The 57,671-nt window shown below is 34.5% G+C and carries 32 protein-coding genes (1 of these 32 cut by a window edge); 9 read left to right on the top strand and 23 right to left on the bottom strand.

Features of this window, described 5'->3' with window-relative positions:
* Together RT99_RS21810 and RT99_RS21805 are read right to left on the bottom strand one after the other, a co-directional pair.
* Positions 1-3,714, bottom strand: the beginning of a protein-coding gene (locus RT99_RS21810; RefSeq protein ID WP_242607242.1) for a LamG-like jellyroll fold domain-containing protein. 4,851 nt of this gene lie to the left of the window's left edge; the window shows 3,714 of its 8,565 coding nt (coding positions 1-3,714); its start codon is at positions 3,712-3,714; the stop codon falls past the left edge of the window.
* 7 nt (positions 3,715-3,721) lie between these two features.
* Entirely contained in the window at positions 3,722-4,576 is an 855-nt protein-coding gene (locus RT99_RS21805; protein ID WP_165587221.1) for a tail fiber protein, read from the bottom strand.
* A gap of 492 nt (positions 4,577-5,068) precedes the next feature.
* On the opposite strand from RT99_RS21805, the gene RT99_RS21800 reads away from it, so the two are divergent.
* Positions 5,069-6,781: a lipopolysaccharide assembly protein LapB gene (locus RT99_RS21800; RefSeq protein WP_042566853.1), complete on the top strand. Its 1,713-nt coding sequence runs from the start codon at positions 5,069-5,071 to the stop codon at positions 6,779-6,781.
* A 729-nt stretch (positions 6,782-7,510) separates the two neighbouring features.
* Here RT99_RS21800 and RT99_RS21795 read toward each other — a convergent pair.
* The 5 genes from RT99_RS21795 to RT99_RS25950 form a co-directional block, all read right to left on the bottom strand.
* Entirely contained in the window at positions 7,511-12,076 is a 4,566-nt protein-coding gene (locus RT99_RS21795) for an Ig-like domain-containing protein (RefSeq protein WP_042566852.1), read from the bottom strand.
* 462 nt (positions 12,077-12,538) lie between these two features.
* The gene (locus RT99_RS21790; protein ID WP_042566851.1) at positions 12,539-14,563 is read right to left on the bottom strand and encodes a heavy metal translocating P-type ATPase; all 2,025 of its coding nucleotides are present in this window, start codon (positions 14,561-14,563) and stop codon (positions 12,539-12,541) included.
* A gap of 52 nt (positions 14,564-14,615) precedes the next feature.
* A complete protein-coding gene (locus RT99_RS21785; protein WP_042566850.1) occupies positions 14,616-15,821 on the bottom strand; it encodes an efflux RND transporter periplasmic adaptor subunit in 1,206 nt (401 codons plus the stop codon).
* Positions 15,822-15,831: 10 nt separating this feature from the next.
* Positions 15,832-20,151, bottom strand: a complete 4,320-nt coding sequence (locus RT99_RS21780) for a CusA/CzcA family heavy metal efflux RND transporter (RefSeq protein ID WP_042566849.1) — start codon at positions 20,149-20,151, stop codon at positions 15,832-15,834.
* 105 nt (positions 20,152-20,256) lie between these two features.
* Positions 20,257-20,583, bottom strand: a complete 327-nt coding sequence (locus tag RT99_RS25950) for a DUF6660 family protein (RefSeq protein ID WP_371198233.1) — start codon at positions 20,581-20,583, stop codon at positions 20,257-20,259.
* A gap of 63 nt (positions 20,584-20,646) precedes the next feature.
* Between RT99_RS25950 and RT99_RS21770 the strand changes: the two genes are divergently transcribed.
* A complete protein-coding gene (locus tag RT99_RS21770) occupies positions 20,647-20,877 on the top strand; it encodes a hypothetical protein (RefSeq protein ID WP_042566847.1) in 231 nt (76 codons plus the stop codon).
* 149 nt (positions 20,878-21,026) lie between these two features.
* On the opposite strand, the gene RT99_RS21765 is transcribed toward RT99_RS21770, so the two are convergent.
* The 3 genes from RT99_RS21765 to RT99_RS21755 form a co-directional block, all read right to left on the bottom strand.
* Complete coding sequence (locus RT99_RS21765) at positions 21,027-22,073, bottom strand: alpha/beta hydrolase (RefSeq protein WP_042566846.1); 1,047 nt, start codon at positions 22,071-22,073, stop codon at positions 21,027-21,029.
* A 9-nt stretch (positions 22,074-22,082) separates the two neighbouring features.
* On the bottom strand, positions 22,083-22,649 hold the full coding sequence (locus RT99_RS21760; protein ID WP_371198334.1) for a sugar O-acetyltransferase: 567 nt from the start codon (positions 22,647-22,649) through the stop codon (positions 22,083-22,085).
* 83 nt (positions 22,650-22,732) lie between these two features.
* A complete protein-coding gene (locus tag RT99_RS21755) occupies positions 22,733-23,170 on the bottom strand; it encodes a nuclear transport factor 2 family protein (protein ID WP_042566844.1) in 438 nt (145 codons plus the stop codon).
* A gap of 126 nt (positions 23,171-23,296) precedes the next feature.
* Here RT99_RS21755 and RT99_RS21750 point away from each other — a divergent pair, with 126 nt between their 5' ends.
* The gene (locus RT99_RS21750; RefSeq protein WP_042566843.1) at positions 23,297-23,704 is read left to right on the top strand and encodes a helix-turn-helix domain-containing protein; all 408 of its coding nucleotides are present in this window, start codon (positions 23,297-23,299) and stop codon (positions 23,702-23,704) included.
* Here the strand turns inward: RT99_RS21750 and RT99_RS21745 are convergent.
* The 8 genes from RT99_RS21745 to RT99_RS21710 form a co-directional block, all read right to left on the bottom strand.
* Complete coding sequence (locus tag RT99_RS21745; protein WP_042566842.1) at positions 23,701-24,528, bottom strand: AraC family transcriptional regulator; 828 nt, start codon at positions 24,526-24,528, stop codon at positions 23,701-23,703. The two genes, RT99_RS21750 and RT99_RS21745, sit on opposite strands and share 4 nt — an antisense overlap.
* A 249-nt stretch (positions 24,529-24,777) precedes the next feature.
* Positions 24,778-26,811 carry a thioredoxin family protein gene (locus RT99_RS21740; RefSeq protein ID WP_042567203.1) on the bottom strand — a complete coding sequence of 678 codons (2,034 nt, stop codon included), beginning with the start codon at positions 26,809-26,811 and terminating at the stop codon, positions 24,778-24,780.
* A 156-nt stretch (positions 26,812-26,967) separates the two neighbouring features.
* A complete protein-coding gene (locus RT99_RS21735) occupies positions 26,968-28,356 on the bottom strand; it encodes a S9 family peptidase (protein WP_052483759.1) in 1,389 nt (462 codons plus the stop codon).
* 21 nt (positions 28,357-28,377) lie between these two features.
* The gene (locus tag RT99_RS21730; protein WP_042566841.1) at positions 28,378-30,375 is read right to left on the bottom strand and encodes a TlpA disulfide reductase family protein; all 1,998 of its coding nucleotides are present in this window, start codon (positions 30,373-30,375) and stop codon (positions 28,378-28,380) included.
* A 63-nt stretch (positions 30,376-30,438) separates the two neighbouring features.
* Positions 30,439-31,842, bottom strand: a complete 1,404-nt coding sequence (locus RT99_RS21725; protein WP_042566840.1) for a RagB/SusD family nutrient uptake outer membrane protein — start codon at positions 31,840-31,842, stop codon at positions 30,439-30,441.
* Positions 31,843-31,853: 11 nt separating this feature from the next.
* Positions 31,854-35,384, bottom strand: coding sequence for a SusC/RagA family TonB-linked outer membrane protein (locus RT99_RS21720; RefSeq protein WP_242607241.1), 3,531 nt, complete (start codon positions 35,382-35,384; stop codon positions 31,854-31,856).
* A 191-nt stretch (positions 35,385-35,575) separates the two neighbouring features.
* Entirely contained in the window at positions 35,576-36,712 is a 1,137-nt protein-coding gene (locus RT99_RS21715) for a FecR family protein (protein WP_052483758.1), read from the bottom strand.
* Between the two features lie 133 nt (positions 36,713-36,845).
* Positions 36,846-37,409 carry an RNA polymerase sigma factor gene (locus RT99_RS21710; RefSeq protein WP_042566837.1) on the bottom strand — a complete coding sequence of 188 codons (564 nt, stop codon included), beginning with the start codon at positions 37,407-37,409 and terminating at the stop codon, positions 36,846-36,848.
* Positions 37,410-37,781: 372 nt separating this feature from the next.
* Between RT99_RS21710 and RT99_RS21705 the strand changes: the two genes are divergently transcribed.
* From RT99_RS21705 to RT99_RS21690, 4 genes are read left to right on the top strand one after another with little or no spacing between them, the layout of a single operon-like run.
* The gene (locus tag RT99_RS21705) at positions 37,782-38,399 is read left to right on the top strand and encodes a TetR/AcrR family transcriptional regulator (RefSeq protein WP_042566836.1); all 618 of its coding nucleotides are present in this window, start codon (positions 37,782-37,784) and stop codon (positions 38,397-38,399) included.
* A 57-nt stretch (positions 38,400-38,456) separates the two neighbouring features.
* Positions 38,457-39,791 (top strand): TolC family protein, encoded by a 1,335-nt coding sequence (locus RT99_RS21700; protein WP_042567201.1) that lies wholly within the window; start codon positions 38,457-38,459, stop codon positions 39,789-39,791.
* Positions 39,792-39,808: 17 nt separating this feature from the next.
* Positions 39,809-40,894, top strand: a complete 1,086-nt coding sequence (locus tag RT99_RS21695) for an efflux RND transporter periplasmic adaptor subunit (protein ID WP_042566835.1) — start codon at positions 39,809-39,811, stop codon at positions 40,892-40,894.
* A 7-nt stretch (positions 40,895-40,901) separates the two neighbouring features.
* On the top strand, positions 40,902-43,952 hold the full coding sequence (locus tag RT99_RS21690) for an efflux RND transporter permease subunit (protein WP_042567200.1): 3,051 nt from the start codon (positions 40,902-40,904) through the stop codon (positions 43,950-43,952).
* A 219-nt stretch (positions 43,953-44,171) separates the two neighbouring features.
* Here the strand turns inward: RT99_RS21690 and RT99_RS21685 are convergent, their stop codons facing one another.
* The 5 genes from RT99_RS21685 to RT99_RS21665 all read right to left on the bottom strand — a co-directional run bounded on the left by RT99_RS21685 (position 44,172) and on the right by RT99_RS21665 (position 55,442).
* Positions 44,172-45,965 (bottom strand): alkaline phosphatase, encoded by a 1,794-nt coding sequence (locus RT99_RS21685; RefSeq protein WP_082036999.1) that lies wholly within the window; start codon positions 45,963-45,965, stop codon positions 44,172-44,174.
* Positions 45,966-46,211: 246 nt separating this feature from the next.
* A complete protein-coding gene (locus RT99_RS21680; RefSeq protein ID WP_042566834.1) occupies positions 46,212-47,954 on the bottom strand; it encodes a RagB/SusD family nutrient uptake outer membrane protein in 1,743 nt (580 codons plus the stop codon).
* Positions 47,955-47,970: 16 nt separating this feature from the next.
* The gene (locus RT99_RS21675; RefSeq protein ID WP_042566833.1) at positions 47,971-50,940 is read right to left on the bottom strand and encodes a TonB-dependent receptor; all 2,970 of its coding nucleotides are present in this window, start codon (positions 50,938-50,940) and stop codon (positions 47,971-47,973) included.
* Positions 50,941-51,115: 175 nt separating this feature from the next.
* On the bottom strand, positions 51,116-54,814 hold the full coding sequence (locus RT99_RS21670; protein WP_042566832.1) for a two-component regulator propeller domain-containing protein: 3,699 nt from the start codon (positions 54,812-54,814) through the stop codon (positions 51,116-51,118).
* A 190-nt stretch (positions 54,815-55,004) separates the two neighbouring features.
* A complete protein-coding gene (locus RT99_RS21665; protein ID WP_042566831.1) occupies positions 55,005-55,442 on the bottom strand; it encodes a hypothetical protein in 438 nt (145 codons plus the stop codon).
* Positions 55,443-55,892: 450 nt separating this feature from the next.
* On the opposite strand from RT99_RS21665, the gene RT99_RS21660 reads away from it, so the two are divergent.
* Together RT99_RS21660 and RT99_RS21655 are read left to right on the top strand one after the other, a co-directional pair.
* The gene (locus tag RT99_RS21660; protein ID WP_042566830.1) at positions 55,893-56,237 is read left to right on the top strand and encodes a hypothetical protein; all 345 of its coding nucleotides are present in this window, start codon (positions 55,893-55,895) and stop codon (positions 56,235-56,237) included.
* Between the two features lie 187 nt (positions 56,238-56,424).
* On the top strand, positions 56,425-57,645 hold the full coding sequence (locus tag RT99_RS21655; protein WP_042566829.1) for a DUF763 domain-containing protein: 1,221 nt from the start codon (positions 56,425-56,427) through the stop codon (positions 57,643-57,645).
* Positions 57,646-57,671 lie beyond the last annotated feature (26 nt).

Below are 57,671 nucleotides of genomic sequence, written 5' to 3'. Positions count from 1 at the left end.
GAGAATCACTTTTCGCCAAAGTCTTATCTTCTCTTCATATTCAGCTCTCTTCTGTACGTTTGCTGCAGAGTTCGGATCTGGTCCGTTTAAATTGTTTGTAATAAACAATTCATATTCCGGAATTAAAGAGGTTAAAATATGTTTTTGCGAATACATGAAAAATGTTTCGGTAGGCTTATCAACAAAACTAAGGGCTTTTTGTTTACTCACATATACCGGAGCGTTTGCAGTACCTAAGTTTACATATTCTGCAGGACTTAATGGCGTTGCAACACCATTTACATATTTATTAGGTATTGTATTGGATGTTTCGATGTTATCATACGAACCATAAAATATATTTTTTGAGTTTCCTATATATAAATCTCCATCTGAACCTACATAATCTGTGGCATCACTGGTTGAAATTGCTTTACTAAAAGTATAAGTGCTTGTTACACTTTTACCATCCTGAGAAGTTTTGGAAATACCTACACCTGTAACTGCTGAATTTTCCTGCTCTATTGATACTTTTGGTGTAGGAACTAAACCTCCCTGAAGCTCAAAGTACATTCCACCTGCAATAGTAAGCTCTTCCGATACTCCTTCCTGATGTGCAAAAGTGGCTTCGGATGTAAACGAAACACTTTCGCCTGCTTCAAGTGTGGCAAAACTATTCGAACCGGGCGGATCTCTTAAAATAATCGCAGGAATATCTGGTGCTGCGGTTACAAAAGTCTGGCTTCCGTCTGCTTTTCCTCCTAAAATAATTCCGGTATCTTTAAAGTTCTCAACCGGATAATCCACTTCGTTTAATCGATAATTCAAAGTGCTTTTGATCTCAAATGGCGGTGTAATTGATGGAATTCCTCCCTTAAATTCATAAGTTAAGGTACTTTCATTTGCCTTAATCGTTTCTGAACCCGACAAAGCCAGATTATTTGTTGTTACCAACTCACCATCTGTTACCGGCACTTTTACTTCTACAGCTGTTCCTGAATCTTTATTGGTATAACGTTCAAAACGATTCATCACAATTTTATACGGTATAAACTGCGTATAAACTGGTTTTGCAAAATTTACAGTTGATACTGATTGTCCTCGAACATTAATCGTCTTATCAGAAGTTTGTTCGATTACCTGTAATACCGGATTTGACCTGTAGGTGAAACTTTTCTCGTAATGATACGGTGTTCCTGTTAAGGTTTTATCTACGTTATTTTCTTTGTATTTATATTCCGGAGTTTTTACAACTGGAATCTCCGAAAAATCAAACGTTTCAGTAGTTCCGGCTTTTAATAACGAAATAGTTGGGTTGCTTTTGATGACCAAATCGTTGGCTTCCAAGCTATATTTTAACGGTATAACCGCAATTCGGTATTCTCCCGAAGCTGTATTGGTTGTATAATTAAACTTGGTATATTTGGTTACATTGGCTCCAAGTGGTGCATATCCTAATGAAAAATCGGCTTTACCAACATTATTTTTAGCACTTACTTCAAGATTTTTTGTAATTCCGGCATCAACAATAGTTTTTACTGCCAGACCTTCGGCTCCAAAACCAATACTTTTGGCCGCTTCTACAGATCCTCCCACTACTTTACCTACAACGGTAACTCTGGTATTGTCTACAAAATAAACAGGATCATTAGAGTCTTCAAAAAACTCTTTAAATTCACTTGTAGAAGCTGGAAAACGTCCGCTATAAGCAAATTCATGACCGTCTTTTTTTATCGTAATGTAATGTTTTCCAATAGGTACACTTACATCAAAATACCCTTTATCATCTGTAACCACCGGAATGTTATTGGCATCCAATACGATATTTCCGTCAATGTATACGTTCGCTCCTACTGTGTTTATTTCAGCATAACGATCTAAATAATCATCCGATTTATCTGTTGGAGTTCCTGCGTTATTTATCCAATATTTTCCTTTAGCATATTTTTCTCCATTAATTTCATAAGTATTATATGCCTCATCCAAAATATTAGCACCTCCGTCAATCCATGCATCATTTTTATTATCCGGTTTTTTAGTATCTACTGCCACGTAAGATGGAAAAACACCACGCGTATCAAATACTGCAATACCTTTAAAACTAAACGAAGACTGATCTACAAAATCAATTTTGTTTACTACTTCAGAACCTTGTCCTAAATAAACCAACTGTTGATTCGGTTCAAATTTATGCTGGCCGTACATTGGAGTAATGTTATAAGATTCTCCTGAACCAGAATACTGAATCGCGCTAATTTGGTAATTTCCTTTGCTGTCTGTTACCCCTAAAACACCCAATTGAGATGTTGTTGGATAATTATCTGCGTCTGCAGCCCATAACACTTTATTGGCTTCTACTGTATTGGCATCCCAAAGTTTACCATGATTTTCGTTATAAGTAAATCCGCTGCGAGACAAATCATAAGCATATCTTCCTGCTTTTTCATTGGCTCTCAAATACGTTACCATTCTTGAATCGTTTCCGCTTATAAATCTGGAATAATCAGTTCTTACTACAGCCGATTCTAATGCCGCTTTCCAAATTCTAATTTCATCAATATAACTTGCTCTTCCTCCTCCAACTTTAGCATTATCCCAGGTTACGCCAGAAAGTTTTATTGTTCCGGTAGGGATTGTTACATTAAAATATGGAGCAGTATAAGAGGCATCAACACCTTTTAATTTACTGTCTGCTTCTGTTTTGTAAGCTTGCGTAATCTGTCTTCCGTTCACATATAATAAAGGAGTCTGATTATCATTGATTACGACTGTAAAATGCACAAAAGATTTATTAAAATCTGAAACAGGCACCAGCAAATCATTTCCTCTTGAGTTTAAATTACCCGAAGGAAAATAATTCGTTAAAGTATATTTATTACTTCCAATGTTAACATCAATGGAGTTAGCAACCGAATTTAGTTTTACGGTTACATCAATATTATCTGCACTTTTAGAACTAGAGATATTAAACAATCGAATAGCAGCTTCTGAATCACTTGCATAAGCTCCTTTTGGTTTTACCCAAGCCTGAAAAGTTGCTGAATTCGAAATAGCTGTACTTAAACTCTGAATATCTATAAAACCCGTAGCCGGAATACTCAAAGCACTTCCTTTAGCAGTATCACTACCACTTGGAGTTGCTGTAACGACAACATCTTTAACAGGATTTCCGCCTTTATAACTAATATTTCCTGTTACAACAGCCGTAGGATTTCTGTATCCTATACCCGTAATGTAAGTACTATATAGTCCTGGCGTTGCACTAACACCCTGGGCTTCTACTTTATACTCGTACAAAACTCCTCCTTCTACATATTTATCTTCATAAGTAGTTTCTGTAGCAGAAAGACCTACGACTAAATTGTACGGAAGATTTCCTGCTTCTGTATAAATTCTTCTATATATCTTTATACTTTTTACCAGGTTCTCATTGGCTCTTAAGTCCCAGGTAATTAAAACTTTATCTCCATAAAAACCTTTTGAAACACCAAAAGATTCTTCTGCAAATGTGTTGTATAAATATAAGATATTCCATGGAAAACGAATATCAGCAGGATTTGTACGTCTTGGTCCTGTTTTATTTTGTCCTAAAAAAGGAAGACCTACCTGTATGCTAAATCCTTTGTTTTGAATAGCCTGTGACACGGGGACTATTTTTGCACCTTTGGTATTTTGGGCATAAAGTCCCGCTCCCAGAAAAAATATTCCGAGAAACGCAATTATTTTTTTCATCATTACAGCTTTACAATTTAATGATATAGTTTACACCGTAGTTAACAGGCCTTGTTTCTAAATCCCCAAAATCAGCCGTTGAGCCACTTATATTATGTGTATGGTTACCAGCATCTAGCACTGTTCCTGCAGAAGCGATATCAGGCTGACCAGCATTGTCATCTGTTTGAATAGCTGTAAACTTTCCGGTCATACTTAAAAGTTGATCATAATTTCCATTTTTATGGTTATGATTACCAGCAGTATCTGTAGTTAATGTACCTTTATTATGTGAGTGCTTTTCAAGACTATCATCTTGTGTTCCTTTTAAGGCTGGTCCAGGCTGATTATTTACAGGACTGGTTCCTGTACCTCTTAAAAACATACCTTGTAGGTTAGGTGCATTATTTCCTACCAAAGCAATTAAAGCCGTAGCTGTTGTAGGCAAAGCTTTACCATCGCAAAGTGCCCAGCCTTCTGGAGCAACTGTACCAATATAAGGCATAATTGATCCTACCGGAACACCATTATTAGCAGAAATAGCATAAGGTACATGTCGCAGTTTTTCATCAGAAATAATTTCTGCGCCTTTCTCTATTCTAAGATAAGCGATATTATTAGTAAATATACTGTTGTTAGCTGCTGTTGGATCAATTACATCAGAAAACACACCAAATGCGTCGGTGGTTAAATTTTTAGTGATTTTATAAATCGGCTGCTCAATACTTGACGCATTCAAATAATACAGAGTAAAAGTAAGATTGATAGTCTGATTTATCATTGCAGTGTTGTTAGCGTCTCTGGCAATACCCTGCACTGCAATTCCTGACTGAGTGATTGAACTTTGAGCGTAATTTGAGATTGTTGCACAAAAAAGACACAACATTAAAAGTAATTTTGATTTCATAGATATCATTTAAAAAATTAATAATTTCGAGGGGTTAAACATCCTTTTTGGATCTTATAATAATCGCCGAATATATTTTAAAATAATTACTTTATTAAATAATCAGGAGAGACAAAACGAGGACAAATTAGGATCTGCAAATTCACAAAAAACTAATTTACAAACACTTCGAGAAAGAGGTCTTACTTCATTCTTATAGAAACTGTTTTTAAGCGAAAATTCCCGCGTTACTGTTTGGATAATCCGCAGCAATTCATGATCATTGCAATATTTTCTCCAATTAAAGCTGCTTCTTCAAATCAGACTTAATTCATCGGAAATATCTGTATTAGCTAATAACAATTGTAGTAATAAAACGGCTTTTTCAAGAAACTTTCTCTTTTACTTTTCATTAAGATTTCTGCTATTTTTTTTTTAGTTAAACCATTTATTTTCATAGTTTTGTCACTCAAACAAGCCCCTTTTTCCAAAATGATTTCCTGTACAAAAAAAGCCACACTATTTTTTGTGTTATCCGCCTTTGTTTTTTTTACAAAATTAAACGCCCAAGAACTATATCCTCCTTCTACTGATTTAATTAAGAATATTGAATCTATAATTCTTAAAGAAAATAATACCAAAAAAGACACTATAGCACTAAAAAAATGCCTGTCTTATTTACATCAATCATCCAATAAAAAATCACATATTTTATATCATGCACTGCTGGCAAATGGTTTTTCTGTTTTCTTTGACAGAATCAATAACAGAAGTGAACATTATTTTTTAAAATCAATAGAAGAAGCCAAAAAGCTAAATGATCCCGCGCTCATCATTTGGACTCAACTGAATTATTCGCAATACTTGTATTATTATTGTCAGATTGATAAACTCATTCCAATTGTACTCAAAACAATGGAAGAAAGTAATCAGATTGATGCTTCAGAAATGATTTTACCCGAAGAAACTTTTAAATTCTTTGGCTGGATCATGTCTACTGTAGAAGATAATTCTGCAATTAGCTTTTATAAAAAATCAATGCAGTACATGGAGAAGTCTTCTTCAGAATCTGCCGGTATTTTAAATGCAATTGGCAACTGTTATCTTAGAAATAAAGATTTAGAAAATGCAATGCGGTATTTTAATCAATCTGAAACCGTCGCATTAAAAATAGGTGACAGTATCCGATATGCAAAAATTTTAGGGGATAAGGCACTCGTTTATGAAAAAAAAGGAAAACTAAAAGATGCTGTCGGCTTTTTAAAACAAGACATTTCTTATTCTCAAAAGTTTAAAATTGATAAGAATGAAATGTATGCTTCTATATTATTGGCCAGAATTCTTTTAAAACTGAAAGAAACCACTCAAGTCGAAAAAATTCTGGCAAGAGCCGGGAAAATTGCAAGTTCAAAATCGTATTACAGAAGTTCATTAAAAGAAGTAATTGAATTAAAACTTCTTGTTTTAAACGGCAAAGACCCTGAAAAAGAATTGTTATTAAGACGTCAGCTTAAAGTAATTGAGGAATATTTACTGAAGACAAACGGCAATACTGTACTGCAAAGATCGTATTGGCTTATTCAGAAAAAAAAATATGAAAATGATACTAAAAATATCCGATTACAATTAGTACAAGGAGAAAGAACGAAGAATCTCTATATTATCATTTTACTTTTAACTATTGTATTAAGTTTTATTACGTACAGTTCTTTAAACAAAAAATTAAAGACAAAAAGAATAAAACTTGAAAATGACCGATTACTTTTTGAAAAGATGCTTAAGGATGCTAATTCTGATATCCATACTTATGCGGAGTACCTTAAAAACAAAAACAAAAAGATATCTATTTTAGAAAATGAACTGGAAGAAATTAAAAACTCCAATTCGATACATCTGGAAGAAGAAAAAGGAAAACTTCAGGAAATATTGAGCTCTCATCTTATGACAGATGAAAATTGGGGTGCTTTTAAAAGAGAATTCATCAAACAGCATGGTGATTTTTACAATACTATAATTGATAATTTTCCGGAATTAAAAGAATCTAATCTGAAAATAATAATGCTCCAGAAATTAGATTTTAATAACTACGAAATGTCAAATTTATTGGGTGTAACAATTGATGCCATCAAAAAAAGCAAACAGCGATTGAAGAAAAAACTAGGCGATAAATATGATTTATTGTTTGAAATTATCGATTTGAAGTAACAGAAGAAGTATATCATTGAAATCTTTTGATAAACTCCATCATTTAGCCAATGGTTTGTATGTCTTCTTTATTGGTCCAGCCAAGGGGGTGAAGTGGATATTTTTCTGACACAATAAGGTTAAGGCAGTCGAGCTACTTATTTTCTCAATTGTCAACATTTTTAGTTTTGTGGCAGAATCGTGGCACAAGGCGTTTGGAGTGGATACCTTTTTTGCCACAAAAAATTAAGGCGTTTTTTAAAGATATTTCACCATTCTAAGTTTTGTGGCAAAATCATGGCGCAGTAGAATTTTAAAAATAAAAATACTGCATTAATGGGAGCTGTAAACTTAAGGTTCGAAACTGCAGCTCTCCGATGCATAACTAGTAAATCCAATATTAATTTCTGTAAATGAAAAAGCTGCAAAATGTCGATCCGACAAATGATATTTTTTTATAAATTTGCTTCAATCACTGGATTAATGTGTTCTTAAAAAAGATGTATTACAGTTTAACAACTTCATCTTCTAACTTGAAAATCAAGGTTTGTTTGTTCTTTATTTTGTGTGATTTTGTTCAAATTTTGTACCTCTTTTGTACCTCGATATCTGTCAACCTCAGCAAACACTGGACTGCTAATTTCTGCATCGGGAAATAGCAGAACAAAATAGCACAAAACAACTACAAGCAAACGAGTTAAAACATTGATAACCTATATTTTAATTCGTTTGTTATTTTCTTTTAGATAATTACCTATTCAGATATAAATATCCAGCCTTTTCATGTGTAGTAGATCGCTTGTCCTTATATCTTAATATATAATAATAGGTCCCTTCTTCTAATTCGTTTGAGTATTTACTAGAAAAAGCTCCTTCTGATATGCCCCTAAAAGCGATGTCGTTGTTATTATAATGATTTCTCTCGAATACCAAAATTCCCAGACGGTTGTAAATCTGCACTGTATTATCCGGATAACATTCTAAACCCTGAATATAGAATCTTGAGTTATTTTGATCTCCATTTGCAGAAACAGCGTTAAAGATTTTGATCAGACAATCACCAAATTCTAAAACAGTTGGTCTTTCACCATTAAAATCGCTAAAATCTGACTTGTCCGTAACAATTATTCTGCTTTTACTATTTCCAGATGCTATTGCCTGATTGCTTATAGTCCCGGCATTTAGATCTGCCTGAGTTAAAACATAGGTTCCTGTAATCGAAGAATTATCCATTTGCCCAATAGCTAAATCGATAGGGCCACCAAATATCGCAATTCCAGGTAAAGGATCAGTAACTGTTATGTTTTCAAGATCGGAGTTCCCTTTGTTTGCTATTTCGAAGCTATAAGTTAAAGTTTCACCCACTTCCGTATATCCATTTCCATTATCATCGTTAAAAACCACTTTCTTAACTATTGCAATAGCAGGAATTTCTACAAAAACACGCACTGTTGCTGTACTGCAATTAGATAAATTAGCCACTTCACAGATTTGATAGGTGAAGGTATGATTTCCTGCCTGTGTACCTGGCGCTACATCAATTGTACCATCAGCATTAATAGTAATTCCGGCAGGAAAATTTATAGCTTTTATTATCACTTGCGAAGCAGTAACAGGAATACTGTTTATCTTGTCATTGTCCAAAACATTACCTATTTCTAATGAACCATTAATACCGTCCGCATTCCATATAGGATCTCCTGCTGCCTCCAATAATGCTGCTGAAATTACTATAGTTATTGTTGCCGGACTGGCATCTACACCTACCTGGTTATCTCTTGCAGTGAATGTAAATGTATCATTACCAACAAATGTTCCACTAGGATCATAAGTGAGCATTGCTGCCTGCGCTGGTGTCAGTATCTGGTTTTTTGTTACCGGAACACCTGATAATGCCAAAATACCGTGAACTGGTAAACTTAAGATGGTATAACTAACGATGGTTCCATCAACATCTGTTGCCGTTAATTTATCGATAGGTGTTGCGCCGGATGTAGATAAGATTGCCGCATTTACATGATCAGCTGCAACCGGATTATCATTGACAGCCCTAACTCTAATGAGTTGGTTTGCTGTCGCGGTTCCGCCATTCCCATCGCTTATTATATAAGGAAAACTGATGGGTGTAGCCGAATTATAATTAGCATCCGGCGTAAAAGTAATCATACCCGCTGTTATGTTTACTTTGGCATTTGGTACAATTATCACTTGATCAAAACCTGTTAAACTTGTTCCATTAATTGAAGTAATAGTCAATGTATCACCATCAAGATCTGAATCAAGATTTAATGGGTTCAATGTTGCCGTTTCGTCTTCTGCAACTGTATAAATATCGTCTACTGCAACCGGATTATCATTGACAGCCGTAACCGTAATATGCTGGTTTGCTGTAGCAGTACCTCCATTCCCATCGCTTATTGCATAAGGAATGTTTATGGGGGTAGCCGAATTAAAGTTTTTATCTGGTGTAAAAGTTATCACGCCTGCAGCCGATATGTTTACAGTGCCGTTCGATACAACAATAACCTGTGCTGCACTTGTTAATATCGTTCCATTAATAGACGTTATACTCAACGTGTCGCCTTCAAGATCTGAATCAAGATTTAAGGGGGTTAATGTTACCGTTCCATCTTCAGTAATTGTATAAATATCGTCTACTGCAACGGGATTATCGTTGACAGCCGTAACGGTAATATACATGTTTGCTGTAGCGGTTCCTCCATTTCCATCGCTTATTGCATAAGGAATACTTATGGTTGTAGCGGAATTAAAGTTTTGATCTGGTGTGAAAGTAATCACACCTGAAGCGGATATATTTACTGTTCCATTTGCTACGGAAATTAACTGTGCCGTGCCGGTTAAAGTGGTTTCGTTGATGGACGTAACATTCAATGTGTTCCCATCAGGATCTGAATCAAGATTTAAGGGAGTTAATGTCAATATCACATCTTCCGCAACTGTGTAAATATCATCAACCGCAACTGGCACATGATTGATATTTGGATTGACAGAGCTCGAATTATCTCCAAGGATTGGATCATGCTCTGTTCCTGTTATACTAGCTGTATTGTTATAATTACCTGTAGCGTTTACTCTTGCAAGGATATCCAGCGTTGCAGTAGCTCCGTTAGCAAGACCACCAATATTCCAATTTGGTGATGACCAAGTTCCTGTTGACGCCGTTGCGCTGACAAAAGTGTAACCAGAAGGAAGAACATCTATTACCGAAACTCCCGTTGCAGCGCTTGGTCCGGCGTTGGTGGCAGTGATGGTAAATGTAATGTTATCTCCAATATTCACCGTGTTATTGCTAATGGTTTTAGATATCGAAAGATTGCTCTGAACTGCGGGTGTGACAGTTGATGTATTGTTTGCTGTATTGGTGTCCGGATTAGTCGCCGTAATGGTAGCTGTATTAGCGTATGTTCCTGAAGTTTTAACTGTTGCGACAATTGACATAGTTGCAGTAGCGCCGTTGGAAAGGTTGCCAATATTCCACTTTGGGGATGACCATGTTCCAACAGAAGGGGTTGCACTAATAAAGTCATAACCCGATGGAAGTACATCATTTACACTCACTCCAGTAGCTTTATAGGGTCCATTATTTTTTGCATTTATTGTAAAAATACTAGTACTTCCGATACTTGGATTAAGATTATCCACTGTTTTTGTAACCTCCAAATCCAACGGACAAATTGCAGTCTCAAAACTTTTTGTGACTAATGATTTACTTCCACAAGAAGTAGTTACTAAATATTGAACTACAACAGTACCTGATGCGGTAAAATTTAGCGTATTTCCGGTGAGGTTTCCAGGACCGCTACGAATACTTAATCTACCTCCTGCAGGAGTTGGATCTAATAAAACAGGATCATTAACGCAATATTTCATACCAGGCCCTCCTCCTGCGGTAACAGGCTGAATAATAGGAAGTGACTCTACACCACAAATTTGTACTGGAGCTGTAGCAAAAGTATAATTTAATTCATTTGTATCTATATCACTCCCATCGCCCATACTTCCATGGTATCTATGGCCGACGTATCCAAATTTAACTTCACAATCTTTAACAATCATTGAGGTGTGCCCCCCGGTTTCTACCGCCAGAATATGATCTTGTCCATTTAAACCATTAGGAATAACAGGGTTTGAAGTGGAACCTGTAGTTCCAAGTAACAAGCCATTATTACCAAATGCGTAAATACTTTTACTGTTGTTAATCACATTTATGGCGCCATATTGACCGTCATGTTCCTGCGGGCTAAACCATTTAATATCATTCATCACAGGACCTGTCGGAGAAGAATATCTGGGTTGTACCCACGATAATCTGTCAGTAACCGTCCAATCTCCCAGCTCCTTATTAGAATTTTCACCCATACTATATAAGTTACCGTTTGTTGCTAAAATATAGTACGATCTTGCTGTACCATTTCCTGTCGAACCAATCATTTTTGGAGTTGCATTCAAAGGTAGTGTCATTTGTACCGCCCTGGCTTGACTTGGAATAACAGGCGAGTTATTTCCCAATAATACATTATTACCCCATACATATACAGTACCGTCTGACTTCAATGCCATAAGTCCATCGTTATTTCCTCTACAGACAACGACGCCCGTCAAAAATGGATTTCCGGTATCCGAAGTTGTTACTTTGTACCACGTAACAGCATTTCCCCTTCCTCCATTACCTCTTACAGTTGATGTTTGTGAAAGTACCCACACATCTCCACTACAAGTTGTTATGGCCAATGTCTTGTATGTCGCAAACATCATTTTAACATCTTGGGGATTTACACCAGTAGGCAGACCATTTGAGTTGCCATTTATAGTGAGTTTTTGAAAAGCTGTGCTTGAGGTAATTGCAGCGCTAAGAACGATTCCTTCTTTTGACCATGCATACAATCCATCAGTTGCTAAAATAATAGCCTGAATATTACCCGTAGAATTACTTCCCAAAGCAGCCTTGAGAGGGATACCCGTTAATGCCGGAAAGTTTGATTTATTTATAGTTAGAGGGGCTAATATATCTGTAGTTCCATCATTTGCAATTTTTTCTCCCCAGATCTGGAAAGAACCATCAGAAGTTCTTACAACTGTGCTATGAAAACCCGAGACGAAATTATCATATTCTATTGTTGCAGCATCATTATTTGACTCACTTCCAAAATTGGATAAATTAGTGTTTGAACATCCTACAATTGGTGTAGCACATTGACTACTCGCAATTTGACTGAATATAAAAAAAACAAAAATGAAGCATATTATTTTTTTAAAGTTCGGGCTGTTATCTAAGGGAAAATATCGTATTGGCATAATTTTCGGATTATTTTTATCTGGGGAAATTAGATAATCGTTGGTTATTCAATTAATAAAACTCTTAACTTGATTTTCTTTACTTTTATTTTAATTGCAAGTACTTTTTTATTCAATTTGCGCTGCGGGGATGCTGTTCATGCAATAATTAAGTAGCAAAATTACGACACTTTACTGTTGATGTACTTACAATTAGCAATTATGTAATTACATAATTGCCAGCTAGCAAAACATCAATATTTAAAATTACTTATCCCAACATTCAGCCAGTTAAAATGATATTCAGTTACCATATTAGATTTTATTGAAGACCTGAAAGGTGAACTTTATTTTGATGAAAAACAGGTTTATTTAATGGGTTTCAGCCAGCAAGGAATTATGAGCTGTAGTGTAGCGCTATACCGAAAAACAATTAAATAAAAAAGCGCCAAATCAATGGCGCTTTTTTATAAATTTATCTATTTAAAATTTCATTTTCTGAATTCTCACAGCATTTAAAATTGCCAATAATGCCACTCCAACATCTGCAAATACAGCTTCCCACATCGTAGCCAAGCCTCCCGCACCCAGAATCAAAACAATTCCTTTAACAACAAAAGCCAGCGTAATGTTTTGCCAGACTATCTTGCGCGTTTGTTTTCCTATATTGATTGCCATTGGTATTTTACTGGGTTTATCATCCTGAATTACAACATCGGCTGTTTCAATTGTTGCATCACTTCCCAAGCCGCCCATTGCAATTCCTACAGTACTTAATGCCACAACCGGCGCATCATTAACTCCATCACCAACAAAAGCTACTGTTTCATTTTTAGCTTTTATTTCATTTACTTTATTTACTTTATCTTCAGGCAATAAGTCCCCAAAAGCATTACTTATACCTAGTTTATTCGCTACAAACTGCACTACAGTATTTTTATCCCCACTTAGCATTGTGGTTTTAACCCCCATCGATTTTAGTTTGTCGATAGTTAGCTGTGCATCCTCTTTAATCAAGTCAGCAATAGTTAAATATCCTGCAAACTTTTTATCATAGGCAATGGCAATCAACGTGTAAACAATAGAATCTGGATCAATATCATACGGAATGCTAAATTTGTCCATCAATTTAAAATTGCCCACATGAAGTTCTTTTCCGTTGATTTCAGCTTTTAATCCATGCCCTGCTATTTCTTCTACATTTTTAAGTTCAATGGAAGGATCAATTGCGCCTACGTGATTATGAATGGCAGTAGCGACTGGATGGGTACTTTGGCTTTCTAAAGCATTAACCATTTTAAGTATTTCTTCTCTTTCAAATTCATTTGAAATAATAACTTCCTGAACCATAAAAACTCCTTCAGTCATGGTTCCTGTTTTGTCCATTACTACATTTTGGATATTGGCAATACTATCCAAAAAGTTACTCCCCTTAAACAATATCCCGTTTTTACTCGCTGCACCAATTCCTCCAAAATAACCAAGCGGAATACTAATTACTAAAGCACAAGGGCAAGATATTACCAGAAAGACCAATGCCCGGTATAACCAATCATTAAAATCATAGTTAGGCACAAAAAAATAAGGCAATAAACAAATGGCAATGGCTAGAAAAACCACTATTGGTGTATAGATTTTGGCAAATTTTCTGATGAATAGCTCCGTTGGTGCTTTTTGAGCCGTTGCATTTTGAACCATTTCTAATATTTTGGAAAGCTTACTGTCATTATAGGCAGTAGTGACCTTTACCTGAGCAATGGTTGTTCCGTTTATCATACCCGCCAAAACGGTTTCACCTTTTACTTTAGTATCTGGTTTGCTTTCACCCGTTAGAGCGGCGGTATTAAACGATGCTTTCTCTGATATTAATTCTCCGTCTAATCCTAGTTTCTCCCCGGATTTAAGCTGTATAATAGTCCCAATACTTACATCTGCTGCTTTTACGGTTTGTACAAGATTATTCACTAAAATACTAACTTCGTCAGGACGTTGGTCCAACAAACTTTTTATATTTGATTTTGCCCTGCTTACTGCCAAAGTCTGAAAGACTTCGCCAATAGTATAAAATAGCATTACTGCGACTCCTTCCGGATATTCACCAATGGCAAATGCTCCAAGTGTAGCAATACACATCAAAAGAAATTCAGAGAAAAATTCGCCTTTTGTTATACTTTCAAATGCTTCTTTCAAAACAGGAATTCCAACAGGTAAATAAGCCACTATATACCAGGATAATCTAACATATTTTGTAAACCAGCTTGGCTGAAAATAATTATCAAGACCTATAGCTACGAGTAACAAAACTAATGAGATTATAGCAGGAAGGAACATTTTTAAGGTACTTTCATTAGCATTATGTTCATGATTATGCCCATCCTCATCAGAATGTTCCTGTTCATCATGTGCCGAACAACAACCGCTGTTTTTATCTGATTTTTTATTAATTTTTTCCTCTTGTGTGCAACAAAGCTGTTTGCCATTTGCATCGTATTTGTGTTGATGTATCATAATTTTTTTGATTTTTTCTAATTCAAAAATTTAATTATCGAATGTTGATTTTTTAATGTTCATGCTCCCCACCGCCTTTTATTGCTGATAATAAATAAAAAGCGCCCTTGAAAACTATTCGTGCACCAGAAGGTATTTCATCTACAAATTTTACCTCTGTAAAACCTAAGTCTGTTGTTCCGGGAATAACTTCAATAGCTTTAAAATGAATTTCATCCTGTTCTTTTTCTTTGTTTGCACTTTTCTTCTTGAGGTGATTTTGTTCCTGAATATAAACAAAATATTTATCACCATTTCTAACAATAGCATCTTTTGGTAATGCGGGAACAGTTACATTTGTGATATTGATGTTTGCCGAGACATACATTCCCGGAATTAAATCTTTTGCATTGGCAGGATCTATTTTTGCATGTACTGCTACCGTTTTACTTTCATTCGAAAAAGATTTATTAATTCCGAAGATTTTTCCTTTAATTGATTTATTCGATTGATTCGTTAACACAAAATCAATAACCTGCCCAACAGAAATAGAACCCAGATCTTTTTCATAAACATTTAAGTCTAAATGCATCTGACTGTTATCTACTACTTCAAATAAAATCAGTCCAGTTTCTGCAAATGCCCCTTTTGCAATGTTTATTTTGCCTACATAACCACTAATAGGTGCTACGATAGGAACAAGTGAACTATTGCCTTTGGTGCTTACATGCAAAGTTTCGAGTTTATTTTTTGCTGCCTGTGCTCTTGCTCTCTCTGCTGCCAGTTTTGATTTTACTTCCTGAAAAATTTTCCTTGGATTAACATTCTCATCACTCAGTGTTTTCTGGCGATTATATTCTAATTGTAAATATTCGATATTTGCTGTTGCAGAATGATAATCTTCCTGCATCTCGATTACTTCCAGATTTTGAATGGTTGCCAGAACTTTTCCCTTGTTGACATAAGTGCCTTCTAAAACAAAAATATCTTTAACCGTTCCGCCAATTAAGGTTGCTACTTCTGCAGAATTTTGAGGCGGTACCGTTGTATAACCGTTTGCTTTTATGATTTTGTTCAGGTTTCTCTCTTCAACCAAACCTGTTTCGATTCCAACGGTTTTAAATTGATCAGCCGTTAATGCTACTTCCGTTTCAGATTTTTCTTCTTCGTGCGTTTCTTCGGTTTTTTTATCCTGACAGGAAGTGATTAAAAAAAGACTTAAAACCAGCATCAATAAACTGATTTTAGCTGTTATTGTTGAAATATTATATTTTTTCATTTTGCGGAATTTATTTATTTGTAAGGGATGGAAACTGTAATTCTATCGCGCTTTGATTAAAGGAATGTGCTGCTTCTGCATACTGTTTTTTAATGTCAATGGCCTGATTCAAAAAACTGATGTACGACCAATAGCTCATATCACCATTAGCATAACTTTTTTCTGCCGACTTTATAATTTGATTTGCATATTGTGTTCCTTCATTTTGATAATAGGTCAATGCTTTTTTTTGCTTTTCAAAATTGTTCTGCAATTCCTGCATTTGAAAATTCAAAGCCAATTTGTTTTTATCTAATGCAAGCTCTGACTGCGAAATGCTTATAGAAGCTGCCTGTGCTTTGGCTGTATTAACTCCTCCAAATAACGGAATTTGAAGCCCTGCTGTAAAGCCCTGAAACAAAGATTCTGTATTGATGGTTTGGGCAAAATATCCCAATCCTAATTTTGGCGTACGCATAGCTTTAAACGTATTGGCTTCTTTTTGATATACCGAAATTTGCTGATTATAATAATCTGTAACCAGACCCTCTGCTTTTGATTTTCCTTTCTCATTTACATCAGAATAGAGTAATGTAGTATTGGTATCTGGTACTATATTTTCGTTAGTTTGAACAAAAAACTGAAATTGCTTTTGGTAAATAGCCATATCATAACTAAGCTGCTCTTTTTGCGTTTCGATCTCTTTTACCTTCGCCTTGGCACTAATAACCTCGATATTGCCACTTTCTCCAGTTTTAAAACGAAGCTCTGCATTTTTAAGAAATTTGGTATAAATATCATTAAGTTCAGAATTCAGTTTTTGGATTGAAATACCGTATAGATATTGATAATAAGACAGCGTGATTGCTTTTTCTATTTCATATTCAGATAATGCTTTTCGCTTTTCAGCCAGCTTGACCAGTTCTTCTTGTAATTGTCGATTGGCTTTGGTAATTTTTCCTATCGGAAAGTATTGCTGAATCGAAATATTATGATCAAAATCAACACTGTTGAATTGACCTCCCTGATATTGAACATTAAGCGGATCAGCTTGGAAAGCTGTCTTTTTAAGAGCGGTTTGTTTCTCAATTTCTTTATCGGCAATTTTTAAATCTATATTGTTAGATTTCCCTATTTCAATTGCTTTTTGTAAACTTACCGGTTGTGTAGTTTGGGCAAATGAAATACTCGTAAAAAGCAATAACAATGCGATGGTAAGAGGTTGTGATATCATTTTTCTTTTTTTAGTATTGTTCTCCAATAGCAGATATAGAATTGGCAAAACAATTAAGGTGAGCAGGGTTGCCGAAAATAATCCGCCAATAACTACTGTTGCCAATGGTTTTTGTACTTCTGCACCTCCACTGGTTGATAATGCCATTGGCAAAAAACCCAGAGATGCAACGGCAGCTGTCATTAATACTGGTCTTAGTCTGGTTTTGGTTCCAAGGAATACTCGTTGTAGCGGATCTGTTATTCCTTCTGCTTTAAGCTGATTGAAATACGAAATCAGGACAATTCCGTTTAATACCGCTATTCCGAATAAAGCAATAAAACCAATTCCAGCCGAAATACTAAATGGCATACCTCGCAACCAAAGTGCAAAAATTCCTCCAATAGCTGATAACGGAATAGCTGTAAAGATTAATCCGGCTTGTTTGAAACTATTAAAAGTAAAAAATAATAATATTAAAATTAATCCCAAAGCAATTGGCAATGCAATTGATAACCGTTTTGTGGCTTCAATTAAATTCTCAAACTGCCCTCCATAAGTAACATAATAGCCTGCGGGAAGTTCAAAACTTTTATCTAGTTTTTGCTGAATTTCCTCTACTACACTTTTAATATCACGACCACGAACATTCAGTCCGACTGTTATTCTTCGCTTACCATCTTCACGCGAAACCTGTACAGGACCTTGCTCATAATTAATGGAAGCCACTTGCGAAAGTGGTACCTGCTGCCCATTTGGCAATGGTATAAATAAATTGCTCACATCGGCAATATCGCTTCTGTTATCGGCATTCATTCGTACTACAACATCAAACCGCTTGCTTTCATCGTATATCTTACCTGCAATCTCTCCCGCAAATGACGAACGAATAATGCGGTTAATATCGGATATATTCAAACCATACAAAGCGATTTTGTTATAATCATATTTGATCGTAATTTGTGGTAAACCAGTAACTTTATCTGCTTTTAAATCTCCTATTCCCTCAATGTTTTTTACTTTCGAAATGAGTTCGGCTGCTTTTGCATCCAGAATTTCTAAGTCATCTCCAAAAATCTTAATCGCAATATCACTTCTGCTTCCGGTCATCAATTCATTAAAACGCATTTGAATAGGTTGTGAAATCTCAATGTTTACTCCAGGAATAATTTCCATTTCTTTTTTCATCGCATTCGCTAAATCTTCCCAATTTTTGTATTTTCCTGACCATTGCTTTTTATCTTTAAGAACAATAATCAAATCTGCACTTTCTATTGGCATTGGGTCTGTTGGTATTTCACCGCTTCCAATTTTAGCTACAACGGTTTTAATCTCAGGAAATTTATCTTTTAAAATCTTTTCATATTCCGTAGTAGTCTTTATCATTTGGGTTAGAGAACTTCCTGTCATAATAGTAACATTTAGTGCCAGATCTCCTTCTTCGATAGTTGGAATAAATTCTCCTCCCATATTTTGAAAAACAATGACTCCCAAAATAAATAAACCAAGAGCAATACCTAATACTGTTTTTTTAAAGGCCAAAGCCTTTTCTAAAAATGGTGCGTAAATATTCTCCAGCCACGCCATCATTCGGTCACTAAAGTTTTCTTTGTGTTCTGTATTTTTAGATAAAAACATAGCACTCATCATGGGTACATACGTTAACGAAAGAATAAAAGCACCAATAACAGCAAAACCAACTGTCATAGCCATAGGTTTAAACATTTTTCCCTCTGTACCAATAAGAGCCAAAATAGGCAAGTAAACGATAAGAATAATGATTTCTCCAAATGCAGCACTATTTCTAATCTTAGATGCTGAATTATAAACTTCAGTATCCATTTCTTCTTGTGATAATTTATCTTTTCTTTTGAGTTTCTGCAAATGATGCATCGTAGCTTCAACTATGATAACCGCACCATCGACGATGATTCCAAAATCAATTGCTCCCAAGCTCATTAAGTTTCCGCTTACGCCAAAGGCATTCATTAAAATAACGGCAAAAAGCATCGCCAATGGGATTACAGATGCTACAATTAAACCTGCACGAAGATTTCCTAAAAATAAAATAAGTACAAAAATAACGATCAATGCTCCCTCCAATAAATTTTTACTTATTGTTCCAATAGCACTATCAACTAATTTTCCTCTGTCAATGAAGGCTTCTGCTACAACTCCTTCTGGCAGGCTTTTATTTATTTGGATCATTTTTTCTTTAATACGCGCAACAACTGCACTTGAATTTTCTCCTTTAAGCATCAAAGCCAGTCCACAAACAATTTCTCCCTTACCATCTTTAGTAGAAGCACCATATCGAAGTGAAATGCCTTCCCGAACTTCTGCAACATCACGAACCAGAACCGGAGAACCATTACGATTTTTGACTACTACGTTTCCTAAATCTTTTACACCTGTAGCCATGCCGACTCCACGAATAAAGTAGGCATACTGGTCTTTTTCGATATAAGCGCCCCCCGTATTTTGATTGTTTTTCTCTAAAGCATCAAAAATTTCAGTGATGGTGACGCCTAAACTATTTAAAGTATTTGGATTGACAGCTATTTCATATTGTTTTAATTTACCACCCCAGGTACTAACATCTGCTACGCCTGCTATTCCCTGCAATTGCGGAATAATGATCCAATCTTGTATGGTTCTTAATTGTATCGCATCATACTTATCTTCATATCCTTTTTTGGCATACACATCATATTGATAAATTTCTCCTAAACCAGTTGTAATAGGCGCGAGTTCAGGAGTTCCGGCATACGCAGGGATATTCTCTTCTGCTTGTTTTAAACGTTGAAATATTTGCTCTCTGGCCCAGTAAATGTCAACATTATCTTCAAAAACCACGGTCACTACCGATAACCCGAAACGAGAAATACTACGAAGTTCAATGACTTTAGCAACGGTTTTGACAGATTGCTCAAGCGGATAAGTAATTAATTGCTCTACTTCCTGACTGGCCAAAGTTGGCGCTGTAGTAATAATCTGAACCTGATTATTGGTTACATCAGGCAATGCATCAAGTGGTAATTTTTTAAGCGAATAGCTTCCCCAGGCAATTAAAACCAAGGTAAATAATAGTATAATGAATTTATTCCTTATACTAAACTGTATAATTTTATCTAACATTTGAATATATAATGAAATGAGAAATTAAGACAATAAATTGTCTTTAAATTGTGTGGAAAGTCCACAAATCTCTAACCGAATCCCGAAAATTCGGGACGGGCAACATTATACTATTTGAGGTGGCTGCCAAATACTTCCGTAGAAATTGGAAGCTAAAACTGAGATGTAATTTGGTAACGGACGCTTAATCAAAGACCCTATAACATGAAAATCAAAATTAATTGCAGATGCATAACTTAACACTTGCACTCCACAACAACTGCATACGCAAAATGGTGAGCACAAATCATTTTGTGTGTCATGCGAATGATCTATATGAGTTTCAGTAAATTGAGCTGTCTTTTGCGCAGCATTATTCATTTCCATATCAGCACACGGCATGAAGGAAATAATAAGAATGACAAAAGACAATATGATATTGGTTGTTTTCAATACAGTAAAAATACTATTTATTCTATTACAAAATTAAATTATTTAAAGTGTCTGCTATAAAAATTGAGAACCCTGGTTTTTATCAATCCACAACTTTTTCCAAAAGTATTGGATCAATCCTATATTGAGGAATGGGAAATTTTGGGCAAAAAAGATTATTTCAACCAAAAGATTTATAACCACCTGATTACAAGTAAAAAAGGAGAAGAATTTTCACGCTGTAATTTTGAGATTTATGCGCAGCGAAAATTAGAAATATTACATCTGGAAAGTCATGTTACCTATCGGAATTAATGACTCTGGCGAAAAGTCCGTAAACATAAAATAACCTCCAAAATCAAAATAACTTTGGAGGTTTGTAATTGGGATAAATGCTGATGCGCCCGATTTATTTCTTTATACATTAGAATATTTGGCATCGCTTCAAATTGCCATCTGATATATTATTTCAAATTATCTTTAAAGAATTTTTCCAGCTTATCGAAAGGAATCACATTAACTTTATCATACAAATCAACGTGAACAGTATTTGGGATAATTATTAATTCTTTTGGTTCATTTGCCACTTTAAAAATATCTTCACTAAAATATCTTGAGTGCGCATTTTCTCCTGCGATTAAAAGCATTGGTCTCGGCGAAATTTCTTTTACATAACTTAAAATTGGCATATTCATAAAAGATATTGGATTTGTCACCAGCCAGGCTCCGTTTGAGTTTACAGAGTTAGCATGAAAACCACGTGGAGTTCTGTAGTAATCAAAATATTCTTTTATAAATTGTGGTTCATCGCCTTTCAATGTTTCCGGTAAATTTCTTGGACCATCTGCCGGTTTTCCGTTTTCTGCATCTTTCCAACGCTGCTCACCCAAATTTTCTAATGTTTTGGTTCTTTGTTCTAAAGTAACAGAATCATTGTAACCCTTCGACATTACTCTGGTCATATCATATAAACTTGTCACAGCAACCGCTTTTACTCGTTTGTCAATTGCAGTGGCATTTAAAGCAAAACCTCCAAAACCACAAATCCCGATGATACCGATTTTGCTTCTGTCAACGTTTTTTTGTAATCCTAAAAAATCAACCGCGGCACTAAAATCTTCAGTATTAATTTCAGGAGAAGCTACATTTCGTGGTTCGCCACTACTTTCGCCTGTGTAAGACGGATCAAATGCTATCACAGCAAAACCACGTTCGGCCATTATATTTGCGTATAATCCTGATGATTGTTGTTTTACAGCTCCAAAAGGCCCGCTAATTGCCAATGCGGCTAATTTTGTGTTTCCGGCATTTTTCGGAAGATATAAATCTCCGCTTAAAGTAATACCATAACGATTTTTGAAGCTTACTTTTTGACGCGTTACTTTATCACTTAATTGAAAGGTATAATGTTCTTTTGATGTATTCATTTTTTCTGATTTAGATTTTTTGTCTTGCGAAAATGCTTGCCCTGTTAAAAGAAGCATCATTGTAATAATCAATGTTTTTTTCATTTTATTAAATTAAATTGTTTTTAAAATTTTTGCAGGAATTCCGCCTACGATCGTATTATCGGGAACATCTTTAGAAACTACCGCTCCTGCTGCGACAACTGAATTTTCGCCAATCGTTACACCCGGCAAAATGGTAGCGTTGGCGCCAATCCAGGCATTTTTTTTAATGAGAATTGGTTTTGGAATTAGAGAATGTCTGTCTTCGATTGAAGTTGGGTGACCTTCGGTAAGCAAACTTACTTTCGGAGCTATTAATACATTGTCTTCAATGGTAATTCCGCCCAAATCAAGAAAAACGCAATCAAAGTTGATGAATACATTTTTACCGATTTTGGTATTTTTCCCGTAATTGATATATAATGGTGTAAATACACTTACGCTTTCGTCGATTTCAGTAGCTGTAATTTGGCTTAAAAAATTCCTGATTTCTGTGGGGTCTGACGAATTATTCATCTGAAGCAATAATTTCTTTGTAGCAAAGGAAGCTTCACGCATTTTATGTGCATCTTTATCTGCTGATGAAATGATTTCGCCATTTCTTAATCGGTCGAATATTGTTGTTTGCATCTGTTTAATATTTAAAACACAAAATTAAAGACAAAGCCTCGCAGTGGCTTTACTGCGAGGCTCAAAGAATCTTTCTGACAAGCTCAATAAATTTAAGAAACAGGTCTTGTTTCGATAATCAGGAAATGAGCGACACGGTCTTTGATGAACCATTTTCCATTTACAAATACGTAATTGTCATCATATTTGACACTGTAATCAGTCAAAATATCTTTTCCTTCAACCTCTCTGATCATTTTGATTTGAGTAAAAGAAACTCCCGAAGCAGTTTCGTTACCGATTTTTACAGTATGCTGTCCATTCAATGTAAAATAGGTTTTTACCAGAGAAGCATGATGATTAAAATCTTTTTCCATATTTTCCCTTCCGGAAACATCGGCCACCAAAACGCCACCCATATAAACTTTATAGGTAACATCCGGTGTTAATAAATCCATCATTTCTGCAATTTTTTTATCATCACCTAAATAGGCATAATCATCAATTAAGTTTCTAAGTTCTTCTTTTGTTTTTAAAATCTCTAGGGTCATAATTTTGTCGTTTAATTCAAATTGAAAATTTATTTTGTGTAATTATTACATGTCAAAATTATATTATATTTGCTTACATTTTATTAGTGATTACCTAAAGGTTAGCAAGTAATAAACAACATAGTTATGAATGAAGTAAAAGAAAATCAAGTAGATAACAAAGCATTTACAGAAGATTGCCATAAAGTTTTAATGGCAGTTTCAGACGCTTTATATGCCATTGGCGGCAAATGGAAACTGATGATTATCATCGCGATGGCAAGAGGAAATAAACGATTTACCGAAATTCAGAGACAAGTTACAGGAATCTCTGCAAGGGTTCTTTCCAGCGAATTAAAAGAACTGGAAATGAATGGTTTTATCATTAAAAAAGTAGAAAATGGATATCCTGTAAGTATAGAATATGAACTTCTGCCCTACAGTCATACACTCGAAGAAGTTGTGGGAGCAATGACAAAATGGGGAATGCAGCATCGCGAAAAAATTAAAAGCGAACCTTCTTCCGTAAAATTAAAAAAGGATAAAAAAGTCTAAATTTCCGTTGGCGAAATTCCGTATTGTTTTTTAAAGGCGGTTGAAAAATGAGATGGGTTTTTAAAACCAACTTCTATATATACGTCTTGTACTTTTCTGCCTTCTTCTTTTAGTTTTATGTAAGCCATTTCCAAACGTTTTTTTATGAGCCATTTTTGAGGTGTGAGGTTGCTGATTTTTTTAAAATCTCTTTTAAAAGTGGCCAGACTTCGTCCGGTAAACGAAGCTATTTGTTCCATTGAAAGTTCCTGATTATAGTTTTCGTTGAGGAATTCCAAAAGATCAATTTTCCAGGGTTCGGCAAAGTCAAAAAGTATTGGATAGAGTTGTTCATTGCTATTCAGCAAAGCATAAATTCCTTCCAATAATTTTAAATGTGTAACACCTTCTGTTGGTTTTATGTTACTGTCAAAATAAGGGGTAAGCGATTGAAATAAACTTTCTATTGCGGGACTTGTATCTAATTTGAAAACCGTTTGATCGGTAACTTTTGCAGCTTTAGGAATTTCAGATTTATTCATTTTGTTGTAAAAATCACGCAATATATTCCGCTTAAAAGTCAATGAAATACCTTTGTACAAATCTTCACCTTTACTATTTTTGTACATTTTTAATCGATGATCTCTTCTGATAAAAGCACAATCACCTGCCTGTAATATTATTTTTTTATTTCTGTCCTCTATAATCTGTTCTCCGGAGTACAAATAAACCAAAACATGTTCGGGCGTGGCGTGAATACACTTTTCGCTATAATCACTAAAACAGGACAAAAATATGCCCGAATAGCTTAATGTTTTTAATTTATCGTCTTGCTGAACATCCATGATTTCTTATACTGTATTACTAACATACAAAATTAAAATTTATATTTCGGTATTGCTTTGTTGTGAGGTTCATTTAATCTTTCTGTAAGGCTCAATTAGATTATTGACAATAACTCAAAAAGCACTTCTAAACGAAACCTAAAAAAGAGCTGTTGGCAAAAACAGCTCTTTTAGGGTTTCTCAAATGATGTACAAGCTTACTAATTCAAATACTTCTAAAATAATAATGTTTGAAAAACCAGTATTGTATTATTTTAATTTTTTAAAGTTCCCTACTCCTTCTTTTAACCAATTCGTATAAAATTGAATATCCGGATTATAAGCCGTTGGCTGATTTAGGGATTCTCCGTTATGATCTGTTAAAACATAATAAGGCTGGGCGTTGGTTTTGTATTTCAGGATTTGAAATTCACTCCATTTCTGTCCAGTATATTTTAATTTTTTACCTGTTATTTTTGATACAATCTGCTCGTTTTCTGCAAGTGGTCTTTTATCGTCTACATATAAAGAAATAACGACAACATCATTTTTTAACTGTGATAAAACTTGCGGATCCGGCCAGACGCGTTCTTCCATTTTACGACAATTTACACAGGCATATCCTGTAAAATCGATCATAACTGGTTTGTTTACTTTTTTGGCGTAGGTCAAACCGGTTTCATAATCATGAAAAGTCGTGATTCCGTTTGGACCGCTTTCTGCGCCTTCTGGCAATAACTCTTTTGCATCATTTGAAACCGCTGTGTTTCCAAAACCATTTGGCGATTCACTATATTGTTTTGCCGGCGGAAAACCGCTGATATATTGCAATGGAGCTCCCCAAAGTCCCGGAATTAAATACACTACAAAAGCCAGAACTGCAATTCCTAAACTCAATCTCCCAACAGAAAGATGCGTTACAGGAGAATCGTGCGACAATTGGATTTTTCCAAATAAATACAAAGCCAAAACAAGGAAAATTGCGATCCAGATAGCCAGAAAAACTTCTCTTTCTAATAAATGCAATTGCAGCACCAAATCGGCATTGGATAAAAATTTAAAGGCCAAAGCCAATTCTAAAAAGCCTAAAACAACTTTTACAGAATTAAGCCAACCGCCAGATTTTGGAAGTGAATTCATCCAGCCCGGAAAAGCAGCAAAAAGTGTAAACGGCAAAGCAATAGCCAATGAAAATCCAAACATTCCGATGATGGGCGCTAAGCCTCCCTGACTTGCTGATTGCACTAATAACGTACCCACAATTGGTCCTGTACACGAAAAAGATACTATCGCTAAAGCCAAAGCCATAAAAAAGATACCGATAACCCCACTCTTCTGTGAATTGTTATCGACTTTGGTGAGCCATGAACTTGGTAATACAATTTCGAATGCACCCAAAAAGGAAACCGCAAAAACAACCAATAATAAAAAGAATATCAAATTGAAAACGACATTTGTGGCCAGCGCATTTAAGGCATCTGCACCAAAAAGTGTGGTTACCAATGTTCCCAGCGCTACATAAATAATAATGATAAACCAGCCGTACAACAATGCATTTCGAATTCCGGCTGCTCTGGTTTTGCTTTGTTTGGTAAAAAAACTAACCGTCATTGGTATCATCGGGAAAACGCAAGGCGTTAACAATGCTGCCAAACCTCCCAGAAAACTCAATAAAAAAACACTCCAGATATTTTGTTCTTCCGGCGCGGGAACATTTTTTACGGTAACAACCGCTTTTTTGATTTCCGGTTTTATCGTATTTTCTTTTACAGTATCTGTTGCAACCGTTGCAATTGTATCGGAATTTGTGGTTTTAGTTTCCACAATTACTTTTGTTTCTTCTTTTAAATTACCTTTCGGAATTTCAAAAACAAATTCTCTTTCCGTTGGCGGTAAACAGCTTTGATCGTTGCAAACCATAAATTCTATGGTGGCATTTATCTTAAAAGCTTCATTTGTTTTTCGCTCTATTATTTGTGTAAAAATAGCTTTGGTTTCAAAAAACTTAATTCGCATATTAAAAACCGGATCATCAACTTCATGTCCGTTTGGTTCTGTAACCCCACCTTTTACCGTATAATTTTTAGATTTTTCAAATTTAAAACTCGTTGGCATTGGTCCGTTTGCAGGAACTTTTTGAGAATAAATGTGCCAGTTTTTTTCTATTTGGGTTGTAATACTTAATTCATAAGTATTACTATCTAATTCTTTTACAGCTGTTTTAAACGATACCGGATCGTAAATTTGAGAAAATGCGTTTTGAAAACTAAAAAGTATCAAAAACAATAAAAGTAATTTTTTCATAGCAGGAAACATTTCATGATCGATCCAATTAAGGAAAGTCCATAATTAATTGATAAAACGAAAAATAGTTTAGATAAAGAACCTTGGTAATCAGGTGTTTTGTGGTTTTCAATCTTTGTCAAAGTTTGAAACTTTGACAAAGATGATCACCTAATATTACTTTTTATATCGGCTTAAAATCCATTTGGCGATATCGTCCAGAACTTCGGGAGCAAAAACTTCGTCTATTTCTTTGACTTCTTTCTGCGTACAAGTTGTGCAATGCTGGTACATGTGATTTAATCCCGGATAAATTTTAGTCGTCAGGTCTTTGGTTTTTAGATGTTTTTTGAATGAATTTACATTTTCTACCGCCGGAACCTGAATGTCTTTGTCTCCATTTCCTATAAATACCGGAATTGTAATTTTGGGCAAATAATCTTCAGGATTGTAATGAATGGTGTATCGATACCATTTTTTATCAGCATCTCTTGAATATCGGTAGGTAAAAGTCTCATCACGCCTGTCTGAAAGCTGTATTTTTTTTAGCATAACTGAATCCTGCATTTTTATCCAGGCTTTTGTTTTTGCTTCAATAACAGGTTTTGCAGATTCGTCATCTTTGGTATCATAAACAGCTTTGAACAATATGTTGTACAACTCCATTTGTTTTCCCACAACTTCATCTGTAAAACCATAACTTTTAAGGATTGCCGTATTTTGCAAGTTCAGCATTTCGAGTCCGCTTACTCCTACTCCGGATAAGCTTATCATGAATTTTACATCTTTATTCCTCGAACTTACAATCGATGCAATCATACCTCCTTCGCTATGACCAATTAAACCTATTTGTGACGCATCAATAGTTGGATCGTTTTTTAGGCAGGCAATTTCTTCATCAATATCGTCGGCAAAATCTCCGGTTGTTGCGATTTCAAAATCTCCTGTTGTTTTACCAATTCCACGGTCGTCAACGCGCAAAGAAGCTATTCCGTTTTTTGCCAGATAATCTGCTAAAACGGTAAAAAATTCTCTGCCTACATACGTATAATTACGATCATGCTGTCCTGTTCCTGAAATTAAAATAGCAATTGGATATTTCTTTTTATTTTTCGGAAGTGTCAATGTCGCTCCATACGTCAGTTTGGTGTTTTTTCCTAAAAAGGTAAAATCTTTCACTTCATACGGATATGTTTTTTGCGGATGCTGTGCAAAAAACAACGGTTTAATTTCGTTTTGTTTCTTTAAGATAATTGTCGCATTTGGAATTGAGTAATTATTAAAAATTCCTGTGATTGCTGTTTTCTGCGGATTGTATTTTCCTTTAAAAGTAAAACCGTACATATCATTTTTAAAGGAAACACTATCAGCAACAATTTTTACGGCAACTTTAGATTCTGAACCTAATTCAGGAATACTAAAGGCCAGGGAATCTATTTTACTATCAAAATCACCAGAAACTAATATGCGGTACGATTGATATTGTCCCTGCCAGATGGTTTGTGAAAAACCAATCTGACAGCACAATAACAAAATGCTGAGATATAAAAAATTAACAATTTTCATTTTCTAACCTTTTTAACTAAATTATTTTTTCTCAGCTTTTAAATATTCTATGATAATCGAAATTTCATCGGCAAGTTCTGTTGGGCTTCCAAAATATCCATTAGACATCCATCTTAATTTTCCGTTTTGATCGATAATCATTTTTTCAGGAATTCCTGAAAATTGAAATGCTTTTGCATATTTATCATATACTTCGTCAAATTTTCCTGTTTTTGGATTTTTTCCATCATACAAAATCGTAAAATCAAAGTTTTTCTCTTTTATAAATGCCTGTGTTTGTGCTTTAAAATCTTTAATATATTCCTGTGTATCTACAAAATAGAAATTCACATTAGGATCCTGTTTGTATTTTTCAACCGCCATCTGCATTCCGGGCATTGCATTTTTACAAGGTCCGCACCACATTGCCCAAAAATCAAGTACGACAATTTTTCCTTTGTGATCGGCTAATTTTACTTTTCCGCCTTTGCTGCTTTCTAACTCAAAACCTTCAATTGGCTTATTGATAAGTTCTGCAATCAATTTGGTTTTGTGTTCCTGAATATTACTGTCTGATTTAAATGAATTGACATAAGCTTCAAAACCTGCTGCTGCACCGCCTTCTTTTAAATAAATGGCTTTTAATGAAGCGAGCATTTCCGGAGTTGATTTGTTTTCTCTAATGCTGATTGCTAACAATTCCTTAGCGTCCAGCGTTTTTCCTTCTCTTATAAGCATTCTTGTATACACTTCATTATACGAAGCGTCTTTATACCCGTAAAACGGCTTAACTTTATCTAGATACCTTCTCTCTAAATCATAGTTTTTAAAGTATTCCTGAAGTTTTGCATACGTAAAATATTCTCTTGCTGCATAATTCAATGCCTGAGCCTGCCATTCTTTTGGAGATAATTTTTGAACAAATTCTTTCGGAACATACGTTTCTCTGCTTTCCATTTCAGGAATAATTATATCGGCGTATTTTTTTAATGTTTCCAAAGATGTTTTTTCAACTCCGTCTTCATTTCTGTTAAATGGAATTGAAATTAAGTGCCAGGAATAATCTAATACATTATAGAACGAAACTTTTTTTACGCTGTTGATGGCAAAGTCGTAATCTTTGTTTTTTACGATATAATTGTAAGCGATTGCCTTGAATAATTTATCGCTGTAAAGGCTTTCTGTCTCAGTAACAACATCTAAGAATTTTTCTTTTGGAAAATTCTTTTCAAACTCGTTATATTCTTTTACTTTTTTATCAAAATCTTTTTCCATAAACATTTTTTTGATTTCAATATCGCGAGCCAAAACCCCTTTTGGATATTTTTTCAAAATTGCCTGTTGTACTGAGTCTATAAAAACTTTATTAGCCGTTGGCTCTAATAAATTCAATGTTCTGGTCACATTGTACTGATCCTGATTATCTAATTCATTAGTAAGTATAAATCGGATTTCTTTTTTAATACGAGGAGAAAAATCACCGCCTCTAACAATTTGAGCTACTTTTAAGGCAGGATAAAATATCTTCTTACGGCTTTCCGGATGGTATTGCAATTCGTAATTTACCCACATTACGGCTACAGAATCATTTTTAAAAGCAGATTCATCAACAATATTCGGAACATCATCTGCAAAAACTTTGTTGCGCAGCATTCCCCAGCCAATATAAGCGCCCGGAGATTTTGGCAACATCCAGCTGTAAGTAGTCAGTCCGCCTTTATCTACTAAAGTATCCGAAGTAAAAATAAAAGTTATTAATGACGCATGATCTGAAAGTTTTACTTTAGTCTGCCATTTTTTATCTGCATTTGCTTTTAGATTAATATCCTTAATTTGCCATTTGAAATTATCGTAAGTATAAAGTCTTGCCGAAACTTCTTTTGCATTTTTTAAAACCGTTTGTGAAGGGTCGTATGTTATGGTAATTTCTTCTCCCGGATTTGGTTGCTCTGGCGCAACATCAAATGTTTTAACTTGATCTTGCGCATATATAGAAGCATTCGCAACTATAGAAAGTGCTAATAGTTTTAATATTTTCATTTTTTTTGATTTTATAAGCACGCCTATGTAGGTTTTTAGGCGTGCTGTATGCTCTAAATTTTATTAATTTTGTTGTAAATCAGGGGCGTAATCAAAGTAGATTGCTGCAAAAGGAAACTGATAACGGGCTCCGTTTGGTTCGATACTAAAAGTTTCGTTTAAATAGGTGCGTGTAATGGTTTTAGCAAAACGAGGATCTTTATTTAAACGTTTTAAATCAGCCCATCTAAATCCGCCTCTTCCCATTAATTCTTTTCGGCGTTCTGCCAATACTTTAACAAGAGCGTCATTGGCATCAACTGCAGTTAAATCGGTATAATCTACGGCTCTAAAACGACTTTTTCTTAAAGTATTAATCGTATTCATTGCTGCTCCGGCACTTCCTGCTCTGGCTTCACATTCAGCTTTAATCACATACATTTCAGGTACTGTTGGTCCGGCGTTACGTCCGTCTCCTGATAAAAGTTCTTTTGAGAAAGCTCTTCCCTGAGTAAGAGTTCCGTACGTCATAGTACTTAAAGGTCTTGTGTACAACTGGTATCTAAGATCGTTGTTATCAAATGAATTTAATAACTCGTCGCTTAATGATAAAACCATTGGCGAATACATATAACTACCTGATTCTTTTGCCAGTATATTTTCAGGATCCTGAAAAGTTCTCGGCCATGAATAATCTCCCAGATTTTGGTAATCTTCCATATTCAACAGGTTGTTTTGCAGGGCCAATGCGGCTTCTGCACTTTGCTGTGCTTCGGCATAATTTCCCATATACAAATTGGCTCTTGCCAAAAGTGCAAAAGCAGCTGCTCTTGAAGGGAACCAGATGTTTCTTCCTGTTTGTACGGCTTTTAATCCTGATGTAGTGGCTTCTGTAAGATCTTTTATAATTTGATCATAAACTTGTTTTACAGATGCTCTTGTAATGTTTTCGGTCACAGTTGGTTCAGTTAAAAGCGGAATTCCAGGATCTGTATCTGCTGTTGCAGGATCATAAGCTTTAGCAAATACATTTGCCAGGGTTAAAAAGATGTAAGCTCTGTGTACCTGTGCTTCTCCTTTTATGGCTAAACGTTCAGCATCTGTACCGTTTTTACTGGTCATTACCTCAGAAATTATGACGTTGCAAGTAAATAATGTTGTATACAGAGAATTCATATCACTATCTCTTTCTCCTATCGGAATAATTTCATCTGCCCATTTATATGTTTGCACATAAGGTTTGTAATATGCCGATCCCGAGAAATTCTGATTAAAATAGGCCGCATGATCATCACGCATTACAATATCATCTGAAGCCACATCTACTAAACCATAAGTGCTGTTAAACGTACTGGCTCCCTGCAGTAAATATCTGTAGTTTACTGTTTCTTCCGGTATTAATCTTCCTTCAGTTTGTATGTCTACATAATTATCACAACTTGTTAAAAGTGTTGATAAAATCCCTATATATATTAAATATTTTTTCATCGTTGCAGCTTTTAAAAGTTAAAATTGAATCCTACTGAATACATTGCCGTTGGAGGCAGTTTCATGTTGTTTCCTGTATATGGCAGAAAATCAGGGTCTAAATCTTCTTTGTTTTTTCTCCAGATAATACCCAGATTTCTTGCTGAACAAGTTAATGAGGCGCCTTGTATAAAAGTGTTTGCAAACAAATCTGATAAGTCATATTTAAGCGAAACTTCTTTAAATCGAATGTGGTCTCCATCAATTACTCTGTTATCACCAAAAGTATAACGGGAATAACTGTAACCACTCATTCCTCTAACACCTGGAACATTTGTAGTTGCTTCGTCTCCCGGATTTCTCCATCTCTGATCGATTTCTGTATTTAAATCATATCCGTTAAAGCTTCCGTATCGGGTTACATACTGATCAAATGATGGTTTGAACAACACATAATCCAATTTATAAGTAGCCAAAAGATAAAGTGAAAGTTTTTTATACGTTAAATTAGCACTTAAACTTCCGTAATATTTGGGTGTCGAAGTTCCCATATACTTCATATCTGCCATATCGGTCAAAGCAACATTAGACTGCACAATGTTTCCGTCTCTGTCATATACCTGAACAGAACCTGTATTATTTAATCCAGCATTTCTAAAGGCAAAAACACTATTAAGTCCATAACCCACAATTGGTGCTCCAGTTCCTGAACCATTTAAAAATTGTGAATAATTTGTAAATCTTGAATCGGTAACTTCGTTTTTATTATAAGATGTAACTAAGTTCAAATCAAAACCAAAATTTTTCGTTTTAACAATAACACCGTTTAAATTCAAATCAATTCCATGCCCTTCTAACGTTGATGCATTTCTCACTAACATATTGTTTGGAGTACCATAAAATGGCGAAACCGGAAATTCCATAATTAAATCCTTGCTGTCTTTTTTGTAATATTCTATAGTTCCGTTTAAACGATAATTAAGAAGATTGAAATCCAAACCAAAATTCATGATTCCTGTTTTTTCCCAACGCAACGCCGGATTGGCTGCTGCCGAAACAAAAGCGTATGGTACTTGTGAAAAACGGTCAATATCTGCAAGCGAAATACTGGTAAAAGGGAAAGTACTCAAACTAATATTACCGTTATATCCATAACTTGCTCTAAAAGCCAAATTATCAATAAGGGTTACTCCTTTCATGAAATTTTCTTTGATGATATTCCATTTAAAACCTGTAGACCACAAAGGTGTTCTTCTATAACTTTTATCTACACCAAAATTGTTGTAGTCGTCCAATCGCGCACTTCCTGAAATTGTATATTTATTATCATAAGTATAAGATGCATTACCATAATAAGATAAAAAGCGGCGTGTTGCACTTTTTAAGGTATTATTATAACTTACTCCCTGAGGATAACCGTAAATTGTATTAGGTGTATTTGAAGGAAGATCAATCGAAGTCTGAGACGTATCATTGTAACCAAATAATGTTCCTGACTGATTTGATTCTTTAGTTTCTCTAAATTCTATACCTCCCATGGCATCAATAGAATGTTTATCAGCCAAAGTAGTATTGTACGTTAATTGTCCACGACCGGTATAACTGTCTTTACCAAACCTTGAGTTTTGACTTATTCCTCCTAACGGAATTCCATACACAAGTTCATTGCTACCTGGATCAAGATAGGTGTATTGATTAATAAAGTCCCTTGTTTGAAAGGTATTAATATTATATAAATTGTCGTTCTTTAAATTAGAAGTTTCAATAAAATAGGTTCCCACTGCATTTAATCCTTTTAGCAAAGGAGCAGTAACAGAAATATTGGCCGAATAATTTTGCTCGTTTATGGTTTTATTACGATTATTTAATTCATCCATATAGTTGTAAGTCCATGGCAAATATCCTTGGCTTTCAAGTCTTTGAGTATCTGCACTGTAAAAACGTCTTTCGTAAGAAACTGAATTCCCGTTTTCATCAACAATTTGGTCGTACGGTAAGTAGGTTGTTAATGAAGCCCCAAGTGGTTCTAAACCCAAACCATTTTGATCGTAATTGAAGATAGATCCTTTTACGCTTGTACTTACTTTTAGGTAATTAAGCAGCTTAAAATCCTGGTTTATAGTAAATGTCATACGTTTACCACCAGTACCAATAGCCGAAGTTTTTTCGTTAGAAAAAGAAGCTGATGTAAAATAAGAATAATCATTTTCGCCACCACTAAAAGAAAAATCATAGCTATTTGATTCTGAAGGACGCATAATATACTTTGTAATCTGATCATAATTATTTCTGCCTCTTAAAATATCCAGCTGTGCATTTTTCTGGTCAGCAGTAATAGTTCCTCTTTTTTCCTGAAGCATTAATTCGACTCCCTGACTTACAGGTGTTGAATTATAAAGACTAAAAGCCATTGCCGGGTCTGTAATAATTCCTTTATCTACCAGTTCCTGCTCCAGATTTAATACCTGAGAAGAATTCATCAAAGGCAGAGTTGAGATCTTAGATGTGTTTGCAATAGCATAATTTTGAGAAGCACTGAATTTTGTTTTTCCTCTTTTTCCTTTTTTGGTTTCGATTATCATAACTCCATTTGCAGATCTTGCACCGTAAATAGAAGCCGCTGCCGCATCTTTCAAAAAAGTTATTTTTTCGATATCTTTTGGATTTATTGTTCTAATATCCAATTCTGTAGGAGCTCCGTCTAAAATAATCAATGGTAAGCTGCTGGCACCGCTGGTATCATAAGTAGACTGGCCTCTTATTCTAAAGTTGTAACTGGTTTTGGTGGCACCTGCACCAAATAAATTGGAGTAAACAAATGTATTATCAGATTCCAAAACATCAATTGCCAAACCTGCAACCTGACCTTCTAACTGGTGCATTACGTTTGAAACCGGAATTTTCTCCAAATCTTTTGCCGTAATTACAGATACAGATCCTGTCGATTTGTTTTTTGAAATTTTCTGGTAACCATTATTCACGACAATTTCGTTCATTAAGGCTACTTTTTCTTTTGCTATTATTGTGATATTGGGCCGACCTTCAAGAAACACATTTGTTGTTTCTACGGTTAATCCTGTAACTTCGATAATAGCATCTGTTGGCACATCGTATAAAACGAAGCTTCCGTCAAAATCGGTTACAGCTCCAATTTTTGTTCCTGTTACCCAAACATTTACGCCCGGATACGGATCTTTCTGCGCGTTAAGGACTTTTCCTTTAACCTGAATAGATCCGGTAGTTTTATTTTCGGGTCTTGAAGAAGTGACAACAATAGTTTTGTCCTGAATAGAAAAAGAAAACTGCTGGCCTTCAAAAATAATGGCTAAGGCTTCCGGGATACTTTTTTTCTGAATATTCAGGTTGACTGGTTTTGCATTTTCTAATATCTTAACATTATAAAAGAAAACATATCCTGTTTGCTTTGTAATACTATTAAATACAGTTTGAAAACTTAAATTATTTCCATCAATAGTCACTGTCTTAGTGCTTTGTGCAAAAGACAAGCAGCTAAGAAGAAGCAATAATATAAGGTATAGTTTTTTCAAATTGCCAGTTGTCATGGACAGGAATTTTTCTATTTGGGAAGAATTCTTGTGTGGTTGTAATTTTTGATTGGTTAAAAATTTCATTACTTTTGAACGGTTAGTTATTAAATAGGATCGGTTAATTTTATTTAGAACTACGCTATACATACCCACAGCGCTCCAACGCTATGGGTATTTTTTTTGCGTAAAGTTCTTGCGGCACTATATTACTGTGTCACAAGCACCTCCTTTCCTGAAACTTTAAAGTGAACATCTTTGCTTTCAAGCATTTTTAATACCTGATCTAGTTTTAAGTCTTTTTGAATGGCACCCTGAAATTTTTCATCCGGAATTTTTCCTTTATAAATTACTTTGACATCATACCATCTTTCGATCTCCCGCATGATTTCATCATATTTTGCATTTTCAAAATAGAAAAGTCTGTTTTTCCAGGCGATGGCGAGTTCTGTATTCACCTCTGCAATTTTCATTGTATGCCTGTCGATTGTTACGGTAGTTTGCTGACCCGGTTTTACGATCATTGTATTATCGTCTTCGGTCACTTTGATTTTTCCTTCTAATAAAGTAGTTTTTAAAACCGGTTCATTTTCATAAGCCCTGATGTTAAAATGAGTTCCTAAAACTTCAACCTGCTGTCCGTTTGAGAAAACCTTAAACGGCATTTTTTCATTATGCGAAACTTCAAAATAAGCCTCGCCGGTTAAAACAACCGATCTTTCGTTTCCATCAAAATAAGTTGGATATTTTAAGGATGAACCAGCATTCATCCAGACATTGGTTCCGTCTGGCAATGCAATCTGAAAAGTTTTTCCGTTGGGAGTAATTAGCGTATTGTAGGTTGGTTTTCCGGTATGCTGATCGTTATTTTCATCATATCGAATGCTTCCGTCTTTATCTTTGGTAATCACGACACTTTGCTGGCTGGCGACAACTCCATTTTTCTGATCATTCAAAATTACCTTTGAACCGTCAGATAAAGTAAGCACTATATCATTAGAATTTTGAATTGCCTCTTTGGTTTCAATTGTTCCTTTTCCGGAATCAATTGCGTTTGTTTTAGTAATCGTAAAATATCCAATTCCTAATAATAAAGCCACAGATGCGGCGATGGCATATTTATAATACGATTTTCTACTTTTCTTAGGAGAAATTCTTTTATCAACTGCCTGCCATGCTTTATTAAGATCAAGTTCGGCTTCGCTAATTTCAATTTGGTAATTTTCCTTAACCTTTTCAAAATATTCCCTGTGCAAAGCTGACTCCTTGTACCATGTATCAAAAATCGATTCTTCTTCTGGGGAAAGAGTATCGTTTATTTTCGCTATGATGATTTTAAATTCCATTTTCAGAATCTCTTTAAATTAACAATTACTTAATGTAATATATTAGCAAGACAACCGAAAGATGAAAATGGGTGACAAAAAATTAATAAAAAGTGAAAAAAAAGTAAAATTAGCCTAAAAAGCAAAATTTAACTTACAACAAGGGAGAAAACAAACTAAGCAGCAATGGTATAGCCTGATTGATTTTCTGTTTGGCACGCTTAAGCTGCGTCTTTACCGTATTGACAGATATATCGAGCTTTTCCGCTATTTCGATGTATTTGTAATTTTCGACAAATTTTAGTTTAAAAATTTCCTGCATACTTTCGGGAAAAGTTTCAATGATTTTTAAAATCTGGGTATATAAGATTCTTTTTTCTTCTTCAGAAATCATTTCAAAATCTTCTTCCCACACTAATATCGAGTTAAGATCGATTAAATTAATATCGTCTGTAATTTTTAGGGATTTAAGATAGTTCAGGCATTTATTGCGAACCATGGCATACAAATAGGCTTTTAACGAAGATTTGATTTCAATATCGCCAGAGTTTTCCCATAGTGAGATAAAAACTTCCTGCACAATATCTTCACTCGCATCTTTGTCGTATAAAAAGTTATTGGCATACAAAACCATCCCTCTATAAAAATGATTAAAGACATTATTATAAACGGATTTATTCTGATTGCGAAGCTCTTCTAAAACTATATTTATTTCCAAAGTGAGAGTTAAAAAAATAATATGTTTGTGCAAAAAACAAATCTATATAAATTTAATTTATCCTGAAATATCATTCCAATTTCTTTGAATACTATCAAAACTGATCGCCAAATTAGAACAATAATTGAGAAATAATAAAAAAACGAGATTTTAATTATTATAAAAAAACAATATTAGTACTTCTCTTACTCAATTCTGATATTGCATTAATACTATTAATCTTAGGCGATTTTTAAACTTAATACTATATGTACGTAAATTTCTCTTTTTAAGTTCCTGTTTCTCTGTTTAAAATATAAAGAAAACAAATTAATTTCAAAAAATGAACACTGTTCAAAAAATAATTTTATATTTGCAGAATAAATTATACAAATGAGTACTGCCGAAAGAAAAGCACGTGAAAAAGAAGCCTTAAAACTACTTATTCTAAAAGGAGCCAAAAAACTCTTTTTAGAACGCGGTATTGAGCAGACTACAATTCGTAATATTGCTGATGAAATAGATTACAGCGTAGGAACTGTATATGTATATTTTAAGGATAAAAATGCCATTTTACACGACTTACACTCTATCGGTTTTGACGAATTAAGCGGTTATTTTAAAGAATTATTTTCGATAAAAGACCCTATGGAACGTCTTAAAAAAATGGGGTTTACCTATATTAAATTTGCCCTTGAAAATACAGAAATGTATGATTTGATGTTTATCGTTAAAGCGCCCATGGAATTTATTGAAACCTCTGAAAAAGAAGCTTGGAATGAAGGTGTTGGTACTTTTGGCGCATTAAAAAGTACCGTAGAAGAATGTATGAATAAAGGCCATTTTAAAGGCAATACTTTAGAGCCTTTGTCCTTTATGATCTGGAGCATGGTGCATGGCATGTGTTCTCTTGAAATACGCCAAAGAACAAAAGGTGTAAAATTCTCTAATCCTGATAAAATCTTGTTTGAAGGATATAATGAATATTTAAAAATAATAGAAAAGCTTTAAATTTTTTTTTGATCAAAAAAATGAACAACGTTCAACTAATAAACAATGTACAATAAAATGAAAAAAGTAATAACCCTAACGCTTTTTTGTTTTGGATTTTTAGGATACTCCCAAAGCAAACTCGACAATTATATCCAGATTGGATTAAAAAGTAATGAAGTCATCAAACAGCATAATTTTGACATCAACAAAAGCATGTATGCGCTTAAAGAAGCTCATGCCCTATTCTACCCCACTGTTTCCTTAAATGCCAATTATACCAAGGCAGATGGCGGAAGAACGATCGATATCCCGATTGGCGATATGCTGAATCCGGTTTACAATACCTTAAATCAGATTACAAATTCGAATGCATTTCCTTCTTTGCAAAATCAATCTGTACTCATCAATCCGGATAATTTTTATGATGCCAAAATTCACACTACAATGCCTTTATTGAATTTTGAAATTATTTACAACAAGAGGATTAAAAGCCAGCAAACTTCTTTACAAAAAATAGAACTTGAAATTTACCAGAGAGAATTGGTTAAGGAAATCAAAATTGCGTACTACAAATACCTGCAATCTATTGAAGGAATTAACATTTATCAGGACGCTTTAAAGCTGGTTAAGGAAAACCAAAGAGTGAATCAGTCTTTATTTAAAAATGATAAAATAAACCGTACCGCAGTTTTGCGAAGTGATAATGAGGTAATTCGCATCGAAGCAAACCTTGAAACAGCAAAACAAGTAAACAGCAACGCCAAAACTTATTTTAATTTTTTAATCAATCAAAAATTGGATAGTGAAATTGAAATTGATGCAAACAACGAATCTACACCTACTATTTTGGTAAATGAAAATACATCAAACCGCGAAGAGCTTTCAAAATTAACTCAGGTTAGCGAAATCAACAGTAATGTCAGCAAACTTACAGAATCGTATTGGTATCCTAAATTAAGCGGTTTTGCTGATTTTGGTTTTCAGGATTTTGATTTTGAAGTCAACAAACAATCCAGATATTATTTTGCAGGCGTTGGTTTAGAATGGAATATTTTTTCGGGCAACAAAAACAAATACAAACTAAAACAGGTTGAAGAAGACAGTAAAAAAATAAGTTCCCAAACCGATAATGTGAGACAGCAATTACTGCTTCAGTTTCAGGTATCTCAAAACAATCTCAAGTCGGCTCTGGAACAATTCAATGCAGATAAAAATCAAAAAGAATCGGCTAAGAAATACAACGAAGATATTACCAAATTATACAAAGAAGGTCAGGCGATTTATATCGAACTGCTTGATGCACAAAATCAATGGGTTAATGCCCAACTAAATACGAATATCTCGCTTTATAATTCCTGGATTGCTTTTGCCGAATTAGAAAGAGCCAATGCCACTTTTACTTTTAAATAATCCCAAAAACAAAAATTATGAAATCAAAAATTTACGAATACCTAAATAATAATTTTATACATAAAAAAGCATTAGCAATATGTCTTTTTGTATTTCCCGTTTTTTATGCGTGTCATGAAGAAAAAAAAGAAACGAATCAATTTGAATACAGCGAAACTGTTGCCATCAAAACAGCGACTGTCGAATCTCTTTCATTAACCAGCAATATAAATGCTTCTGGTTTAGTGACCACAGAAAATTCTGCTAATTATGCTTTTAAAATTGGCGGTGTAATCAATAAAATTTATGTAGAAGAAGGTCATTTCTTTAAAAAAGGACAACTTCTGGCCACTTTGGATGCTACCGAAATCAGCGCAGGTTTAAACCAGACAGATCTGAATGTAAAAAAATACGAACGTGATTATAACCGTGCTTACAATTTGTACAAAGACAGCGTCTATACTTTAGAACAGCTTCAAAATACAAAAACTGGTCTTGATATTGCAAAAAAACAAAAAGATGCCGTGGCTTTTAATGCGCGTTATGCCAAAATATATGCTACTGCCAATGGTTTTGTATCGCAAAAATTAGCCAATGAAGGCGAAGTTGTGGCACCCGGTTCTCCTATTTTAGCCATCAACGAAACGACGCAAAACAATAATTATTTATTAAAGATTGGTTTGACAGACAAAGAATGGGCAGCCGTAAAATTGGGGCAAAAAGCCAATGTAACTCTTGATGGTTATCCTGATAATCAATTTAATGCGACTGTTTTTAGAAAGTCACAAGCGGCAGATGCGGCACTTGGCTCTTTTCAGGCCGAATTAAAACTGGACATGAAAAACATCAAACCGGCTGTAGGCATGTTTGGCAAAGCCGAAATACGTACTGATGCGACAAAAGATGTAATTACAATTCCGTATGATGCTCTTATTGAAGCTGATGGAAATAAAGCTTTTGTATTTATTGTAGCAAACAACAAGGTAAAAAGACAGCCTGTTTCTATTTTTAAATTTGAAAATAATACGGTTTATATCAAAGACGGCCTGCAAAAAACAGATCAGATTGTGATCTCGAACAGTGCTTATTTAAATGAACAATCAACGATCAAAATCATTAAATAATCATAAGATGAAGATAACAAACTTTGCCGTTAAAAATTATCAGTTTACGCTGATTATATTTCTTCTAGTGTCGGTTGTGGGGTATATTACGCTGTTTTCGATGCCAAGATCTGAAGATCCATCTACGCATCCGCCCCAATATCTTATTACGGTTATTTATCCCGGAACTAGTCCGAAAGATATGGAGGAACAAGTCGTAAAACCTATTGAAAATAAAATTTACGGACTTGAAAATATCGATAAAATCTTAACTACCGTCGAAGATGGCGTTGCTGCTTTTCAGGTAAAATTTAAATACGGAGTTGATGTTGACAACAAATATCAGGAAATTTCTACTGAAATGAACGCGCTGAAAAACAGTGAACTTCCAAAAGATATTTATCAGATTAAAACAGAAAAAATTGCTTCTTCTGATGTAAAAATTCTTCAGGTGGCTTTGGTTTCTGAAAATGCTTCGGATAAAAAACTGCGCAATGAAGCGGATGAATTAAAATCAAGACTGGAAAAAATTACCAATTTAAAAGACGTAAAATATTCCGGCGTTCCGGAACAGGAAATTCGAATTGACCTCCAATTGGATAAATTAGCACAATTAAAAATTCCGTTGAATGTGGTTATGGGAAGCTTACAAAGTGAAGCCGCCGATATCCCCGGAGGAAGCATTGATCTTGATACTAAGGTTTTTAATGTAAAAACAAGCGGAAAATTTAAAAATGAAGAAGATGTTGCCAATACCGTTATTTACAACGCAAACGGAAAAATAATCTACATGAAAGATGTTGCCGAAGTAAGCTACAAATCTCAAACAGTAGATCATATTACCCGCATTAACGGACATCGCTGTGTTTTGGTTTCTGCCGGAATGAAAGATAATGTAAACATAACCGATGTTAAAAAACAATATGACCCAATTGTAGCCGAATTTACCAAAGAATTACCTCAAAACATCAAATTGATCAACAACTTTGATCAGGCTAATATGGTTTCGCAGCGTTTGGGGCATTTGGGTTTTGATTTCGGACTTGCTATTTTTCTCGTTATTATCACGCTTTTACCGTTAGGATCAAGAGCTTCTATAATTGTGATGATTTCGATTCCGCTATCCTTGGCTTTAGGATTAATTGCCATGAATGCGTTGGGTTTTTCTTTAAACCAATTAAGTATTGTTGGTTTGGTTGTTGCGCTGGGTTTACTAGTGGATGACAGTATTGTTGTTGTTGAAAATATTGAGCGCTGGCTTCGTGAAGGTCACTCAAAAATGGAAGCGGTTTTGAAAGGCACAAAACAAATAGGAATTGCTGTTGTAGGATGTACCGCAACGCTGATTATTGCGTTTTTACCTTTGGCTTTTCTGCCCGATGTTGCAGGCGAATTTATCAAAAGTCTTCCAATGGCGGTTATTACGAGTGTTTTAGCGTCTATGGTTGTTGCCTTAACATTGGTACCTTTTCTTGGCAGCCGATTTTTAAAAACACACGATCACGCTGGTGGTAATATTTTTCTTCAGTACCTGCAAAAATTTCTAACGAGATCGTATCGTGATATTATGCCAAAAGCGTTACAATATCCTAAAACAACCATTGCAATTTCATTGTTATTGAGTTTTACCGCTTTTGGATTATTCAGCCTTACGGGATTTAAATTGTTCCCCACTTCTGAAAAGCCAATGTTTTTAATCAACATAAAAACACCGCTGCAATCGAATATTTCAGAAAGCGACAGGGTTACCAAAATGATAGAAGCAGAATTAAAAAACCATAAGGAAATCGCTTTTTATACTTCAAATGTTGGTAAAGGAAATCCGCAGATTTATTACAACATACATCCACAGGATCGAAAACCTGATTTTGCACAGATTTTTGTTCAGTTGGAAGATGAAGCAAAACCTTCTGCTAAAACGGAATTGATTGAAAATTTAAGAGAGAAGTTTAAAACAATGCCGTTCGCCAAAATCGAAGTAAAAGATTTTGAACAAGGTCCGCCGCTGGAAGCTAATATTGTGGTACGTTTATTTGGCGAAGACCAGAAAGTGCTTCGAAAACTGTCTTCTGAAGTAGAAAATATTTTAAGAAACCAAGAAGGAACGATTTACGTTAACAACGAGCTAAATACTTATAAAACCGATGTTAAGGTAAAAATCAACAAAGAAAAAGCAAGAACACTTGGTATTTTAACAAGCGAAGTCGATAAAGTTATTCGTCTTGCTGTTGCGGGATTAACCGTTGGAGATTATATTGACGATCGCGGCGATGCCCGAAATGTAACGCTCACGCTGCCAAGAGATAAGTTTGCCAATCTTGACGCTTTAAAAAACTTGTATGTCAATAATATTCAAGGAACTCCGATTGCGCTGAATCAGATTGCGACAATCTCTTTTGAAACTTCGCCAACGGCAATCAATCATTTTAATAAATCCAGATTCTCAAAAGTTACTGCAGTTTCTAAACATGGTTTTTATGCAAATGATTTGTTGGTAGACATTGTTCCGAAATTGGATAAATTAAAAATGCCAAAAGGATATTATTACAAATTGGCGGGTGAAAAAGAATCTGAAGGCGATTCGCTGGGAGGTAATTTTCTTTCGGTCATTATTTTGAGTACTTTTCTATTCATAGCGGTTTTATTGCTACAATTTAAAACCTTTAAAGGAATTATCATTGTATTGTCTATCATTCCGTTAGGAATTTTGGGTGGCGTAGTATTTTTACTAATCGACGGAAGTCCGATGTCATTGGTGGCGATCATTGGTTTTATCGGCCTTTCTGGTATACAGGTTAAAAACTCGCTTTTGCTGGTCGATTTTACCAATCAGTTACGACAAGAAGGACATTCTATTGATGAAGCAATTGCGATTGCCGGCGAAACCCGTTTTCTGCCCGTTGTATTAACATCAATTACAGCAATCTGCGGACTTATTCCTTTGGCATTAAACTCAAATCCATTGATTGCGCCATTGGCGATCGTATTAATTGGAGGTTTGATAAGTTCCACTATTCTTTCCAGAATCGTAACACCGGTAATGTATAAATTAATACCTCCTAATCTTGATATTGAATAATTAGGATTGAAGAAGATTTGATAAAATGGAAATAAAAAGCATTTTTAGAATCTACCACAACTTACGTATCAAAAACAAAAAGGCTGTTTTACAGCCTTTTTTTGTTTTTGTATAATAGCCCACTTTATTAGGTAATTTTAAGTCTGAAAAAATCTGCAAACAATTTGCAGTCTTCTTCGTTGTCCTCAATAATAACAATTGTCCTTTTTTATTCCTAAATTACTTTAACAGCGAAAGTATTTTAGTGAATACTTCATTATTTTCATATACTCCCTGAAAATCCTGCGAATGTGGCCCATAAGAAAATATAGGCACCATCGTGGCAGTATGGTCGTTTGTTATAAAATCTCCTTCTATTTTGTGTTTTTTGATGTTTCCCTGTGGAATACCAAATCCGGAAGTTTCATGATCTGCCGTAATGACAACCAATGTTCCTTCGTTTTTATCGGCAAAAATAAGAGCCTGAGTTATGGCTGTATCAAAATCTATTGTTTCAGCTACTATTCCGGCAACATTGTTAACGTGCCCGAAACTGTCAATTTGTGCGCCTTCGACCATTAGAAAAAAGGGCTTATTTTTTTTATTTAAAAATTCAAGGCTGTATTTTGTCGCATCTGCCAATAATGCTCCTCTTCCTTCTAAAACAGACGGCACTCTGCCCTGGGAAATAAAAACACCAATAGTATCAGCAGTTACTGTCTGCATGTCTTTTACTGATGGCAATACTTTAAATTTAGAATCTAATGCAATATTCTTAAAAGTAGAAGCACCTCCTCCAACAAATAAGTTCAATTTACTTTTTAATAAATCTTTAGCAATTACTTCTGTATTAGATCTTTCTATTGTGTGAGCATAAAAAGCAGCGGGTGTTGCTCCCGTAATTTCATCTGTTGTTATCACACCTGTAGAAAATTTTCTTTTTTGTAAAATTTCCAAAATATTAGTGATTGGTTTTTGTAAACTATCTGTTCCAATGGCTCTGTTATTTGTTTTTTGACCTGTTGCCAATGCTGTTCCTGCAGCAGCAGAATCTGTTGTAAAATCGTCGGCAGATTGTGTTTTTATAAAACCAACGCTTTTTAATTGTGTTAATGACAATGCGCCGTTATTGGCCAAAACAGCCGAAGATATTTGAGATAAACCATTTCCGTCTCCAATTAAAAGAATTACATTTTTAACAGGACTGTTTTTTTGATCTGTTTTGTAAGTAGGCTTATAAACTGTTGAAGAATTTGTGGCTGTTATGAATCTCTTTGGTAAAAATCCAAGATATTGAACACAATTGTAAGGTGTGTCTGTGTTGATAATATCTACTCCTAATTCTGAAAATGCTTTCCAGGCGCTTTTTGTATCCGGAGCACCCCAAAATCGGAAGGGTTTATTGGTCGCTTTTGCTTTAGAAATAATTGAAGTTATACGATCGTGGTCTTCTTTTGTTAATTTTCCCAATCCATTCCAAACAGAATATTTTTTAAAATCTGCACTAACCATCGCAACTTTTTCCCAATTTTCTTTTGAAATTGATTTCCCTAATTCCTGAAAATCAAAGTAAATAAAATTAGAATACTTTACGTAAGTGTCTGAATTTGGTCTGTTTCCCGATACGATGATTTTAATATTCTGATTTTCTGTGATTGTTTTATATTTACTTAAAACAGAAACGAGTTTGTTAAGTGTTGGTTCAGCATCTGTTTTAATGTCTATTAACAAAAATAATTTCTGCTCCTTTTTGTACTGCATTTTCAAAGCAGTTTCCAGAGGTTTTAAGTACAAAGATTCTAATGTTCTGGAAGCGGTAATATTTTCCTGATCGTGAGCAACATATAAATCATTGTCTTTCAAAAAAATATCAGCTTCTATAGACGCTGCTCCGTTTGAATAGGCATCCCAAAAAGGAATAGTATGATTGTAATCGTTGTGTGAATGTACTTTTACTAAATCTTGAGAATATATTGAATTTCCTGCTCCAAATAATAGTAGGAACAAGCTAATGAATAAAAATGATTTTTTCATTTGAAATGAATTAATGAATTGAAAAAAAGCAATTGGGTATTGGGGCAAAAAGGGTATTAGCGTAAATAAACCGGTATTTTTTCTATCAGATTGTAGGTTTTCTGAAAGAAGAAAAACGTAAAAAAACAGGGTGCTTTAAAAATTCTAAACACCCTTGTTTTTAAAAAAAATAAACACAAGAAGACTGCTCATTATATAGCAATGGCAAAAATGAACAGTCTTCAATTCAAAACAATTAAACAAATTTTAATATCCTTTATTTTGTACTAAATATCCAGGTGTGTTAGAAGCTCCGTCAATTGCTACCTGTGGAATTGGGAACAATCTGTGGTTTACATCTACATCTGATTTTTCAGTCCATTTATCTTCAAAATGGTTAAAACGAATTTGAGTAGTTCTTCTTAAACCTTCCCAATAAAATTCAAAACCATATTCTCTGTACAAAATATCTAAGTTAATAGCCGTAAGCGCAGCAGGAATTGGAGCACGTGCCGTTCTTGAAGTTCTCACGATATTCATATCGGCCAATGCTTCACCAATTTGTCCTTTTCTTAATTTAGCTTCGGCACGCATCATATAAATTTCAGCATATCTAAGCAATACCATATCTACACTGCTGTAGGTATTTCCGTCTGGAGAAGTATGGCTAAATTGATATTTAGACACTCTGTATCCGGAAGCGTGTGCACTTCCTTCCTTAGTAAAATCAACTTTAAGGGTAAGGTTTACATAACCAACTTTTAGATCAGGTCCGTTTCCTTTAATTTGCTTAACCGGATAAATTCTGTATCCGCCATCGCATTTATAAAAAGCTCCGTTTGCATCTTTTCTTGCTGCCCACGGAATACCTCTCATGATTCCTCTGTCAATTTCAAAGTCTTCAGCTTTTACACAGTAGTAATGATTTTCATCATTTAATGGCGAAAGTCCTGTAAGATCTTTTAAGTTGTCTGGCACTTTTGCATTATTTTTATAAAATCTTGAATCAGCATCTGCAGGATCTACAGCACCATAAGCATCAACCCATGTTTGATAAAAATCTGATGTAATAGCCGGACCATCTGTTCCGTCTACGTTAATAGATTCCGGTCTGGCGAACATTGATCCCGGTATTGACCAGTATGCCCAACGGTTATGCTCATCTGCCAAAACTCCACGCTGATCTATGGCGAAAATCAATTCAGGGTTAGAATTATTAGCATCATCAAATAAGTCAAAATACTCTGGAGATAAACTGAATTTACCTGAGTTTATAATGTTGTCAGTATATTTAATCACCTTATCCATATCTGCTGCTGCAAATGCAGGCGTTCCGTAAGGATCACGGTAAACAGCAGCATTTAAGTACAATCTTGAAAGAAGTCCCCAAACTGCAGACTGCGTCATTCTACCCGGCCCTCTTGTAGTATTAATAACATCGGCAACAGACAATAATTCACTTTCTATATAAGAAACGGCATCTTGTCCTCTCAATATTTCTGAGGTACTTGCAGATGATTCTTTTTTAAATACAAGTCCCCAGCTGTCCAATGTCTGCATATTTAAATACGCTCTCAAGGCTTTCATTTCGTAAAGCGCTCCTTGTGCTTCTGTATTTCCACTTTCTGCAAGAGGAGTCAATACTTCAATAGCAGATAATGTTCTCGAAATGTTTTTCGTAAGAGCATTCCAGGTACTTGTAACCAGGTCATTTGTAGGTGTTGTAGTGTGCGCATGTACGGCCAAATATTTTCCTCCATCGTACCAGTCAGTTCCTCCTCTGTATGGTAAAATACCTTCGTCACTGGCAATTAACTGCAAACCAAAATTGTTTGTATGATACCACGTTGATTTTAATTGTCCATAAGCGGGAGCAATTGCGCCACTTATTGCTTCTGTTTTTCCTGCCCCATTTAAGGATTCGTCAAGGACATTTTCTTCCAGGTCAGTACAGCTCCAGGTAAAGAATAAACTGAATGCAAGTCCTGCTATTATTATTTTATTTTTCATGTTTTGTTATTTTTGATTAAAATGCTGCGTTTAAGCCAAATACAATAGTTCTGCTTCTTGGATAACTGAAATAGTCAATTCCAAAAGACTGAATTTCGCCTACTGAAGTTCCGGTGTTAATTTCAGGATCATAACCACTGTATTTTGTGATTACAAATAAGTTTTGTCCTGTAACCGAAAGACGAATGTTGTCCATTATATTATCAAGTCCGATTGTTTTTGGGCTTAAATTGTAACCCAGAGTTGCATTATTTAATCTTAAGAAACTTCCATCTTCTAAATATCTTGTAGAAACTGTATTTGAATTCGTAGATGCTTCGTTTAAATATTGAGAAGCTCTGTCTGTAGTATTAAAAGAATTTGCCAAACTTCCTCTGTTGAATGAAGACATTGCAACGTGGTTGTAGATTTTATTTCCCTGAGCTCCGTTAAAATTAGCTCCAAAATCAAAATTCTTATATTTCAAATTCAAATAAAACGCATAAATATAATCCGGTAAAGCACTTCCTGCAACGATACGGTCATTGTCCAGAATCTTACCATCGTTATTTGTATCTTTAAATTGGTTTAAACCATCAGCACCAATTCCGGTAAATTCAAGCATATAAAAAGAACCAATTGGCTGTCCGTTTAGCACACCGTTTATCGTTGCTCCGGATTGTCCGCCTCCCTGTGCTCCTCCTGTAGTTAAAATTTGATAAGGTGAATTTTCTACTTTATTGTTTGTAAAAGAGATATTTCCGCCAATGCTATAAGAGAAATCTTTGCTTTTGTCACTGCTGTAATCTAAAGCAACCTCAATACCGCTGTTTTTGATTTCCATATTAGGAATGTTTGTCCAATATTTTGATGTAGGCTGAATTGGATCTACCGGCGCTACTTCTAATAAAATATTCTCTGAAACTTTGTTGAAATAATCAACAGTACCTGATAATCTGTTATTTAATAAACTAAAATCTAAACCAATATTGGTTTGTGTTGAAACCTCCCATTGAATATTAGGATTGGCTAAACGCGTGTAGATTGAACCATAAGGATATCCGGCTAAATCTGTAGTAGTTGGGTCTAATGGATAAGTATCATATCCGCTGTTACTTTCTGTATAACTTGCTTTTGTAATTTTAGAAGGAATCTCCTGAGAACCTGTCTGACCCCAGCTTGCTCTTAACTTAAGATTGTTAAGCATTTCAGATTCTTTTAAAAAATCTTCTTTTGTAATGTTCCAGCCTAAGGCAACAGATGGAAAATATCCGTATCTGTTATTTTTACCAAATTTAGAAGAACCGTCGGCACGCATCGTTGCTGTAAGCAAATATTTGTTGTCATAGCCATAATTTAATCTTCCGAAGAAAGACTGAAGCTCATTTTCTACCGCAGATGAAGACTTGGTTCTAAGCTCAGTAGCTGCTTCTATTTGGTTTTTTGGTTCAACACCATTATCAGGGAATCCCTTAAAGTCGTAATTCTTTTGGTTTACTTGTATTTTCTGGTAAGACTGACCCGCCAAAACTGTAAAACTATGAACATCTTTACTAAAATTATACGTCAGTGTATTTTCGTATAAGATATTGTTATTAGTAGTTGTAATATTGTTCAAAGTACTTTCGGTTGTATTAGTTGCCGAAGTATATGGTAAAACCTGGATGTCTCTTTCAGACATAGAATAATCAACACCAAGATTAAATTTATACGTTAATCCTTTTATGAACTCATAAGATGGCGCGATATTAGCCAAAATACGATTGTTATTTGTTTCATCAGAATAAATTCTCTGACTGATTAAAGGATTTACAGCATCATTGCTTAAGTTAACATTTGGTTCTCCATTTACAGAAATTGCATCAGTTGGGTTCATTGTCAACATACTGCCCACTACACCTCTTGCGTCTGGTCTTGAATTTTCAAGTTTTGTTGCTGTCATGTTAAAAGCAACATTAAACTTATCGTCAAATGCTTTTTGGTTTAAATTTAAACGTCCGGAATAGCGTTTTAAATCACTATTTTGCAAAACACCTTCCTGATTGTCTACTCCTACAGATGCTGCATAAGTTGATTTATCTGTTCCTCCGCTCATAGAGAAATTAACGTTTTGAGAAACTCCCGTTCTTGTTAATTCATCCTGCCAGTCTGTATTTGCTCCGCCGTCTTGTAAATTTCCGTTTACGGCAACAACTTGTTTTCTAAATTCATCGGCACTAAAAACTTCAACTTTATTGGCTAATGTTGAAAATCCGGTGCTCATAGAAAGGTTTATTTTAGTTTGTCCTTTCGCTCCTTTTTTAGTTGTAATTACAATTACTCCATTTGCAGCTCTTGAACCGTAAATAGCCGAAGCAGATGCATCTTTAAGAACCTCAATACTTTCAATATCCTGCGGATTGATAAAGTTTAAAGGATTTGAAGCAACTCCATTGTTCGTATTATCCAAAGCAAAACCGTCTACTACATAAAGCGGTGTTGTTCCTGAGCGTAAACTTCCGACTCCACGAATAATTATATCTTGTGAAGCACCCGGCTCACCACTTGCCCCAACAACGTTAACCCCGGAAACTTTTCCCTGAATCAATTGTCCGGCATTGGCGACCACTCCTTTGTTAAAATTTTCACTTTTTACAGAAGCGATAGCCCCGGTTACATCAGATCTTTTTTGAGAACCGTAACCTACCACTACTACTTCATTTAAAGTACTAACTTCTTCAGTAAGACCAACAGTCAATTTTTGGCTGCCAGAATAAGAAACTTCTTTTGTTTTAAATCCTACATAAGAAAAAACTAAAACACCATCATTTTGTTGTGCTTTAATTTTAAAATTTCCGTCAAAATCTGTCGTAACAGCGCCTTTTGGTTCTCCTTTAATATAAACAGAGACTCCTGGTACGGGTATTTTTTCAAGATCAGAAAGTACAACTCCTGATACCGATACCTGCGCATGGGAGTATGACATACATCCTAAGGCAAGAATTAACAATGCGTAAACTTTTTTCATTTAAATACTTTTTTAGTTTCGCCAAAAGTATTTTATGGATCCCGGCAATAGGAGGACTTTTGTATTTCAAAAGTGGACTTTTAATGCAATTTAGGACAGATTTAACGGCAAAAAAGGGTAATTTTTGTTCATTAACATTGGGCTAACTTTCTGTAAATGCAGCCCTAACAAAAAACTACGTGCTATATTCTTTATATTCCTTCGGACTTTTGCCAAAATACTTTTTAAAGGAACGTCCAAAGTATTTCGGATCGTTGTATCCGCACTCAAAACTAATCTCAGATATGTTCAGTCTTTTCGTTTTTAGCAAAACTTCTGCTTTTTGCAATCGAAGCGACATTAATATATCCAAAGGAGACTGATTTAGTGTTTCTTTAAACAAACGATAGCATTTTACCCTCGAAATTTCCAATTGCTCCACAAGCATTTCTACATTAAAAGAAGGATTTTGTAATTCCTCCTTAATTATTTCCAAAGCTCTTTTTAAAAGTTTTTCATTTGGTGTAATATGTTCATTGTCTTCCGTGAGAATCTCAAATATTTTTTGCTGAATTTTATATTCCCGCAAAGGCTCTGCATTTTGATTGATCAGGCTATCAATTTTCTTTCTGATAAATGATGCTCGCGCCGGCAATTTAATATGTGTATCGATACCTATTTCCAATAATTGTTCGTCTAGTTCATAATTAATATCTTCTGAGATATAAATCATGGGGATTTTTATATTGGTATTTTCTTTGTTTGTTTTTAAAAAATGAATCAGGTCATTGGAGAATGCTGCCTGATAAAAAACCAAAGCGGCTATATCGATCTGCTTTATTATTGCATTTAAATTAGAAACAGAACTTTCAAAAATCAGGTTATAATTTTCACTTTCCAAAACCTGATTTGCGGCCGCGTTATTAAATTGATCGCCAAAAACCAAAAGACATTTTTTATCTGAAGAAAACTGATCTTCATAATTAAAATTTTTCCAGGAAATTGTTTCTTTAAAGTTTGTTTCAGGATCAACAACCTCTATCGGGATTAATATTGTGGTTTGAAATTGTTCTTCTGAAGATGGAATCAATTCTCCTTCCAGATCTTGTATTAAAACCTGTAAAGCCCTAAAATAAGGACTATAATGCACAATGTTTTGCCAGTTGTTTTTTAAGATAATACTATCAGAAAGGGCATTAATTTTTAGAAAATTATTTTCATACGTGATTGCAATGCTTAAAGTGCTGTCTCTGTCTGAATATTTGCAGAAATCATTGAAAAAATACTGCAATGCCAGTTTTAAACGCAAAACATCAATAACGGCAAAACAATCTGTTTTGTCTATTTCACAATTAAAATTGACCTGATTAAACTGAAGTTCTTTCTTTAGTTTTTCGACATTATTTTTTAAAACAGGAAACAAATCTGTAGCAGTTTTTTTTATCGGCCCAAGTTCTTTAACGTGTTCGAGGTAATTCCATTCAGAAATAAGGTTCATCAATTTGCCGGATTGTGACATTAGGGCGCGCTGGGTTTCTGTATCCTTTTTAAACGAACTCGAGATTTCAATTATTCTCGCTATCGGATCCTGAAATTCTGCCAGCATAAAAGTCTTAAACTTTTCAATTTCAAAATTTTCGTTTTTAAAATTGCTGTGCAGAATCAAAAGTTTCTCTTTTTGCTCTTCTATTTTTTTATTTTTTTTATCCAGTTCTGCATTAATTTCTTCCAGGTTTTTTTTCTGTTTTTCAATAACATTAGTACGCGCTTTTACAAGTTCTTCCAGATATTTTTGCTCGACAAGTGCTCTTTTATTTTTGACATAAATTACTATTACACAAACGAGCAAAATAAAACCTGATAACAGGATATAAAACAATGCCGATTCGTAAAATGCTTCGGTAATGTGAAGCGTAAAAAATGCAGGTTCGGGAATCCCGTTTTTGCCCTGTTTTATCATAAAGGCATAATCTCCGGAAGATAAATCAGTATATTCAATCTTGTTGTTAGCACCCAAAGAAATCCATTCGTCATCATTTCCTTCGAGTTTGTAATAAATATCACTTCTTTTTGCTTTTGGAAATAGTATTGGTATTATTTCAATTTCCAATTCATTATCACTAAAGCTTTTTTCTATTGCTGCCGGATAATTTTCATTACCATCGATTTTTAATTTTACTCGTGCTTTTGAATTTTCTATGTGAATAGTTGCGGGATTAAAATAATTAAGTCCGTTTATGCCTCCAAAAAACAAATTTCCTTTTGAATCCTGATGATACGCTCCTTCAGAAAATTCGGGCGCCTGCCAGCCGTGATCCGGATTATAAGAAGTTATGGTGTATTTTTTCTTGTCAATAGAAGCGAGTCCTTTTGTAGTGCTAACCCAAATTTTATTTCCATTATCAATAAGTCCGTAAACCATATGACTTGGCAATCCTTCAGCCTCTGTAATATTTTTTATTACGCCGGTTTTTTTATTAAAAACGCTTATACCTCCCAAAGAAGCAATCCAGTAATTATCTGATTCATTATCAACAAAAACAGAATAAACACTATTGCCTAAAATTCCATCTTTGGTCGTGATTTTTTTTAAAGCGCTCGTCGTTAAATTAAATACAATTACTCCATTATTTTCTGTCGCGAGTATAAGGTTTTGATTGTTTTTTTTAACGCATCTTATATTGTATTTATTTAATAATTCCTGGCCTTTAAATGTTTCAAACTTTCCGGTTGTCAAATTAAATTTGGCCAAGCCTCCCCAACATCCCATCCAAATCTGTTTGTTTTGATCTTCAAACATAAAATAACATCTGTTAACAGGCATTCCTTTAATATTGCTCGTTTCATAGCTGGTACATTTAGTATCAGAAATGCGCAAAATTCCTTTGTAAGTTCCCGCCCAAACTGTTCCATCGCTTGATGTAAACAAAGTTCTTATTCGTTCCCAATCCGGACTTGAAGCAGCTTTGTCTATTTTAAATTTTTCAAAAAAATGGCTTCTGTCGTTGTAGCAATAAAGTCCTCTTGTATAATAACCCAACCAGATTTTTCCTTTACTGTCTTTGGTAACTGCTCTTATTGTTTCATCCGGCAGATTAGGTTCTTTTATAGGATGCGGCATAACAGAATTTATTTTTTCTGAACCGGTAAATGCCATACTCAAACCGCCATCTTTTTGTCCTAGCCAGATATTTCCAAAATCATCCTCATGAAGTGTTTCTATTTCATTATTTGTAAAAGAATATGGTGCATACAAATCAGAAGTAAAATGTTCTATATTATTCTCATCAGATTCATTTGTAATGATATACACTCCATTTTCACGAGTGGCAAACCATATATTTCCTGATTTATCTTTTAAAATATCGTTGATAATAAGTTTAGGATATTTTCTAAGCAAAATACTTTTTAAGTTTTCAAAATCTGTTCTTTGTACATTATTTTGAGGAATTTCGACAAAGGAATTATTTTTAAATTCATAATAAGCCGTACTTGTTTCTACTACTATATTTCCTTTTGGAGATAAATGAATACCTTTTGGAGTACTTTTAAACTTAAATGCTGCAAACTCATCATTTCCAAGGTATTGGTTTACATTACCTTCTTTTGTAATGAGCCAGATTTGTCCCAGGGCATCTTTTTGTAATTTTGTAATATAGTTACTTGAAACTGTTTTATGATTTTTAAAATTGTTCTTAAAAATCTTAAAGCTGTAACCATCAAAATAATTCAGACCGTCCCAGGTTGCAATCCACAGGCCGCCATCTTTATCGCTTTCTATATCAAGTACCGAATTATTTGATAAGCCCTGGTTTGTTGTAAAGTTTTCAAATTTTATCTGTTGTCCAAAAGAATATAGTGTAGAAAGACAAAATAGTAGTAATACTCGAATCATTTTATATTATTTAACCCGCAAGTTTACAATTGCAAGTTAATTTAAACATGAACTGTGTGTTAAGTTAAAAATGAAGCGAAATTTAAAGGACATTGAAACAGTTTTGATTCTTTTAAAATAAAAAAACCTGCAATTATAATGCAGGTTATATTTATAGTAAAGTTTCAGTTATTTTTTATAATTATGAAGTTTAGTCGGCTTTATATTTGTTATTCCAGTATAACATTAGTAGCAATGTAACAATTATACAAGAAGCCGTTCCCTCAAAAAACAAACACAAAGAATATGTTGCTACCGATGGCTCGCCTCCAAACATAAACGCTTCTGATAACGATTTTACGTATTTGTCTCCTCCTTTAGCATAACTATAAATAAGTAATGCTATAATACTAATAACCACACCCGTAAAAGAAGTTACCATAGCCGAAATTGCGTTGGGAACAAAACTGTTCTTACCATCAGCAAGATTCATTTTTAAAGTTCTGTTTACGCCATAAAAAATAAAAAGTACATTTAATAAACGCAGATAAAATAGATGAGCAAGATTTAAAACTTCCAGCAATAAAAAGAAAGCAGCAATTCCTAAAAATATATAAATCCCGTTAATAATTTCTCTAGGTATTTTCATAATAAGTTATTTTTAGTTAAAAAATGAACATTGTATAGCCTTGTAATTTTATATCTCAAATTAAATAAAAATAAAAGAGAAAAGATTCTACTATTCGATGCCAAAAATTACAAAATGTCCATAAATTCTTAAATACAACTTCAAAGTAAACAACTGATAATAATACAATTAAAGATAAAAAAAGTGTAATTTATTCTTATTTGTTGTCTATAGATTTGTAATGAATTCAATTGCTAATTAAATGCTAATTAAAAGTGTAGTCCCTACGGGACAAAAAATGGCACAAATAAATTGATTTCTACCAATATGTAATCTCTCCGAGATATTTTTTACTACTCCGTTAGGAGTTAAATATTGGTAGAAACGAAAGGCACGCCCTGGAATATCCCGTAGGGATTATACTTTTTTTATTAGCAACTTGAATTAATTATTAACTTTAAACTTATTATTATGAATACTTCAGACCACAGAAACGACAGATCAGATAATCAGAATAATAAATCTGAAACCATGGAAAGCAAGGATACTATAGTAAATCAGGATCAGGCAAATTCTTCCGAAAAAAGAGATCAATATAATAACAATGAGAAAGCTAATGAGCATCCAATTCAGCATAGACTGGATGATAACGATAATATTGATCCCAATTTTCAAAACACCAATAGACCGCAGTATCTGGATGAAGATTTAAAAAAGGATAATGATCCCGACAGAAGAACTTTGGATGAATATAATGCAACTACTGCCGAACCTGAAGATGATGATACCTATACAGAAGATGATGTAAATAGATAAATCTGTATATAAAAATCGGGATTTTATAAAAGTAATTTAAACCGCCGGGCAAAATCCTGCGGTTTTTATTTTGCTGATAACAATCTGTTATTTACGAAAATATGCTAATGTATTCTTAATCATTTCTTTTGCAAATAAGCGTTTTAAACTATTTTACTTAATTTTGCAGTAATCCAAATTATATCAAATGAAACGTTCCGGCACGGCAGATCTTCCTTTACATTATGGGCATGTTCCGTTGTGGCTTGTTGAACGAATGTCTAAACTTGGCTTTGCAATTGTAGAAACGATTGCTATGGAATTTTCTACTTCTGAAGTAATAAGTAAACTGAGTAATCCTTTTTGGTTTCAGAGTTTTGGTGCCGTAATGGGCATGGACTGGCATTCTTCGGGGATTACAACTTCTGTACTTGGAGCCTTAAAAAAATCAGTAAACCCGCATTCAAAAGAATTAGGAATATATATTTGCGGAGGCAAAGGCAAACATTCAATGCTAACGCCGCAGGAACTTTTATTTGTTGGCGAAAAAACAGGTCTTGACGGAAACAATCTTGCCAATTGCAGCAGACTAACCGCCAAAGTTGATAATACGGCCATTCAGGACGGATTTCAATTGTACCAGCACAATTTTATCGTTGATAATAAAGGACAATGGGCTGTTATTCAGCAAGGAATGAATCCTGACTCTCAAACTGCCAGAAGATATCATTGGCATTCGCAAGATTTAAAATCCTTTATAAATGAGCCGCATACCTTTATTTACGGCGAAAATCAAGGCACAATCTTAAATCTTACGGCTGAGGCGGCCACAAAATCCAGAGAAGGTATTTTAGAATTATCTAAAGAATCTCCAACAAGAATCATGAAAGAAATGCAGCATCTTTCTATGCCTGCACATCACGATGTGAGAATGGAAGATGTGAATATGAAAAGATTGGGCGCAATGTTGTGGGCAACCCACGAAAATAAACCGGAAGATTTTGAAGAATTATTGCTTTTAAAAGGAATGGGACCAAGAGCTTTACAATCGTTAGCATTGGTTAGTGAAATAATTTACGGCACTCCTACCCGATTTGAAGATCCGGCACGTTTTTCTTTCGCTCATGGCGGAAAAGACGGGCATCCGTTTCCTGTTCCTGTAAAAATTTATGATGAAACAATTGATACTTTGCAAAGGGCAATTAATCGTGCTAAAATTGGAAATAGTGACAAAATACAGGCAATTCAAAAATTATCAGAGATTTCAAGAAAAGCCGAAGAAAGTTTTACACCCAATTCTAACTTTGATGCCCTGATTCAAAGAGAACGTGATGAATCGCACAAATATGGCGGAAGAACTATTTTTGGAGATGCCAAACCTCCAAAAAGCAAACCTTCAAACCCTAATAATCAATTGGAATTATTTTAAACTGATAACAGGTTTTAGCAAAAAAA

Origin of the sequence: Flavobacterium sp. MEB061, from assembly GCF_000834715.1 — a bacterium.
Taxonomy (GTDB): Bacteria; Bacteroidota; Bacteroidia; order Flavobacteriales; family Flavobacteriaceae; genus Flavobacterium; species Flavobacterium pectinovorum.
Note: the sequence above shows the minus strand (reverse complement) of the source record. Positions and strands in the feature narration are given on the sequence as shown.

What these genes read in the sequence shown, in the direction of transcription:
- RT99_RS21805 (WP_165587221.1), bottom strand. Translation starts at nt 4,576, where the DNA reads ATGTTGTGTCTTTTTTGTGCAACAATCTCAAATTACGCTCAAAGTTCA.
- RT99_RS21800 (WP_042566853.1), top strand. Translation starts at nt 5,069, where the DNA reads ATGATTTCCTGTACAAAAAAAGCCACACTATTTTTTGTGTTATCCGCC.
- RT99_RS21795 (WP_042566852.1), bottom strand. Translation starts at nt 12,076, where the DNA reads ATGCCAATACGATATTTTCCCTTAGATAACAGCCCGAACTTTAAAAAA.
- RT99_RS21790 (WP_042566851.1), bottom strand. Translation starts at nt 14,563, where the DNA reads ATGATACATCAACACAAATACGATGCAAATGGCAAACAGCTTTGTTGC.
- RT99_RS21785 (WP_042566850.1), bottom strand. Translation starts at nt 15,821, where the DNA reads ATGAAAAAATATAATATTTCAACAATAACAGCTAAAATCAGTTTATTG.
- RT99_RS21780 (WP_042566849.1), bottom strand. Translation starts at nt 20,151, where the DNA reads ATGTTAGATAAAATTATACAGTTTAGTATAAGGAATAAATTCATTATA.
- RT99_RS21765 (WP_042566846.1), bottom strand. Translation starts at nt 22,073, where the DNA reads ATGAAAAAAACATTGATTATTACAATGATGCTTCTTTTAACAGGGCAA.
- RT99_RS21755 (WP_042566844.1), bottom strand. Translation starts at nt 23,170, where the DNA reads ATGACCCTAGAGATTTTAAAAACAAAAGAAGAACTTAGAAACTTAATT.
- RT99_RS21750 (WP_042566843.1), top strand. Translation starts at nt 23,297, where the DNA reads ATGAATGAAGTAAAAGAAAATCAAGTAGATAACAAAGCATTTACAGAA.
- RT99_RS21745 (WP_042566842.1), bottom strand. Translation starts at nt 24,528, where the DNA reads ATGGATGTTCAGCAAGACGATAAATTAAAAACATTAAGCTATTCGGGC.
- RT99_RS21740 (WP_042567203.1), bottom strand. Translation starts at nt 26,811, where the DNA reads ATGAAAAAATTACTTTTATTGTTTTTGATACTTTTTAGTTTTCAAAAC.
- RT99_RS21735 (WP_052483759.1), bottom strand. Translation starts at nt 28,356, where the DNA reads ATGAAAATTGTTAATTTTTTATATCTCAGCATTTTGTTATTGTGCTGT.
- RT99_RS21730 (WP_042566841.1), bottom strand. Translation starts at nt 30,375, where the DNA reads ATGAAAATATTAAAACTATTAGCACTTTCTATAGTTGCGAATGCTTCT.
- RT99_RS21725 (WP_042566840.1), bottom strand. Translation starts at nt 31,842, where the DNA reads ATGAAAAAATATTTAATATATATAGGGATTTTATCAACACTTTTAACA.
- RT99_RS21720 (WP_242607241.1), bottom strand. Translation starts at nt 35,384, where the DNA reads ATGACAACTGGCAATTTGAAAAAACTATACCTTATATTATTGCTTCTT.
- RT99_RS21715 (WP_052483758.1), bottom strand. Translation starts at nt 36,712, where the DNA reads ATGGAATTTAAAATCATCATAGCGAAAATAAACGATACTCTTTCCCCA.
- RT99_RS21705 (WP_042566836.1), top strand. Translation starts at nt 37,782, where the DNA reads ATGAGTACTGCCGAAAGAAAAGCACGTGAAAAAGAAGCCTTAAAACTA.
- RT99_RS21700 (WP_042567201.1), top strand. Translation starts at nt 38,457, where the DNA reads ATGAAAAAAGTAATAACCCTAACGCTTTTTTGTTTTGGATTTTTAGGA.
- RT99_RS21695 (WP_042566835.1), top strand. Translation starts at nt 39,809, where the DNA reads ATGAAATCAAAAATTTACGAATACCTAAATAATAATTTTATACATAAA.
- RT99_RS21690 (WP_042567200.1), top strand. Translation starts at nt 40,902, where the DNA reads ATGAAGATAACAAACTTTGCCGTTAAAAATTATCAGTTTACGCTGATT.
- RT99_RS21685 (WP_082036999.1), bottom strand. Translation starts at nt 45,965, where the DNA reads ATGAAAAAATCATTTTTATTCATTAGCTTGTTCCTACTATTATTTGGA.
- RT99_RS21680 (WP_042566834.1), bottom strand. Translation starts at nt 47,954, where the DNA reads ATGAAAAATAAAATAATAATAGCAGGACTTGCATTCAGTTTATTCTTT.
- RT99_RS21675 (WP_042566833.1), bottom strand. Translation starts at nt 50,940, where the DNA reads ATGAAAAAAGTTTACGCATTGTTAATTCTTGCCTTAGGATGTATGTCA.
- RT99_RS21670 (WP_042566832.1), bottom strand. Translation starts at nt 54,814, where the DNA reads ATGATTCGAGTATTACTACTATTTTGTCTTTCTACACTATATTCTTTT.
- RT99_RS21665 (WP_042566831.1), bottom strand. Translation starts at nt 55,442, where the DNA reads ATGAAAATACCTAGAGAAATTATTAACGGGATTTATATATTTTTAGGA.
- RT99_RS21660 (WP_042566830.1), top strand. Translation starts at nt 55,893, where the DNA reads ATGAATACTTCAGACCACAGAAACGACAGATCAGATAATCAGAATAAT.
- RT99_RS21655 (WP_042566829.1), top strand. Translation starts at nt 56,425, where the DNA reads ATGAAACGTTCCGGCACGGCAGATCTTCCTTTACATTATGGGCATGTT.